At 73.5% G+C, this 56,201-nt stretch carries 50 protein-coding genes and 2 tRNA genes (2 of these 52 cut by a window edge); 26 read left to right on the top strand and 26 right to left on the bottom strand.

What is annotated here, in order from left to right; genetic code table 11:
* A protein-coding gene (locus ACFY4B_RS15020; RefSeq protein WP_387968175.1) for a S41 family peptidase crosses the window boundary here: on the top strand, positions 1 to 192 show its end. The gene continues 3,027 nt to the left of window position 1, outside the view; 192 of the gene's 3,219 nt are visible here — the last part of the coding sequence; its start codon lies beyond the left edge, outside the window; it ends in the stop codon at positions 190 to 192.
* Between the two features lie 9 nt (positions 193 to 201).
* On the opposite strand, the gene ACFY4B_RS15015 is transcribed toward ACFY4B_RS15020, so the two are convergent.
* Positions 202 to 414 (bottom strand): hypothetical protein, encoded by a 213-nt coding sequence (locus tag ACFY4B_RS15015; RefSeq protein WP_049651940.1) that lies wholly within the window; start codon positions 412 to 414, stop codon positions 202 to 204.
* Positions 415 to 598: 184 nt separating this feature from the next.
* Here ACFY4B_RS15015 and ACFY4B_RS15010 point away from each other — a divergent pair, with 184 nt between their 5' ends.
* Entirely contained in the window at positions 599 to 1,405 is an 807-nt protein-coding gene (locus ACFY4B_RS15010; protein WP_117487882.1) for a phosphoribosyl-dephospho-CoA transferase MdcG domain-containing protein, read from the top strand.
* Positions 1,406 to 1,533: 128 nt separating this feature from the next.
* Entirely contained in the window at positions 1,534 to 2,178 is a 645-nt protein-coding gene (locus ACFY4B_RS15005) for a dihydrofolate reductase family protein (RefSeq protein WP_387968173.1), read from the top strand.
* A 60-nt stretch (positions 2,179 to 2,238) separates the two neighbouring features.
* On the opposite strand, the gene ACFY4B_RS15000 is transcribed toward ACFY4B_RS15005, so the two are convergent.
* From ACFY4B_RS15000 to snpA (ACFY4B_RS14985), 4 genes are all read right to left on the bottom strand, one after another.
* Positions 2,239 to 4,326, bottom strand: coding sequence for a phosphocholine-specific phospholipase C (locus tag ACFY4B_RS15000; protein WP_387968171.1), 2,088 nt, complete (start codon positions 4,324 to 4,326; stop codon positions 2,239 to 2,241).
* Between the two features lie 177 nt (positions 4,327 to 4,503).
* Entirely contained in the window at positions 4,504 to 5,163 is a 660-nt protein-coding gene (locus ACFY4B_RS14995) for a pentapeptide repeat-containing protein (RefSeq protein WP_049652227.1), read from the bottom strand.
* 194 nt (positions 5,164 to 5,357) lie between these two features.
* Positions 5,358 to 5,984 carry a snapalysin gene (gene snpA / locus ACFY4B_RS14990; RefSeq protein WP_049652228.1) on the bottom strand — a complete coding sequence of 209 codons (627 nt, stop codon included), beginning with the start codon at positions 5,982 to 5,984 and terminating at the stop codon, positions 5,358 to 5,360.
* A 312-nt stretch (positions 5,985 to 6,296) separates the two neighbouring features.
* Positions 6,297 to 6,947, bottom strand: a complete 651-nt coding sequence (snpA, locus tag ACFY4B_RS14985) for a snapalysin (RefSeq protein WP_387968169.1) — start codon at positions 6,945 to 6,947, stop codon at positions 6,297 to 6,299.
* 316 nt (positions 6,948 to 7,263) lie between these two features.
* Here snpA (ACFY4B_RS14985) and ACFY4B_RS14980 point away from each other — a divergent pair, with 316 nt between their 5' ends.
* Entirely contained in the window at positions 7,264 to 8,241 is a 978-nt protein-coding gene (locus ACFY4B_RS14980) for a LysR family transcriptional regulator (RefSeq protein WP_241853111.1), read from the top strand.
* 60 nt (positions 8,242 to 8,301) lie between these two features.
* Here ACFY4B_RS14980 and ACFY4B_RS14975 read toward each other — a convergent pair whose 3' ends face one another.
* Together ACFY4B_RS14975 and ACFY4B_RS14970 are read right to left on the bottom strand one after the other, a co-directional pair.
* Complete coding sequence (locus ACFY4B_RS14975; RefSeq protein WP_387968167.1) at positions 8,302 to 9,525, bottom strand: low temperature requirement protein A; 1,224 nt, start codon at positions 9,523 to 9,525, stop codon at positions 8,302 to 8,304.
* A gap of 495 nt (positions 9,526 to 10,020) precedes the next feature.
* Positions 10,021 to 11,724 (bottom strand): ABC transporter family substrate-binding protein, encoded by a 1,704-nt coding sequence (locus ACFY4B_RS14970; RefSeq protein WP_380744392.1) that lies wholly within the window; start codon positions 11,722 to 11,724, stop codon positions 10,021 to 10,023.
* A gap of 357 nt (positions 11,725 to 12,081) precedes the next feature.
* On the opposite strand from ACFY4B_RS14970, the gene ACFY4B_RS14965 reads away from it, so the two are divergent.
* The 5 genes from ACFY4B_RS14965 (at position 12,082) to ACFY4B_RS14945 (ending at position 17,049) form a co-directional block, all read left to right on the top strand.
* Positions 12,082 to 13,062: an ABC transporter permease gene (locus tag ACFY4B_RS14965; protein ID WP_387968165.1), complete on the top strand. Its 981-nt coding sequence runs from the start codon at positions 12,082 to 12,084 to the stop codon at positions 13,060 to 13,062.
* 15 nt (positions 13,063 to 13,077) lie between these two features.
* On the top strand, positions 13,078 to 14,052 hold the full coding sequence (locus ACFY4B_RS14960; protein ID WP_387968163.1) for an ABC transporter permease: 975 nt from the start codon (positions 13,078 to 13,080) through the stop codon (positions 14,050 to 14,052).
* Positions 14,049 to 16,124 (top strand): dipeptide ABC transporter ATP-binding protein, encoded by a 2,076-nt coding sequence (locus ACFY4B_RS14955; RefSeq protein WP_387968161.1) that lies wholly within the window; start codon positions 14,049 to 14,051, stop codon positions 16,122 to 16,124. Before ACFY4B_RS14960 ends, ACFY4B_RS14955 begins: the two co-directional genes overlap by 4 nt.
* 70 nt (positions 16,125 to 16,194) lie before the next feature.
* Positions 16,195 to 16,268, top strand: a tRNA-Lys gene (locus tag ACFY4B_RS14950).
* A gap of 73 nt (positions 16,269 to 16,341) precedes the next feature.
* Entirely contained in the window at positions 16,342 to 17,049 is a 708-nt protein-coding gene (locus ACFY4B_RS14945) for a GPP34 family phosphoprotein (protein WP_387968159.1), read from the top strand.
* Positions 17,050 to 17,099: 50 nt separating this feature from the next.
* Here ACFY4B_RS14945 and ACFY4B_RS14940 read toward each other — a convergent pair whose 3' ends face one another.
* Together ACFY4B_RS14940 and ACFY4B_RS14935 are read right to left on the bottom strand one after the other, a co-directional pair.
* Positions 17,100 to 17,984, bottom strand: coding sequence for an alpha/beta fold hydrolase (locus tag ACFY4B_RS14940; protein ID WP_387968157.1), 885 nt, complete (start codon positions 17,982 to 17,984; stop codon positions 17,100 to 17,102).
* Positions 17,981 to 18,772 (bottom strand): DUF998 domain-containing protein, encoded by a 792-nt coding sequence (locus tag ACFY4B_RS14935; protein WP_082345204.1) that lies wholly within the window; start codon positions 18,770 to 18,772, stop codon positions 17,981 to 17,983. Before ACFY4B_RS14935 ends, ACFY4B_RS14940 begins: the two co-directional genes overlap by 4 nt.
* Before the next feature lie 188 nt (positions 18,773 to 18,960).
* Between ACFY4B_RS14935 and ACFY4B_RS14930 the strand changes: the two genes are divergently transcribed.
* The 3 genes from ACFY4B_RS14930 to ACFY4B_RS14920 all read left to right on the top strand — a co-directional run bounded on the left by ACFY4B_RS14930 (position 18,961) and on the right by ACFY4B_RS14920 (position 22,942).
* Positions 18,961 to 19,034, top strand: a tRNA-Lys gene (locus ACFY4B_RS14930).
* 393 nt (positions 19,035 to 19,427) lie between these two features.
* A complete protein-coding gene (locus ACFY4B_RS14925; protein WP_387968155.1) occupies positions 19,428 to 21,674 on the top strand; it encodes a transglycosylase domain-containing protein in 2,247 nt (748 codons plus the stop codon).
* Between the two features lie 167 nt (positions 21,675 to 21,841).
* Positions 21,842 to 22,942 carry a DMT family transporter gene (locus ACFY4B_RS14920; protein ID WP_387968153.1) on the top strand — a complete coding sequence of 367 codons (1,101 nt, stop codon included), beginning with the start codon at positions 21,842 to 21,844 and terminating at the stop codon, positions 22,940 to 22,942.
* Here the strand turns inward: ACFY4B_RS14920 and lepB are convergent.
* Together lepB and ACFY4B_RS14910 are read right to left on the bottom strand one after the other, a co-directional pair.
* Positions 22,905 to 23,693, bottom strand: coding sequence for a signal peptidase I (gene lepB, locus ACFY4B_RS14915; RefSeq protein WP_387968151.1), 789 nt, complete (start codon positions 23,691 to 23,693; stop codon positions 22,905 to 22,907). The genes ACFY4B_RS14920 and lepB overlap by 38 nt on opposite strands.
* A 273-nt stretch (positions 23,694 to 23,966) precedes the next feature.
* A complete protein-coding gene (locus ACFY4B_RS14910; RefSeq protein ID WP_049649676.1) occupies positions 23,967 to 24,302 on the bottom strand; it encodes a chorismate mutase in 336 nt (111 codons plus the stop codon).
* 276 nt (positions 24,303 to 24,578) lie between these two features.
* Here ACFY4B_RS14910 and ACFY4B_RS14905 point away from each other — a divergent pair, with 276 nt between their 5' ends.
* Positions 24,579 to 25,004, top strand: a complete 426-nt coding sequence (locus ACFY4B_RS14905; protein ID WP_049649677.1) for an OsmC family protein — start codon at positions 24,579 to 24,581, stop codon at positions 25,002 to 25,004.
* Between the two features lie 441 nt (positions 25,005 to 25,445).
* On the top strand, positions 25,446 to 27,614 hold the full coding sequence (locus ACFY4B_RS14900; protein ID WP_387968149.1) for a putative bifunctional diguanylate cyclase/phosphodiesterase: 2,169 nt from the start codon (positions 25,446 to 25,448) through the stop codon (positions 27,612 to 27,614).
* 261 nt (positions 27,615 to 27,875) lie between these two features.
* On the opposite strand, the gene ACFY4B_RS14895 is transcribed toward ACFY4B_RS14900, so the two are convergent.
* Positions 27,876 to 28,967: an LLM class flavin-dependent oxidoreductase gene (locus tag ACFY4B_RS14895; RefSeq protein ID WP_387968147.1), complete on the bottom strand. Its 1,092-nt coding sequence runs from the start codon at positions 28,965 to 28,967 to the stop codon at positions 27,876 to 27,878.
* Positions 28,968 to 29,610: 643 nt separating this feature from the next.
* Here ACFY4B_RS14895 and ACFY4B_RS14890 point away from each other — a divergent pair.
* A complete protein-coding gene (locus ACFY4B_RS14890) occupies positions 29,611 to 30,198 on the top strand; it encodes a DedA family protein (RefSeq protein WP_387968220.1) in 588 nt (195 codons plus the stop codon).
* Between the two features lie 425 nt (positions 30,199 to 30,623).
* Entirely contained in the window at positions 30,624 to 31,901 is a 1,278-nt protein-coding gene (locus tag ACFY4B_RS14885; RefSeq protein WP_049649680.1) for a lipoprotein, read from the top strand.
* A gap of 123 nt (positions 31,902 to 32,024) precedes the next feature.
* Here ACFY4B_RS14885 and ACFY4B_RS14880 read toward each other — a convergent pair whose 3' ends face one another.
* From ACFY4B_RS14880 to ACFY4B_RS14855, 6 genes are all read right to left on the bottom strand, one after another.
* The gene (locus tag ACFY4B_RS14880) at positions 32,025 to 32,930 is read right to left on the bottom strand and encodes an alpha/beta fold hydrolase (RefSeq protein ID WP_380743834.1); all 906 of its coding nucleotides are present in this window, start codon (positions 32,928 to 32,930) and stop codon (positions 32,025 to 32,027) included.
* Positions 32,927 to 34,054: a branched-chain amino acid ABC transporter permease gene (locus ACFY4B_RS14875; RefSeq protein ID WP_049649689.1), complete on the bottom strand. Its 1,128-nt coding sequence runs from the start codon at positions 34,052 to 34,054 to the stop codon at positions 32,927 to 32,929. The genes ACFY4B_RS14880 and ACFY4B_RS14875 overlap by 4 nt, the downstream gene beginning before the upstream one ends.
* A gap of 209 nt (positions 34,055 to 34,263) precedes the next feature.
* On the bottom strand, positions 34,264 to 35,130 hold the full coding sequence (locus tag ACFY4B_RS14870; protein WP_074005092.1) for a branched-chain amino acid ABC transporter permease: 867 nt from the start codon (positions 35,128 to 35,130) through the stop codon (positions 34,264 to 34,266).
* The gene (locus tag ACFY4B_RS14865; protein ID WP_375874723.1) at positions 35,130 to 35,909 is read right to left on the bottom strand and encodes an ABC transporter ATP-binding protein; all 780 of its coding nucleotides are present in this window, start codon (positions 35,907 to 35,909) and stop codon (positions 35,130 to 35,132) included. The genes ACFY4B_RS14870 and ACFY4B_RS14865 overlap by 1 nt, the downstream gene beginning before the upstream one ends.
* 119 nt (positions 35,910 to 36,028) lie before the next feature.
* A complete protein-coding gene (locus ACFY4B_RS14860) occupies positions 36,029 to 36,769 on the bottom strand; it encodes an ABC transporter ATP-binding protein (protein ID WP_387968144.1) in 741 nt (246 codons plus the stop codon).
* Between the two features lie 98 nt (positions 36,770 to 36,867).
* The gene (locus ACFY4B_RS14855) at positions 36,868 to 38,139 is read right to left on the bottom strand and encodes a substrate-binding domain-containing protein (protein WP_082345208.1); all 1,272 of its coding nucleotides are present in this window, start codon (positions 38,137 to 38,139) and stop codon (positions 36,868 to 36,870) included.
* A gap of 479 nt (positions 38,140 to 38,618) precedes the next feature.
* Here ACFY4B_RS14855 and ACFY4B_RS14850 point away from each other — a divergent pair, with 479 nt between their 5' ends.
* The 4 genes from ACFY4B_RS14850 (at position 38,619) to ACFY4B_RS14835 (ending at position 44,933) form a co-directional block, all read left to right on the top strand.
* Complete coding sequence (locus tag ACFY4B_RS14850) at positions 38,619 to 39,380, top strand: CoA transferase subunit A (protein ID WP_387968142.1); 762 nt, start codon at positions 38,619 to 38,621, stop codon at positions 39,378 to 39,380.
* 4 nt (positions 39,381 to 39,384) lie between these two features.
* Complete coding sequence (locus ACFY4B_RS14845) at positions 39,385 to 40,089, top strand: 3-oxoacid CoA-transferase subunit B (RefSeq protein ID WP_387968140.1); 705 nt, start codon at positions 39,385 to 39,387, stop codon at positions 40,087 to 40,089.
* A gap of 643 nt (positions 40,090 to 40,732) precedes the next feature.
* Positions 40,733 to 42,859: a glycosyltransferase family 2 protein gene (locus ACFY4B_RS14840; protein WP_387968138.1), complete on the top strand. Its 2,127-nt coding sequence runs from the start codon at positions 40,733 to 40,735 to the stop codon at positions 42,857 to 42,859.
* Between the two features lie 142 nt (positions 42,860 to 43,001).
* On the top strand, positions 43,002 to 44,933 hold the full coding sequence (locus ACFY4B_RS14835; protein ID WP_074005088.1) for a kelch motif-containing protein: 1,932 nt from the start codon (positions 43,002 to 43,004) through the stop codon (positions 44,931 to 44,933).
* A gap of 57 nt (positions 44,934 to 44,990) precedes the next feature.
* On the opposite strand, the gene ACFY4B_RS14830 is transcribed toward ACFY4B_RS14835, so the two are convergent.
* From ACFY4B_RS14830 to ACFY4B_RS14815, 4 genes are all read right to left on the bottom strand, one after another.
* Positions 44,991 to 46,091, bottom strand: coding sequence for a glycoside hydrolase family 6 protein (locus tag ACFY4B_RS14830; RefSeq protein ID WP_375874727.1), 1,101 nt, complete (start codon positions 46,089 to 46,091; stop codon positions 44,991 to 44,993).
* A 160-nt stretch (positions 46,092 to 46,251) separates the two neighbouring features.
* Positions 46,252 to 46,980 (bottom strand): uracil-DNA glycosylase, encoded by a 729-nt coding sequence (locus ACFY4B_RS14825; protein WP_234348220.1) that lies wholly within the window; start codon positions 46,978 to 46,980, stop codon positions 46,252 to 46,254.
* A 192-nt stretch (positions 46,981 to 47,172) separates the two neighbouring features.
* Complete coding sequence (locus ACFY4B_RS14820) at positions 47,173 to 47,952, bottom strand: HAD-IIA family hydrolase (RefSeq protein ID WP_049649696.1); 780 nt, start codon at positions 47,950 to 47,952, stop codon at positions 47,173 to 47,175.
* A 235-nt stretch (positions 47,953 to 48,187) separates the two neighbouring features.
* Positions 48,188 to 49,303: an oxygenase MpaB family protein gene (locus ACFY4B_RS14815; RefSeq protein WP_387968135.1), complete on the bottom strand. Its 1,116-nt coding sequence runs from the start codon at positions 49,301 to 49,303 to the stop codon at positions 48,188 to 48,190.
* Positions 49,304 to 49,475: 172 nt separating this feature from the next.
* On the opposite strand from ACFY4B_RS14815, the gene ACFY4B_RS14810 reads away from it, so the two are divergent.
* On the top strand, positions 49,476 to 50,552 hold the full coding sequence (locus ACFY4B_RS14810; protein ID WP_117487922.1) for a Gfo/Idh/MocA family oxidoreductase: 1,077 nt from the start codon (positions 49,476 to 49,478) through the stop codon (positions 50,550 to 50,552).
* Between the two features lie 54 nt (positions 50,553 to 50,606).
* Positions 50,607 to 51,206 (top strand): hypothetical protein, encoded by a 600-nt coding sequence (locus ACFY4B_RS14805; RefSeq protein ID WP_387968133.1) that lies wholly within the window; start codon positions 50,607 to 50,609, stop codon positions 51,204 to 51,206.
* A gap of 54 nt (positions 51,207 to 51,260) precedes the next feature.
* Here ACFY4B_RS14805 and ACFY4B_RS14800 read toward each other — a convergent pair whose 3' ends face one another.
* Both ACFY4B_RS14800 and ACFY4B_RS14795 read right to left on the bottom strand, forming a co-directional pair.
* Positions 51,261 to 51,683, bottom strand: a complete 423-nt coding sequence (locus tag ACFY4B_RS14800) for a type II toxin-antitoxin system VapC family toxin (RefSeq protein ID WP_049649700.1) — start codon at positions 51,681 to 51,683, stop codon at positions 51,261 to 51,263.
* Positions 51,676 to 51,960, bottom strand: a complete 285-nt coding sequence (locus ACFY4B_RS14795) for a type II toxin-antitoxin system Phd/YefM family antitoxin (RefSeq protein ID WP_049649701.1) — start codon at positions 51,958 to 51,960, stop codon at positions 51,676 to 51,678. Before ACFY4B_RS14795 ends, ACFY4B_RS14800 begins: the two co-directional genes overlap by 8 nt.
* A gap of 218 nt (positions 51,961 to 52,178) precedes the next feature.
* Here ACFY4B_RS14795 and ACFY4B_RS14790 point away from each other — a divergent pair, with 218 nt between their 5' ends.
* The gene (locus tag ACFY4B_RS14790; protein ID WP_234348221.1) at positions 52,179 to 52,472 is read left to right on the top strand and encodes a DUF6412 domain-containing protein; all 294 of its coding nucleotides are present in this window, start codon (positions 52,179 to 52,181) and stop codon (positions 52,470 to 52,472) included.
* Between the two features lie 123 nt (positions 52,473 to 52,595).
* Complete coding sequence (locus tag ACFY4B_RS14785) at positions 52,596 to 53,324, top strand: YidC/Oxa1 family membrane protein insertase (protein ID WP_387968131.1); 729 nt, start codon at positions 52,596 to 52,598, stop codon at positions 53,322 to 53,324.
* 16 nt (positions 53,325 to 53,340) lie between these two features.
* On the opposite strand, the gene ACFY4B_RS14780 is transcribed toward ACFY4B_RS14785, so the two are convergent.
* Complete coding sequence (locus ACFY4B_RS14780) at positions 53,341 to 54,024, bottom strand: HAD family hydrolase (protein ID WP_049649704.1); 684 nt, start codon at positions 54,022 to 54,024, stop codon at positions 53,341 to 53,343.
* A gap of 24 nt (positions 54,025 to 54,048) precedes the next feature.
* Positions 54,049 to 54,624 carry an NUDIX hydrolase gene (locus tag ACFY4B_RS14775; RefSeq protein WP_387968129.1) on the bottom strand — a complete coding sequence of 192 codons (576 nt, stop codon included), beginning with the start codon at positions 54,622 to 54,624 and terminating at the stop codon, positions 54,049 to 54,051.
* A gap of 346 nt (positions 54,625 to 54,970) precedes the next feature.
* Between ACFY4B_RS14775 and ACFY4B_RS14770 the strand changes: the two genes are divergently transcribed.
* Both ACFY4B_RS14770 and ACFY4B_RS14765 read left to right on the top strand, forming a co-directional pair.
* A complete protein-coding gene (locus ACFY4B_RS14770; RefSeq protein WP_117487932.1) occupies positions 54,971 to 55,738 on the top strand; it encodes a CDP-alcohol phosphatidyltransferase family protein in 768 nt (255 codons plus the stop codon).
* A gap of 149 nt (positions 55,739 to 55,887) precedes the next feature.
* Positions 55,888 to 56,201: the 5' portion of a hypothetical protein gene (locus ACFY4B_RS14765; RefSeq protein ID WP_387968127.1), read on the top strand. Its footprint extends 244 nt past the window's final position; only the first 314 of its 558 coding nucleotides appear in the window; the start codon lies at positions 55,888 to 55,890; the stop codon falls past the right edge of the window.

Below are 56,201 nucleotides of genomic sequence, written 5' to 3'. Positions count from 1 at the left end.
CGGGGTGTCGAACCGGACGTGCACGTGCTGCGCACCCCGCGCGACTGGGCCCGGGGGCGCCACCCGGAGCTGGTCGCCGCCGTCCAGCTGGCCCTGGAGCTGCTGGAGGACGCCCCCGCCGCCGAGCCGCCGTCCGCCGACACCCCCCGGCCGGACCTGCGCCGCCCGCCGCTGCCGCCGCGTACGGCCTGAGCTCCGGACTCAGCCCCAGGGGTCGCCCTCGGCGGTCATGTTCTCGGCGGCGCGCCGGTCGGCCTCCTCCTGGGCGAGCCGTTCCTGCTGCTCCCGGGTGCGCTCGATGTCGTCGCCGTACGCGTCGGCGGCCTCGTCGTGGGCGAGGGCGGCCCGCTGGGCGGACTCCTGCCCGACGGACTCGTGCTGCGGCCGGTGGAACAACCTGTCGAAGATGCCCATGGCTCCTCCTCCGGGGGGAACGACGGAATGCCGGGCTGTCCCCCACTCTCACACCGGGCACGGACGGGCGCACCTTGAGCCTTTGGTCCCTGGTGAACGCGTCCAAGGGCCGTAGCCGGGAGCCGCCGGACGGGCGGAGGGTGGTGGCCGTCGGCGACATCCACGCCACCCCCTGGAGCCCGCAGTGACCGTCGTACACCCCGGAAGCCCCGCCCGGCGCACCGCCGAGGACCAGCACGACGGACCGCGCCGGCGGGTCGGCCCGCTGGCCGCCCTGGACGGCCGGCTGCCCGGCGCCCACGACCTGCTGCTGATGCAGTGCCCCAGCTCGCTGCGGCCCCTCGCGGGCGGCGAACTCCCGGACTGGGCACGGGCCGTGCTGCGGGCGCACCCCTGGGTGACGGTCGGCCGGGCGCCCGCCGTGGTCGGCAACCCGGTGGACCTGCCGCACCCCCAGCGCTGCACCCGCGACCCGGAGGCCGCGCCCGAGCTGTGGTTCCCGGTGACCGTGCGCGGCCCGCGCCCCGGCCAGCGGCTGGACGCCCTGGCCCCCTGGGCGGCGGTGGCCCGGACCCTGCGGCCCGAACAGCTCCCCGACCGGCGCGGGCACCTGGCCCCCGAACGGCTCGCCGGCATCCCGGCCCTGGCCCTGCTGCCCGAGGTCGGCCGCCTGGTCGCGGACCACCGGCTGCCCTGGGGCCCGATCGGCGCGGTCGGCTACGAGCTGGGCAGCGGCGTGCCGGTGGCCGGGCCGATGAGCCCGCTGCGGCTAGTGCTGCGCGCGCCGCAGCCGATCAGCCGGCGGGACGCCCTGCAGCTGCGGCGGGCCCTGACCAAGCTGCCGGTGCCCGTGCAGGCCGAACTGGAGACCCGGCACGGCTCGGTGCAGCTCGCCGAGTACGCCTCCGGCGCGCTCGGCCTCACCCTGCTGACCCCGGACGGGCCCCGCGAGGTCCACGACCCGTGGTTCCCCCGGGGCCCGTTCGCCTGACGGGCCCGGACCGCCCCCGAGAGAAGTCCTCGAAAAAGTCCCGGGCCCGATGTCAATCCCGCCGGGTCCGCTCCGACGTCCCGGTGTGCGGCACCCCGCCGCACGATCACGGGACAGGAGCCCCAGTCATGAACCAACTGCTCAGAGTCATGAACTTCAATGTCTCCAGCGACGGCGTCGCGGCCGGCGAGCACCAGAGCTTCGAGCTGCCGTTCGGCCTCGACCGCCCCGAGCGGCTCTTCTCCTGGGCCGGGGCCACCGCGAGCTGGCCGATGCGCACCGACCCCGGCGGCAGCCGGGGCCTGGACGACTACTTCACCCGGGACTTCGACCGCAACATCGGCGCCGAGATCATGGGGCGCAACAAGTTCGGGCCCCAGCGCGGCCCGTGGCAGGACCACGAGTGGCGCGGCTGGTGGGGTGCCGAGCCGCCGTTCCGTACGCCGGTGTTCGTCATGACCCACCACACCCGGCCGTCGTTCACGCTCTCCGACACCACCTTCCACTTCGTCGACGGCGATCCGGCCACCGTCCTCAAGCAGGCCCGGGAGGCCGCCGACGGCAAGGACGTCCGCCTCGGCGGCGGGGTCACCACCATCCGCCAGTTCCTCGACGCCGACCTCGTGGACACCCTGCACGTCGCGGTCTCCCCGGTGAAGCTCGGCACCGGGCTGAAGCTCTGGGACTCCCCCGACGAGCTGCTCGACCGGTTCCACCTGGAGGTCGTCCCCAGCCCGAGCGGCGTGGCGCACCACCTGTTCTGGCGGCGATGACACGGGGCCCCACTTCTCGGCGGAGGAGTGGGGCCCCGTTCGGCGCGGTGGGAACGACGGTCAGCCGGTGATGCTCGCCGCACCCGTCTCCAGGTGGCCGGTGAAGCGCTGGGACCAGGTGCTGTCCGCATCCACCGTCACGGTGAAGTCGTACCAGCCGTTGTTGTACGCCACGGCGTTGAAGAAGTCGCTCACGCTGCCGCCGGCCGGGACCTGGTACGTCCAGGGGCCGTCCGTCCGGTAGTTGTTGGACGCGATCGTGAACGTGATCGGGGTGCTGCCGGAGTTGGCGAGCCGGAAGTAGAGCGCGAGCTTGCCGGTGCCCGGTTCGACGGCGTAGGAGGCGGTGACGGCGGCGCTCTTGCCCGCCTTCGTCGCGTCGCCCTTGAAGCGGCGCAGGAAGCGGTTGGGGCCGACCACCGTGAGGTCGTACGGGCCGCCGCCGAAGTTGGTGCCGCAGTTGAAGAAGTCGCTGGTGCTGCCGCCCGGGTCCACCGTGTACTGCCAGGGGCCGCCGCCGCGGTAGGCGTTGGCGTAGGCCGCGAAGTGGGCGGACTTGGTGGCGGTGGCGCCCCCGTTGTCCATCGCGATCCAGACCTTCATCACCCCGCCGGAACCGAACTCCAGGTGGTCCAGGTTGGCGTTCGGCTGGTACGGCAGGGCGCGCGCCGGGCGGGTGCCGGACTCCTGCACCGGGAGCTGGTTGTTCACCGGGGCCGGGTTGGGCAGCGGGCCGCAGGCGGACAGGCCGATGGTCTGCGAGGTGTCGGGCAGCGCGGGCAGGCCGTAGACCGGGTTGGCGAAGTCGAACACGCTGGTGAGGTCGCCGCAGACCCGGCGGCGCCAGTCGCTGATGTTCGGGCAGGTGGCGGGCTTGCCGAGGGCGGCGGTCCAGGTCTCCAGGAAGCGCAGCACCGAGGTGTGGTCGAAGGTCTCGGAGTTGACCCAGCCGCCGCGGGTCCAGGGCGAGACGGCGATGAGCGGGACGCGGAAGCCGAGGCCGATGTTGGTGCCGTTGTAGAACTCGCCCGGGGTGCCGGCCGGGGCGGCGGGCGGCGGGACGTGGTCGAAGAAGCCGTCGTTCTCGTCGTAGTTGATGAACAGGACGGACGAGTCGAAGACGTTCGGGTCCGCGTTGAGCGCGTCGATCACCATGTGGACGAAGTGCGCGCCGTCCACCGGGGTGGCGTACGGGTGCTCGGAGGAGGCCTGGTCGGGGACGATCCAGCTCACCTGCGGCAGCGTCCCGGCCAGCACGTCGGCCTTGATGGCGGCGGCGATGTCGTCCGGGGTCCGCCCGGTGACCTTGGGCACCGAGCCCATGCCCTTGACGGCCAGCGGGCTGCCGGCCTGGGCGCCCGTGAAGTTCGTGAAGTACGCCAGGGCGTTGTCGCCGTAGTTGTCGGCGGCGTTCTGGTAGACCTTCCAGCTGACGCCGGCGCTCTCCAGCGCCTCGGCGTAGGTCTGCCAGCGCAGGCCCTTCTCGTCGCCGCCGTCGTAGGCCGGGCCGCCCGCGGTGCCGGCCGGGTCGATCTGGCCGGACCAGTGGTAGGTGCGGTTGGGGCCGGTCGCGCTGAGCACGGAGCAGTGGTAGGCGTCGCAGATGGTCCAGTTCTCGGCCAGGGCGTAGTGGAACGGGATGTCCTGGCGGGTGAGGAAGCCGAGCGTGCGGACGTTGCCCTTGGCGGCGACCCAGGAGTCCATCTTGCCGCCGTTCCAGGCCTTGTGCTGGTCACCCCATCCGTGGCTGAGGTCCCCGTTGCACTGGGCGAGGCGCTCCGGGTCCGCTCCGCCGGCCGGCTTGGTCTGGCTGAACTGCCAGGGGTACTGGCGGGCGAGCAGGCCGTTCGGCTGGTTGAAGACGCTGTAGCCGCCGGAGATCTGGATGGCGCTGCGGTCGGCGAAGCCCCGCACGCCGCGCAGCGTGCCGAAGTAGTGGTCGAAGCTGCGGTTCTCCTGCATCAGGATCACCACGTGCCGGGCGTCGGTGATGGTGCCGGTCGCGCTGAGCGCGGCGGTGGAAGCGGGAGCTGCGCCACTTCCCTGGGCGGCCCCCGCGGGCCCCGCCGCTCCGGTGCCGGCCACGGCGAGGCCTGCCGCGGCGGCGCCGGACAGCGTGACGAACTTCCTACGACTCAACTCGGCCATCAGACCGGTCCGTCCCTTCGCTGGCGATGTTGTGTGCACAAGTCGGGGCCATCGATCGCGGAGAAGTCTCCACCTCGGCCCGACCGGCCCACCAGGTGCCGACGGCAGGTTTGGCGGACTGTTCGCCCGGGCGTCACCGAGCGACGCCCGGCTGAACGCGCGGAGGGGCTCAGGTGCTCAGCGGTCCTTGACCTCGATCCCCAGCGCGTGGGCGAACTGGGGGGCCAGCTCCATCAGTTGGAGCGAGCTGATGACCGCCCCGCGCAGCCCCTGGTGGCCGTCGACCAGACCGAGCCGGACGGCGCCCCGCAGGTCCGTCCGGCTCAGCGTGGCGCCGCGCAGCCGGACCTCCTCCAGCGTGGAGCCGGGGAAGGACACCCCGGTCAGCTTCGCCTCGCCGAAGTCCACGTCGCGCAGCAGGCAGTCCTCGAAGACGACGTCCCGCAGGACGGCCGAGCGCAGGTTGACCGCCTCCAGCTTGCAGCCCCGGAACACCACCCGGCGCAGCGCCGAGCCGTACCCGGCGACCCCGGCGAGCACGCCGCCGACGAAGGAGCTGTCCTGCCACTCGGAGTCGCTCAGGTCGCAGGCGACCCAGCGGCCGGCCTGCACCCACACCTCGTTGAACCGGGCCTGGCGCAGCTTGACCCCGCTGAGCGCGACACCGGTGAAGGCGCACTCCAGGAAGGCCGCCCCGGCGCCCGACTCGTCGGTGTGCTCGCCGCCGTCGAAGTGCGCGGTGTCGTACCGCTCGTCGGCGCGCAGCGGCCCGGTGTGCGGGCGCAGCAGCTCGGCGTACGGGAGGTCGGCGAGCCGGTCGGGGGCGGAACGGGGCATGGCGGTGGCTCCTGGCGGTCGGGGCGTACGGGTCTCGGCCGCATGCTCGCACGCGGCACCGACAACGCCGGGGAGCGACGAGGCCCCGGACCGGATCGCACCCGGGAACCGACGAGGCCCCGGACCGGCCGCGCCGAGGCGGCCGGTCCGGGGTTCACCGTCCGGGGTTCACTGCCCGGGGTTCAGCGCCCGGCTCAGCCGCGCGCCCAGAGCGAGTTGACGCGGCTGCGCTCGGTGGTGTTCGGGTACGGGTTGGTGCAGGAGGTGCCGGGGCCGCCGCCCGACATCAGCTCGCTGCACGGGCCGGAGTAGTGGTCCGGCAGGCCGAGCACGTGGCCGGTCTCGTGCGCCACCACGCGCACCGAGCTGTACTGCTGGTTCTGCTGGTAGTCGAGGAAGACGTAGCCGCGCCCGTGGCCGTCGGTGCTGGCGTAGGAGCCGCGACTGTCGTTGCCCTCGTAGTAGCGGAAGTCGGCGGCCGAACCGGACTGCAGCTTGACGTTGGCGACCGAGCCGTTCCAGATCTGCGCGGCCTGGGATATCTGGTTGCGGAAGGAGGGGGCGGAGCTGGCGTCGTAGGTGACGGTGACGCTCGCCAGGCCCGGGTTGGCGGCCTGCTTGGCCTTGGCCGAGGCCATCACGGCCTGGAAGAAGGCCTGGTTGTTCGCCGCCTCCGCGGCCGAACCGGCGTACGTCGTGGCGGTGTAGCCCTGCACGGCCGGGGCGGTCGGCGTCGCGGCCGCGGCGGCGGTGGTGGGCAGCACGGCGAGGCCGGCCGCGAGGGCGAGGCCGAGGGTGGCGGACAGCACGGATCGCTTCATGTGGGGGCTCCGATTCCTGAGGTGACGTGGCCGGTTGGGGGCCGGCCGGGGGGAACACCTGGTCAACGGGTGGTGTCCCCAGAGCTTCGGGCAACCCGGCGCGTGCGCGGATGATGCCAACCCGCGATAGCACCGTTCAATACCCCTGCTATGGAGTCGATTTGAGCTGTCTTTTCCTCTCCTTGACTCAATCGTGCCCCTGGCATTCCGTTCCGGCGGCGGCTAGGCTCCGGTCCGGGGAAGTACCCGGGGTGGCGGGCCGCTCGATTCCGGCCGAGCGGCCCGCCATCCCGAACCCGCTTGCCGCTCGCGTCAGTTCCGCGCCGCGAGACCGTTCGCCCAGAGGTAGTCGACCTGGCTGCGCTCGTTGCCGTCGGGGTACGGGTTGGTGCAGGACGGGCCGGGGCCGCCGCCGGACATCAGCTCGCTGCACGGGCCGGAGTAGTCGTCGGGCAGGCCGAGCACGTGGCCGGTCTCGTGCGCCACCACGCGGAGCGAGCTGTACTGCTGGTTCTGCTGGTAGTCGAGGAAGACGTAGCCGTGGCCGTGGCCGTCGGTGCTGGCGTAGGAGCCGCGGCTGTCGTTGCCCTCGTAGTACGAGAAGTCGCCGCTGCCGCTCGCCGCCTGGAGCTGGACGTTGGTCTCCGAGCTGTTCCAGATCTGCGCGGCCTGGGATATCTGGCTGGTGAAGGAGGGCGCGTTCGCGGTGTCGTAGGTGACGGTGACGGTCGCCAGGCCCGGGTTGGCGGCCTGCTTGGCCTTGGCCGAGGCCATCACGGCCTGGAAGAAGGCCTGGTTGTTCGCCGCCTCCGCGGCCGAACCGGCGTACGTCGAGGGGGTGTAGCCCTGGACGGCCGGGGCGGCGGGGGCAGCCGGCGCGGCGGTCGCGGCGGTGGCGGGCAGGACCGCCAGGCCGGCCGCGAGGGTCAGGCCCAGGGCTGCGGACAGCACGGATCGCTTCATGTGGGGACTCCGGTTTCGCGGTGCGCCGGCTCGCCGGGGCCCAATGGGGGCCGGGCCCGGCCGGGGCGCACGGTGGGGGCCGCCCCGGGCGGTGGCCGGGGCGGGCTGCTGCCCCCGAGCTTCGACCCGGGCGGGGCCGTCGCGGATGATGCCAACCGGCGATAGCACCACCGCATAGCGGCCCGGTGCCGTCGTGCGGCGCACCGGTCGATCCGTCGGCCGTTCAGCCGGTCGATCCGTCGGCCGGCCCTTCGGCACGCCTTGAATGCCTGTCATGTCCTTGGCGAAGGCGTGCGACGGCGTCTATGCTCCCGACGTGGAGCTCGACGTGAGACACCTCCGGGTGCTGTGCGCGATCGCCGACAGCGGCAGCCTCCGCAAGGCCGCGCTCCAGCTCGGCATGACCCAGCCCTCCCTCACCACCCAGCTGCACCGCATCGAACGGGCCATCGGCGGCACCCTGTTCACCCGCGAGCAGACCGGCAGCCGGCCCACCGCGCTCGGCCACTCGGTGCTCTCCCGGGCCCGGCCGGTGATCACCGAGATGGCCGCCCTGGTGGCCGCCGCCCGCCAGGAGGCGCGGGACTCGGCTGGCCCCGGCCGGCAGCGGCGGCTGCGGATCGGCAGCGTCGGCAGCCGGGCGGTCGCGGCCTGGCTGCGCCGGGTGCACGAGCGGCTGCCGGACACCGACACCACCATCCACGTGGACATCTCGGCCAGCGCGCTGCTGCGGATGGTCGCCGCCGACCAGCTGGACGTGGCCTTCGTGCACGAGTGCGAGGGCTTCCCGCTGCGGGTCCCGCCGGACGCCGAGCACCGGGTGCTGATGGCCCGGGAGCCGCAGTTCGTCGCGCTCGCCGCCGGGCACCCGGCCGCCGCCCGCGACGTCGTCCACCTGGCCGACCTCGCCGAGGACACCTGGATGGTCGACCCGACCGCCGACCACGAGTACGCGGCGATGCGCCGGGTGTTCACCGAGGCCGGACTCAACCCCCGGGTGGTGCAGGTGCGGGACAACGCCACCGCCGCCGAGCTGGTCGCCTCCGGCGAGGCCGTCCGCCCCTGCCAGCCCACCTCGCTGCCCGGTCCCGGCACGGTGGTCCGCCCGGTGCACGGGGACCCGCTGGCCGTGCGGCTGCTGTTCACCTGGCGTCCGCGCGTGCTCAGCCCGCCCGCGCTGGACGCGCTGTACGGCGAACTGCGGGCCGCCTACCTGGATCTGGCCAAGGTCAACCCGGCCTACCTGGACTGGCTGGCGCGGCACGAGCCGGTGCTGCTGGGCCGGGTCGGTTGACGGGCTGTTCGGACAGGGCGGTTTCGGACTGGGCGGTTCGAACTGGGCGTGCCCCGCGGATCAGTAGGCCCGGCGGGCGCCCGCCCGCCTGCTCTCCCGACCGTGGACCAGCACGCCCACCGCCACCATCAGCGCGCAGACCAGGCCCGCCGCGAGCACCCCGGAGCCGCCGAGCCCGGTGCAGGCCAGCACCAGCGCGGCCCCCGCCGGCGCCACCGCCTGGGCCGCCGCGCCCCGCTTGGTGTGCCGGGAGTGCAGGAACCAGACCGTGACCAGGTAGAGCGCGGTGGGCACGGTGACCGTCGCGGTGGCGGCGGTCTCGGAGATGTGCGCCTGGTGCACCGCCGACTCCACCGCCACCTCCAGCCCGGTGCCGATCGCCGCCGCCGAGGCGAACACCAGGTAGTGCCCGTACCCCCAGACCAGCGCCTGCCGGTTGGAACGCAGGTGCTCGTGGACGGACCGGGCGAAGTAGATCCACCAAGCCGCGAAGCAGATCAGCAGCCCGCCGGCGGCCACCGGCACCAGCCGGCCCAGCTCCTCGTGCTCGTCCACCGCCGACTGCACCGCGACGGTCGCCGCCGCCACCGTCTCGCCGAGCACGATCAGGGTGAACAGCCCGTACCGTTCGGCGATGTGGTGCGGGTGCCAGGAGGTCCGCGCCCGCAGTTCGGCGACCACCGGCACGGCCAGCTCGCACAGCACCCCGACCGGGATGACGTACAGCCGGACGTCCTGCGGCAGGAACAGCACCACCACCCAGCCGGCCTGGCAGAGCGTGATCCCCGCCGCGTAGCCCAGCGCGACCCGGCGCGCCGGGCCCTGCTCGCCGGCGGCCGCGCGCAGCCACTGGGTGACCATCGCCAGGCGCATCACCAGGTAGCCGACGATCCCCAGCGTCAGGTCCTGGGTGGCGAAGATCCGCGGCACGCCGGCGGCGAGGATCAGCACCCCGGCGATCTGCACCAGCGTGGTGATCCGGTACGGCACGTCGTCGACGTCGTACGCGGAGGCGAACCAGGTGAAGTTCATCCAGGCCCACCAGATCGCGAAGAAGGCCAGCACGTAGCCGCGCAGGCCGTCGCCGTAGTGCCCGGCCGCCAGCGAGCCCGCCAGTTCGCGCCCGGCCTGGCCGACCGCGACCACGAAGCAGAGGTCGAAGAAGAGCTCCAGCGGGGTGGCGACCCGGTGCGGCTCGTTCCGGTCGCGCGGGACCATCCGGCGCACCGGCGGCGGATCGACGGGGTGGCTGGGGCGTGCCGTCGCGGCGGGGTCACTGGCCATCGGAGCTGCTCCGGGGAGTCGGGAGGAGGGGCGGGGGGACCGTCCCGCGCATCCTGGCAGCGGCCCCGGCCCGGCGCACGCACCGGCGCGACGGCTCTGCACGCGGGCGTGACGGCCGTGCACGCACCGGCGCGGCCCGGAAAGGCCGCGCGCCCCCGGGCACGATGGCCCCGTATGTCCCCTTTTTTCCTTGCCGTCAGCCGTAGTTGACGCTCCGGTGCGCGAACCGGGTGACAGCGCGGCGGGTTTCCGGGCGCGCCCCGCGCGCTGCGTCGCGAGCGACCGGAGCGCCGCTAGATTCTTCCCCGGTTGGAAGAGCGCGGGCCCTGCCGGGCCCCACGACACGGGTGGCGTGCGGGCAACGCGGAAGGTCAAGGCGGGTGGCGGGATTGCGGGGGCGGCGGAGCCGATCCCCCCGCGTCCGCGCCACCGGCCTCGTGATCACCGCGCTGCTCGCCAGCGCCTGCCGTGCGGCCCGCCCCGCCCCGGCGGCGGCTACTTCTCCCAGCCGAGCTTGCTGTAGTCCTCCCCCGCCAGACCGAAGGCCCCGTAGTTGGCCAGGCCCTTGCGGGTCGCCACCACCTCCGGCCGCTGGTAGAGCTCGACGGTGTGGCCGAGCTCCCAGATCTTCGCGTCCGCCTGGTTGTAGAGCTTCGCGGCCTCCGCCGGGTCGACCGTCCCGGCGGCCTTCTTCAGCAGCTCGTCGATCTCCTGGCTGCCCAGGCGCGAGGGGTTGCTGAAGCTGTTGTCGCCCACCGGCAGCCGGAAGTTGGTCAGGCTCTTGGAGAGCGGGAAGGAGTCGGTGTTGCGCCAGCTCGCGATCTCGAACTTGCCCGGGTTCACGTACTTGGTGAAGAAGTCGTTGGCGGGCACCTTGTCCAGGCTGACCTTGGCCCCGGCCGCCTGCCACATCGCCACCGCCGCGGTGGCCAGGTCGATCTGGGCCTGCGGAGTGGAGTCGTTGAGCACCCAGTGCAGTTCCAGCGGCCGGCCGTCCTTGGTGCGCGGCTGACCGCCGCCGGCCTCCTTCCAGCCCGCCTCGTCCAGGAGTTTCTTGGCGGCGGCCAGGTCGAACCTTGCCCAGTCGCCGGAGGTGTCCTGGTACCCGGTCTGGTTGGGCATGAAGATGTGGTTGCCGAGCGGCTTGAACTCCACCGGCACGCCGTTGTTGGCGATCTTGATCAGTGCGGAGCGGTCCAGCGCCTTGCCGAGCGCCTGCCGGACCGTCCGGTCGCTCAGCGCACCCGAGCCGCCGAAGGAGATGTGCACCTCGTCCCACGGACTGGCGCTGCGGATCACGGTGTCCTTGGCGTCCTTGAGCTGCCCGTACGCGGTGGCGGTGCCGGCCGCGGCATAGTCGATCTCGTTGTTGAGGTACGCCTGGGTCGTCGCCGACTGGGACATCACCCGGAAGGTGACCTTGTCGACCTTGGCCCTGGTGCCCCACCAGGCCGGGTCGGGGACGAGGGTCAGGGTCTGCGCGGTCTTGTCCGCCGTGCCGACCTTCAGCGCGCCCGCGGTGATCGGGATCTTCTCCACCCAGCCCTTGTTGAAGTCGTCCGGGGTGGAGATCCCGGCCGCCGGGATCAGCGGGCGGAACAGGTTCTGCCAGTCGGCGTACGGCTCGGCGAAGGTGACCTTCACCTCGGTCGGATCGGCGCCCTGCTCGACCGCGGAGATCTGCTCGTAGCCGGACGGGTCGGAGACGTTGTACGCCGGGTCCTTGCCACCGGCGGCCTGCCAGTCGGCCTTGAAGTCCAGGTAGCCGAGCGGCTTGCCGTCCGACCACTTGGCCTTGGGGTTGAGCCGGTAGGTGACCACCTGCGGCGAGGTCGAGGTGACCTTGGCGTCCACCAGGTAGTCCGGGTCGGGCAGGAAGCTGCCGGCGGCGTCCGTATTGAAGAGCGAGGGCTCCAGGTTGCGCATGATCGAGACCGCGGAACCGTAGTAGCCGTCCACCTGTAGCGGGTTCCACTGGGTGATCCACTGGTAGAGCGGGAAGCGCACCTCCCCGCCGTCCTTGACCTGGTCCAGCGGCTTGGGGTTGAGGTCGTTGGCGCCCGGGCCCGGCGGCTCGCTCTTCGCCGCGTTGTCGGCGGAGCCGCCCCCGCCCGAGGTGCACGCGGTGACCGCGAGCGCGACGGCGACGGCGAGCGCGGCGGCCCGGCCGAGGCGGCGGGCCGTGGTGGAAGCGTCCATGAGGGTCCCCCTGGGATCGATGACGGGAGTTGGGGCGCGAGAGGTGTGACGGGGCTTGAGCGTGGGCAGCCAATTCGGCACCGGGCGAGCAGAAGGTAACAGCGGATCAGATCCGCCACCAGGGGGAGGAGGGCACACCTGATCGAAAAGTCACACGCGGCAACACGGGCGCAACACCGCCTCAGTGCCCGGGTGCTTCACTCTCACCTGCGCTTTCCCAACTCACCGATCAGTCAATCGATCTGACGATCCGCCGAACCCTGCCAACCGACGCCCCGAACGGGCCCGGACCGGAGGCCCCCACCCGATGCCCACCAGACGCGTCGGCCCCACCCGCACCGTGACGGGCGGCCGTTGATGCTCCGCTTCCTGACGAAGCGGCTGAGCTACTACGCGGTGCTGCTGATCGCCGCCGTCTTCCTGGCGTACGCGATCTCCGCGACCGCCCTGCAACCGCGCACCTACTTCGACGCCAAGGTCCCCCGCCCGGCCGTCGAATCGGTCGAACGCCAGCTCACCGCGCTCAACCTGAACGACCACACCCCGGTCGTCGAACGCTTCGGCCACTGGGCCGGCGGGCTGCTCCACGGCGACCTCGGCCGGACCATCCACGACACCCCGGCCACCGACGACTTCGGCCGCCGGGTCTGGGTCTCGCTGCGGCTGCTGCTGCTCGGCAGCCTGCTGGGCATGGTCCTCGGCGTCGCGGCCGGGGCCTGGAGCGCGGTGCGCCAGTACCGGATCTCCGACCGGCTGCTCACCGTGCTGTCCTTCGTGCTGCTCTCCACCCCGGTCTTCCTGGTCGCGCTGTTCCTCAAGAACGGCGCCATCGCCGCCAAGGACGCGGCCGGCCACGACGTCATCCCGTTCACCGGCTACGAGACCCCCGGGCTCACCGGCGGCCTCGGCACCCACCTCGCCGACTGGGCGCTGCACCTGCTGCTGCCCACCATCTCGCTGGCCCTCGGCGGCCTCGCCACCTACAGCCGCTACCAGCGCGGCACCATGCTCGACGTGCTCGGCTCCGACTACCTGCGCACCGCCGAGGCCAAGGGCCTGACCCGCGGCCGGGCGCTGCTCAAGCACGGGCTGCGGACCGCGGTGATCCCGATGTCGACCATGTTCGCCTACAGCTTCCTGGGCATCTTCACCGGCGCGATCTTCACCGAGACGATCTTCGGCTGGCACGGCATGGGCGAGTGGCTGATCCAGTCGATCAACGAGCAGGACGTCAACTCGGTGGTGGCGATCAACCTGTTCACCGCCGTCGTCGTGCTCGTCTCCGGCTTCCTCGCGGACACCCTGCACGCCGCCCTCGACCCGCGCGTGCGGTCCTGACCGGAGGAGAGCCGAATGACCACCACCGTCGCCGAGCCCTCCGCCCCGGCCACCGCCCCCCGGGGCACCGGCCGCGGACGGCTCGTCCTCAGCCGGCTGCTCGCCGCCCGCGGCGCCGTCGCCGGGGCCGTCATCGTCCTGCTGCTGTTCCTGCTCGCCTTCGGCGGCGCGTACCTCACACCCTGGGACTACGCCGCCCCGGACTTCTCCGCGCTGCACCAACCCCCTTCCGCCGAGCACTGGTTCGGCACCAACGGGGTCGGCCAGGACGTCTTCGCGCAGACCGTCCGCGGCCTGCAGAAGTCGCTGGTCATCGGTCTGCTGGTGGCGCTGTTCTCCACCGTGCTGGCCTCCGTCGTCGGCGCCTGCGCCGGCTACTTCGGCGGCTGGACCGACCGGGCGCTGATGTTCCTGGTGGACCTGATGCTGGTCTTCCCGGCCTTCCTGATCATCACCATCGTCTCGTCCCGGCTGAAGAGCGCCGGCTGGATCGCCTTCGTCCTGCTGCTCGCGCTGTTCAACTGGATGATCACCGCCCGGGTGGTCCGCTCGATGACCGTCTCCCTGCGCGAGCGCGAATTCGTCCTCGCCGCACGGTTCATGGGCGTGCGGCCGCTGCGGATCATCAGCCGGCACATCCTGCCGAACGTCGCCTCCTTCCTCATCATCGACGCCACCATCGCGGTCGGCGGCGCCGTGATGAGCGAGACCGCGCTCTCCTACTTCGGCTTCGGGGTCAAGCCGCCGGACGTCTCGCTCGGCACCCTGCTCGCCGCCGGGACCGGCGAGGCCCCGGTGTTCCCCTGGCTGTTCTACTTCGCCGCCGGGCTGCTGGTGCTGTTCGTCCTCGCCGTCAACCTGATCGGGGACGGGCTGCGCGACGCCCTCGACCCCACCTCCGGGACGGCGCCCCGCCGTTCCCGGTCCGCCCGCCGCTCCCGGTCCACCCGCCGTTCCCACCGCCCTGCCAGCCGTAGGAAGCTCCCGTGACCACCACCGTCGAAACCCCGCTGCTCGCCGTCCGGGACCTGCGGGTCGACTTCGCCGGGCCCGACGGCCCGGTCCCCGCCGTCCGCGGGGTGGACCTCACCCTGCGGCGCGGCGAGACCCTCGGCATCGTCGGCGAGTCCGGCTCCGGGAAGTCCGTGACCGCGCTGTCCGTGCTCGGGCTGCTGCCCGGCACGGCGCGGGTCAGCGGCTCGGTGCGGCTGGACGGGCGGGAACTGGTCGGGCTGCCGGGCCGGGAGCTCGCCGCGATCCGCGGCCGCCGGATCGCCATGGTCTTCCAGGACCCGCTGTCCGCCTTCACCCCGGTCTACCGGATCGGCGACCAGATCGCCGAGGCGGTCCGCGTCCACCAGCGGGTGGACCGGGCCGCCGCGCGCCGCCGGGCCGCCGAACTCCTCGACCTGGTCGGCATCCCGGCACCCGACCGGGCCCTGGACAGCTTCCCGCACGAGTTCTCCGGCGGCATGCGGCAGCGCGCGATGATCGCCATGGCGGTCGCCAACGATCCCGACATCCTGCTCGCCGACGAGCCCACCACCGCCCTCGACGTCACTATCCAGGCCCAGGTGCTGGACGTGCTGCGCACCGCCCAGCGGGAGACCGGCGCGGCGCTCGTCCTGGTCAGCCACGACCTCGGGGTGATCGCCGGGGCGGCCGACCGGGTCGCGGTGATGTACGCCGGACGGGTGGTCGAGACGGCCGGGGTGGACGAGCTCTTCGCGGCCCCGCACCACCCGTACTCGCTCGGCCTGATCGGCGCGCTGCCCCGGCTGGACGGGCGCGGCGGTCCGCTCGTACCGATCCCCGGCACCCCGGCGCCGATGGCCGAACTGCCCCCGGGCTGCCCCTTCGCGCCGCGCTGCCCGCTCGCGGAGGAGCGCTGCACGACGGCCGAGCCCGCCCTGGAGGGTACGGAGGAGCACCTGTCCGCCTGCGTACGGTCGGCGGAGCTCGCCGAGCGACGGCCCGCGCCGGCCGAGGTCTACCCCGTTCCGGAGCTGCCGACGGCCGCCGCCGGCCCCGTCGACCGCTCCTCCCGGACGCCGGTGCTGTCGGTGAGCGGCCTGGAAAAAACGTTCCCCCTCCTCAAGGGCACGGTGTTCAAGCGCAAGGTCGGCGAGGTGTACGCGGTGGACGGCGTCGACCTGGACCTGCGGGAGGGCGAGACCCTCGGCCTGGTCGGGGAGTCCGGCTCCGGCAAGTCCACCACCCTGTTCGAACTGCTGCGGCTCGGCGCCCCGGAGACCGGCCGGATCGAACTGCTCGGCCACGACACCGCGACGCTCACCCGGGCCGAGGCCCACCGGCTCCGCGCCCGGGTGCAGATCGTCTTCCAGGACCCGATGGCCAGCCTCGACCCCCGGATGCCGATCGGCGACATCGTCGCCGAACCGCTGCTCGCCCAGCGCGCCCCGCGCGAGGAGATCGCCCGCCGGGTGCCCGAGCTGCTGCGCCAGGTCGGCCTCGACCCGGAGCACGCCGTCCGCTACCCGCACCAGTTCTCCGGCGGCCAGCGCCAGCGCGTCTCGATCGCCCGGGCCCTCGCCGTCCGGCCCGGGCTGCTGGTGCTGGACGAGCCGGTCTCCGCCCTGGACGTCTCCATCCAGGCCGGGGTGCTCAACCTGCTCCAGGCCCTCAAGGCCGAACTGGGCCTCTCCTACCTGTTCGTCTCGCACGACCTCTCGGTGATCCGGCACCTCGCCGACCGGGTCAGCGTGATGTACCTCGGCCGGACGGTCGAGCAGGGCGAGGTCTCCGCCGTCTTCGACCGCCCCCGCCACCCGTACACCCGCGCCCTGCTCTCCGCCGTCCCGCTGCCCGACCCCGCCGCCGAGCGCGCCCGCGACCGCGTCCTGCTGGCCGGCGACCCGCCCCCGCCCACCGAGCGCCGCACCGGCTGCGTCTTCCGCACCCGCTGCCCGCGCTACGCCGCGCTCACCGCCCCGGCGGACCGGGCCCGCTGCGAACAGGAGCGGCCGGCCCTGCTCGGCGCCCCCGGGGCGGACCACCAGGCGGCCTGCCACCACCCGGAGCCGGCAACCCGGGGGCAGTGACAATCGGTGATCACTCGAACACGATTCGGTGGATCCGGTCGGCGGCGTGTAAAGTCTTCGACGTCAGCAAGCGCCGCTAGCTCAGTTGGTTAGAGCAGCTGACTCTTAATCAGCGGGTCCGGGGTTCGAGTCCCTGGCGGCGCACATGGCAAGGTCTCAGGCCGTCCACTCCGGTGGGCGGCCTGAGGCGTTTCCCGGCCGGGTAGGCCTTCTCCCCATGAACTCCCCCGACACCGGCACCCGGCCCCTGGCCGAGGAACTGCTGCTGCTCTGCGCCGACCCGGCGGACGGACGCCTTCGGATCCCCGCCCTCACCCTCTCGACGGCGGTCGCGGGCGCCGTCCTCGCCGAGCTCCAGCTGGCCGGCACGATCACCGTCGACGGGCGCCGGATCACCGGCCACCGGCCGCCGGGCGACCAGGACGAACTCGCCGCCGCCGTCCTGGCCGACCTCGGGCAGGCGGGCGAGGGCCGGCCCCGGACCCTCGAACACGCGCTGCGCGCGCTGACCCACCCGCACGGCCGGGCGACCCACCACCACCTGGACCGGATGGTCGGGCAGGGCGTGCTGACCGTCCGGAGCCACCGCTTCCTCGGGCTGCCCTACCGCCGCTGGACGGCCGTGCGGCCGGACGCCGGAGCGCTGATCGCCGCCCGGACGGCGGCCACGCTGGCGCGCGCCGGGCTCTCTGGTCCGACTGGTCTCTCTGGTCCGACCGGTGCGGCTGATCCGACCGATCCGGCCGACGAGCGCGACCGGCAGCTGGCCGGCCTGATCGGGGCGGCCGGGCTGGAGCGCCGGCTCTACCGGGGTCCGGACGGCGCCGAGACCCGGCACGCCGTCCGGCAGCTGGCCCGCGACCTGCCGGTCCCCCGGGCCGTGAAGCGGGAGATCACCCGGCGGAGGTCCCAGTCCGGGGGCTGATCCGTGCTCCGGCACCCGCCCTCACGGCCTCCGGCACCCGGGCCGACCGCTCAGTGGGTGTCGAGCACCGCCGAGGCCACCGCGTCCGGGCGGTCGAACATCACCAGGTGCCCGGCCGGGGCGGTGGTGCGGAAGTCCGCCCCGAGCAGCGCCGCCAGCTCCCGCTGCCGGGCCAGCCAGTCCTCGGTGCGGCGGGTCCGGCAGCCGTCGTCGGCGGCCAGCACGGTCACCGGCAGGTCCTCGGCCAGCGGCCGGGTGCGCCGCAGCTCGTCCAGTTCGGCGGCCGTGTCGAGGTAGCGGCCGTTCTCCCGCAGCAGCGCGCGCAGCGCCCGCCCGGTGCGGTAGCAGTGCCGGACCAGCGGCGCCGGGGCGAGGTCCTCGCGGCGGACGGTGGACAGCCGGGCCATGGCCCGGCGGGCGGTCGGGCCCAGCAGGTAGGGCACGGCGAGGGCGGTGGCGGCGCCGGCCACCGCCCGGGCCGCCAGGTCGCGCGCGGCGGGCGCCGGGTAGGGCCGGGCCGCCGCCTCCACGCTGCCGTCCACCAGCACCAGTCCGGCGGTCCGCTCGGGGTGCAGCCGGGCGAAGGCCTCGACGTGGAAGCCCGCGAGCGAGTGCCCGACCACGGTGCAGCGTTCCCGCAGCCCGAGGCCGTCCAGCACCGCCCGGATGCGCCCGGCCTCGCCGGCCGCCGTCGGCGCGGGCCGCCCGGTGGCGGGCTCCCCGGCGCTCAGCCCGTAACCGGGCCGGTCGAAGCGGACCACGGTGCGGTACGGGGTGAGGAAGGGGACGACCAGGTCCCAGTCGAACCAGCTGCTGCCGAGGCCGCCGGAGAGCAGGCAGACCGGGCCGCTGCCCTCGGTGCGGACGTGCAGCGGGACGCCGTCGACGCGCAGGAAGCGCGCCCGGTCGACGGCCTCCGGTCCGGCGGTGCTCATGTCGGCCTCCGTCCCGGGGACGGTTCGGTCGGTCGGCGCCGCCCCTCGTCCCCCTGGTTCACCTCGGCGTCCTCGGCGTCCTCGTCCGTACCGTCCGAGCGGGCGACGCCCAGGGCCAGCAGGCCGAGCCAGAGCGCGACCAGCAGCACCTGGAGCCGCTGCCCGGCCCCGAGCGCCCAGGTGCCGTGCCCGGCCTGGAAGGCGGCGATCGAGGCGAGGCTCCAGCCGGTGGCGAGCAGCTCGGCGCCCAGCAGCCAGGGCCCGAACCGGCGCACCGGCGGCCACCAGTGGTAGCGCCGGGCGGCCACGGTGAGCGAGACCAGCGCGGTGAGCGCCCCGGCCATGGCGAGGCTGCTGGTGACCGCGTGCGCGGTGTGGGTGGCGGGGACGAGCCCGGCGGTCTCCCGGGCGGCGCACATCTCGTCGCTGGTGGGGGCGCAGCTGAGCGGCAGCCGGGAGTCGGCGGCGGTCGCGGCGCCGAACAGGGCGAGCGCGGACCAGCCGGCCAGCGCCCAGCGCCGCCGCCGCGAGGCCCCGACCCGCCCGGTGGCGAGGGCGGTGCCGGCGGCGGCGAGCAGGCAGAGTCCGGCGGCCAGGTCGGTGGCCCGGAACAGGCCGCCCAGCGGCTGGTCCTCGGCGGCGAGTTCGCTGATGTACGCCTGCACCGGGTCGAGTCCGGTGCTCAGCACGACCTCCAGCACCCAGGCGGTGTACGCCACGGCGCTGAGCAGCAGCAGGGTGGCGACCGTCGTCCGCGCGGCGCGGTGGCCTGGCTGGGGGCGGGGCACCGTTCCACCCTAACCAGCGGCGAACTCCGGACCAACCGGAAGGAAAGGGGCGGATCGATCGGCCGCCGCCCGGGTCGTTCGCGGGTGCCCCGGGGTCGACCCGGGGGCGGCTCGGCGACGGTTCGGTGATGGCTCGGTGATGGTTCGAGGCACCCCTCGGAACCGTGTATTGTTTTCCAGGTCAGCAGGCGCCGCTAGCTCAGTTGGTTAGAGCAGCTGACTCTTAATCAGCGGGTCCGGGGTTCGAGTCCCTGGCGGCGCACAGACATTTGGGGAGCCTCTCGCAGCAGCGAGGGGCTCCCCGATTTTTTGGCCTCCGACGTCCGTTTTGCGTGTGATGTCGGTCTCGATTGGCGATCCGCCGGAGCTATCCGGCCCGTTCTGCTCGTCCAGGGCAGTAAAACCGGAATCGGGACAAAGGTCCCCAACCGCCGATGTCCCCGTCCGTGCCGGGCTGCCTCGATGCGCCCGCAGGAAAGGCCGCGCTTTGTCCAGAAACGCCCAGGGCGGCCGTCGCACGCCGTCGATCAGTCTCCGGCCGGTCAAACGGCTCAAGCGCTCCGCCGGCCCGGCCGGCGGGTCCGGCGGGTCCGGCGGCAGGAAGCCGCGACGTCCGAAGCGCACCGGCTGGCGCCGGCTGATACCCACCTGGCGGATGACCCTGCTGGGCTTCGGCTCCGCGCTGCTGCTCGGCATCGGTCTGTTCGCCCTCGGGATCGCCCTGGTGAAGGTGCCGGACGCGCACGCCGCCGCCACCGCCCAGAGCAACACCTGGCTCTACGCGGACGGTTCGGTGCTCACCCGCACCGGCCAGACCAACCGGCAGAACGTCTCCCTGGACAAGGTCTCCCCCGCCGCCCAGCACGCCGCGCTGGCCGCCGAGGACCGGAACTTCTACAACGAGGGCGCGATCAACGTCCAGGGCCTGGCCCGGGCCGCGGTCAACACCGCCAAGGGCCAGGGCACCCAGGGCGGCTCCACCATCACCCAGCAGTACGTGAAGAACACGTACCTGAACCAGAAGCAGTCGGTCACCCGCAAGGTGAAGGAACTGTTCATCGCCATCAAAGTGGACGCCACCGAGAGCAAGAACGACATCCTCTCCGGCTACCTGAACACCTCGTACTACGGCCGCGGCGCCTACGGCATCCAGGCCGCCTCCCAGGCGTACTTCGGCATCGACGCGTCCGCCCTCGATCCCGCCCAGGGCGCCTACCTGGCCACCCTGCTGAACGCCCCGAGCGCCTACGACGTCGCCACCGCGACCGCGGCGGGCAAGCAGAACGCCGTCAACCGCTGGAACTACGTGCTCGACGGCATGGTCAAGGAGGGCTGGCTCTCCGCGGACGAGCGGGCCAGGACCGCCTTCCCGGAGGTCCGGGACCCCCAGCCCAACCCGGGCCTGTCCGGCCAGGCCGGCTACCTGGTCGACGCGGCCACCCAGTACCTCACCTCCAGCGGCGTGATCAACGAGACCGAGCTGGCCAAGGGCGGCTACACGATCAAGCTGAGCATCGACCCGGCCCGCCAGCAGGCCCTCCAGGACTCCGTCCAGGCCCAGCTGCACGACAACCTGAACCCGGACAAGCGGAAGAAGGACGCGGCCGCCCAGGCCGGCGCCGCCTCGGTGGACCCGAAGACCGGCGCGGTCGTCGCCCTGTACGGCGGCGTCGACTACGTGAAGCACTACGTCGACAACGCCACCCGGCGCGACTACCAGGCCGGCTCGACCTTCAAGGCGATCGCGCTGGCCGCCGCCTTCGAGAACAACGCCAAGACCCAGGAGGGTCGCACCGTCACCCCGCGCACGGTCTACGACGGCACCAGCGGCCGGAAGGTCCGCGGCGGCAAGGGCACCCCGTACGCGCCGCCGAACGAGGGCGACAAGAGCTACGGCCAGATCACCCTCCAGCAGGCCACCGACTGGTCGGTCAACTCGGCGTTCGCGCAGCTCGCGCAGGACACCGGGCTCCAGAAGGTCAAGGACACCGCCGTCGCGATGGGCCTGCCCGGCAACACCCCGGGCCTCGACCCGGTGCCGTCCATCCCGCTGGGCGCGGCCACCCCGAGCGTGCTCGACATGGCGGGCGTGTACGCCACGCTGGACAACGGCGGCAAGCAGATCACCCCGTGGCTGGTGCAGTCGGTGGACCGCGAGGGCGAGAACGTCGCGCTGCCCGCGCACAAGACCACCCAGGCGATCAGCGAGGACACCGCCAACCAGGTCACCTCGATGCTCCAGGGCGTGGTGAGCGACCCGGGCGGCACCGGCTGGCGGGCCAAGGGCCTCGGCCGCCCGGTGGCGGGCAAGACCGGCACCACCGACGACCAGAAGTCGGTCTGGTTCGTGGGCTACACCCCCGAGCTGGTCACCTCGGTCGCCCTGTTCGGCCAGGACCCGGGCAACGGCTCCCAGGTCAGCCTGAGCGGCGTCGGCGGCATCGACGGCGCGGCCGGCGGCCAGTTCCCGGCCCAGATCTGGACGAGCTACATGAAGTCCGCACTCAAGGGCCAGCCGGTCAGCGACTTCGCCACCCCGGCGGGCGGCGACTCCTCGGGCGCCACCGACCTGCCGACCGCCCCGAGCACGCCGAGCAGCGCCCCGTCGACGGGCGCCCCCAGCGGCGCTCCGAGCACCGGCCCCACCACGGCGCCGGGCGACGGCTCGGGCTCGACCCCGTCGGGCGGCACCGACGGCGGCGCGACCACCGCGCCGACGGCCCCGCCGACCAGCCAGCCCACCACCCAGCCCACCCGGCCGCCCCGGCCCACCTCGAAGCCGACGCAGACCACCCAGCCGACCGCGCCCCCGACCAGCCAGCCGACCGGCCAGCCCACGGGCGGGACGGGCGGGACGGACGCGCTCACGGGGGCGGGCGCCTCGTCCCGGTCCGGGGGCTGACGGGGGTCCGATCACCCCGGCCCGTTCACTCGGCCCCGGCCGCCCGCTCTCAGCTGAGACCGGGCGGCCGGGGCCGAGTGATTTCGCCGCTGCGTACGGTGAAGGGCAGGACCGAATGACGGAATGGCGCCTTACCCGATCATTGGTATGACTGTCACAATGCGGCCGTGCACAGATCAACGGCCTCGCCCACCCTCCCTTCGGGCAGAACCCTCGGCCTCGGCCTCGCGCTCGTCTCCGCCTTCGCCTTCGGCGGCTCCGGCACCGCGGCCAAGCCGCTGATAGAGGCCGGACTCTCCCCCCTGCACGTGGTGTGGCTCCGCGTCACCGGGGCGGCGGTGGCACTCCTCCCGATCGCCTACCGGCACCGGGACGCCGTCCTGCGCCGCCCCGGCCTGCTGCTCGGCTTCGGCCTGCTCGCCGTGGCGGGCGTCCAGGCCTGCTACTTCGCGGCGATCTCCCGCATCCCGGTCGGCGTCGCCCTGCTCATCGAGTACCTCGGCCCGCCGCTGCTGATCGGCTACGTCAAGTTCGTCCAGCGCAAGCCGATCACGCGCGGCGCGGCCATCGGCGCCGGCGTCGCGGTGGCCGGGCTGGCCTGCGTGGTCGAGGTCTGGAACGGTCTGAGCTTCGACGCGCTGGGCGTGCTGTTCGCCCTCGGCGCGGCCTTCTGCCAGGTCGGCTACTTCGTGCTCGCCGACGCCGGCCGGCACGGCGACCGCCCGGTCGACCCGCTCGCCGTCAGCGCGTTCGGGCTGCTCGTCGGCGCGGTGCTGCTCACCGTCCTCACCCGGCCGTGGCAGGCCGACTGGAGCCGGCTCGGCGGGTCGGTGGTGATGAACGGGCACACCCTGCCCGCGTTCGTCCCGGCCGCGTGGATGGTCCTGATCGCGACCGTGCTCGCCTACCTGACCGGGGTGATCTCGGTCGGCTACCTCTCGCCGCCGATCGCCGGGGTGGTCGCCAACCTGGAGGCCGTGGTCGCCACCGTGACGGCCTGGGTGCTGCTCGGCGAGCACCTCGGGGTGCCGCAGATCGCGGGCGGCCTGCTGGTGCTGACCGGCGCCTTCGCGGCGCAGGCGAGCAAGCCCGCGGAGGCGGGTTCGGGGACGGGCTCGGGAACGGGTTCAGGGACGGGCTCGGGAACGGGCTCGGGTTCAGACCCGGGGGCCGACGGCCCTGGAGCCGCCGGGCCCGGGGCCCCCGACCGGGTGGCCGCCGAGCGCGGGATCAGCGGCCGGTCCAGCCGAACCAGTCGAGGTGACTGAGCGGCCACACGACGGCCGACACCGGGCCGACCACGTTGTCCACCGGCACGGCGCCGCCGCCCGGGCCGTGCTGGTGGTACCGGGAGTCCGCGGAGTCGCTGCGGTGGTCGCCCTCGACCCAGACGTAGCCCGAGGGCACCTTCACCGGCCCGAAGTCCAGCCCGGCGCAGGAGTCGTCCCCGGGGTGCAGGTACGGCTCGTCGACCTTCCGCCCGTCGACGGTCAGTGTGGTGCCCTCGCACTGCACGGTCTGGCCGCCGGTCGCGATGACCCGCTTGACCAGGTAGTTGTCGTCCTTCGGCGGCACCAGGCCGACGAAGCTGAGCACCGAGCTCACGGCGTTGGTGACCGGGTTCGGGTCGGTCGGCTGCGGCGGCAGCCAGCCCCCCGGGTCCTTGAACACCACCGGCTGCCCCGGCTCCGGCTCCCAGCCGGTCAGCGGCGCCAGCTTGTTCACGCCGACCCGGTCGCCGATCCGCAGGGTGTTCTCCATCGAGCCGGACGGGATGGTGAACACCTGGAACAGGCAGGTCTTGATCAACAGCGCGACCACCAGGCCGACCGCCGCCATCACCGGCAGCTCGATCCACCACGGCCGGGGACGCCCGCCCGCCCGGCGGTCCGTACGGCCGCGCGAACCGCGCGCCCGACGGCGGGCCTCGGCGCGGCCGCCGGACACCTCGTGGACGTTCGACGCGGAGCCGCTGGGGGCTCCGGCCCCGCTGGGCGTTTCGGGCAGGTTCACCGCCATCGTCGCTGCTCCACCTCTCCGGCTGGGGAAACCTGCACGCTACGCCAACCGTGGAGCCTGACGAAATCGGTCATTTAGCCGCCGCCGACATCGCCAGGTGTCCCGGGGCCGCCCGGGGGCGCACTGGGGATCACCTGGGGACGGCCGGGAGCCGGGAGAGCCGGGAACGACCGGGGCCCGCTGCCGGCGGTCCGCTCCGTCTCCGTCTCCGGGTGGGGTGCGGGCTCCGGGCGCGGGGGCCTCCGGCCTCCGGGCGTGCGGGCTCCGGCCCGGTCAGGCGCGGGCGATGGCCTCGTGGTGGCGGATGACCTCGGCGATGATGAAGTTCAGGAACTTCTCCGCGAAGACCGGGTCCAGCTTCGCCCCCGCCGCCAGCTCCCGCAGCCGCTTGATCTGGTCCCGCTCGCGCGCCGGGTCGGCCGGCGGCAGCTTGTGCTCGGCCTTGAGCCGGCCGACCCGCTGGGTCGCCTTGAAGCGCTCGGCCAGCATGTGGACCACCGCGGCGTCGATGTTGTCGATGCTCTCGCGCAGGCTGGTCAGCTCGGCCCGTACGGCGTCGTCGATCCCCTGGGGCAGAGCGGCGTCGGGGGTCGTGGAGTGGTCCGTCATCGGGGCGGCTCCCGGTGTCTGGAGTGGGCGCCCGACCGTACGCCGGCCGGGCTCGGGCCCGGGCAAATCTAACAGGGCCCCTGCTCCGGCCCCGCACCGTCGGACGGAACCGTCCACGATCCGGACAGTGCCCCGGAGTCGCCCGTCGGCACCGCGCACCGCCTCCCCGCTGCGGCGTGACACGCCGGAGCGGGGAGGCCCCTGCCCGTAGGCTGGGGCACGCATGACCGGAAGTGACCGCTCGAACACTCTCCCTCAGCACTGGAGGAACCGATCGTGGCAACCACCCGCACCGCCCGTACGGCCTGGGAGGGCAACCTCGTCGCCGGCCAGGGCCAGGTGACCTTCGAATCGTCCGGCATCGGCACGTACCCGGTGTCCTGGCCGTCCCGCGCCGAGCAGGCCAACGGCAAGACCAGCCCGGAGGAGCTCATCGCCGGCGCCCACTCGGCGTGCTTCTCGATGGCCCTCTCCCACGGCCTCACCGGCGCTGGCACCCCGCCCACCACGCTGGAGACCCAGGCCGACGTCACCTTCCAGCCGGGCGAGGGCATCACCGGCATCCACCTGACCGTCACCGGCACGGTGCCGGGCCTGGACGAGGCGGGCTTCGTCAAGGCCGCCGAGGACGCCAAGGCCAACTGCCCGGTCAGCCAGGCCCTGACCGGCACCACCATCACCCTCACCGCCAAGCTGGCCTGAACCGCACCCCTCTTCTCCTCTTCTTCTTCACCGCGCCCCTCGGGGACCGGCCGGCGTCCGGCTCCCGGCCGGCGTCCGGCCCGCGGTCGGCGCGCGACCGGTCCGCGTCCGGCGCACGGTCGGCGCCCAGGGGCGCGGCTTCAGCGCACGCGCCCCTGGCGCACATCATGTGATGTGCACCGGGGGCGTCTGCACGTACCGCCATTCATGATCACAAAGCGGGCGAATCACCCTGGCGGCGGTCACCGCGTGTTGCCGTCGCGGCCTATGATCGGCCGCAGCGCCCTGTCCTTCAGGCGGGTCCCCGCGCACCGGCGCCCCACGACGGGCGGCCCCGCAGCGGACCGACTCCGAGGACCACGACAGAGTGCGGAGCCGACCGCCGGGTCCCGACTGGCCGGCCGGACATCGTCAAGCGTCAGCAGCGGACGGGAGCATGCCGTGCCGGGCCAGAACGAGGGGGCCGACGCACACCACCCGGGCGGGCGGCACGAGGAGTCACCGTGCCACCGCCACCTCGCCTCTCCGGTCCTGGAACCGGTCCTCGATCCGGCCCTTGAACCGACCCTGGGACCCACCGCCGGATCAGCCGTCGGACCTGTCGTCGGACCTGTCGTCGGATCGACCGGCGGAACGGGCGGCGGGCCCGTCTCCGGATCCGTCACCGGGCCGGCCGCGGGGCCCGTCACCTCCTTCACCGCCTGCGGGACGCTGACCGAGCCGGAGCCGCTGCTCTGCCCCACCTGCGCGGCCCCGCTCAGCGGCGACGCCCACCGGGAGCGGGGGCTCACCCGTGGCAGCGGCCGGGAGAGCATCGACACCGACCGGCTGCTGGCGGCGCTGCGGGCCAGCGAGTCCCGGTTCCGGGCCGCCTTCTGCGACGCCGTCATCGGCATGGCCCTGATCGATGCCGAGGACCGGATCATCGAGGTCAACCCCGCCTTCGCCGCCCTGATCGGACAGGGCGTCGGCGACCTGGTCCGCACCCACCTGCACGAGATCATCGACCCGGAGGGCATGCCGGACCGGCTCTTCTCCGAACTCGTCCGCGGCGAGCGGGAACGGTTCCGCGTGGAGAAGCAGCTCAAGCACCGCGAGGGCCACACGGTCTGGAGCAAGGTCACCGTCTCGCTGATCCGGGACGGCGCCGGGGACCCCCTCTACACCCTCGCGCTGGTCGAGGACATCACCGAGCAGCGCCGGCTCGGCGACCGGCTGGAGTACCAGGCCCTGCACGACCCGCTGACCCGGCTGCCCAACCGGACCTACTTCTTCGAGCGGCTCGACGCCGCCTGCCTCGCGCCGACCGACCAGCCGGGCCCGGTCGGCGCCCCGGACGAACGCCGGGTCGGGGTCTGCTACCTGGACCTCGACGGCTTCGCGGCGATCAACGAGGCGCTCGGCCACCACATCGGCGACCAGCTGCTGATCGCCGTCGCCACCCGGCTGCGGCGCGGGTTCGACGGGCGCGACACCCACCTGGTGGCCCGGATGGGCGGCGACGAGTTCGCCGTGCTGGTCACCGACAGCCTGGGCAGCGAGCAGCTGACCGAGCTGGCCGCCCGGATCCTGGAGGTGCTGGAACGTCCCTTCGACGTGGCCGGGCACCGGCTGGTGGTCACCGCCAGCGTCGGCGTGGTCGAGCGGTCCGTGCACGAGACCACCTCGACCGACCTGGTCAAGGACGCCGACGCCACGCTCTACTGGTCCAAGGCCGACGGCCGCGCCCGCTGGACCCTCTACGACCCGGACCGCGGCGCCCACCAGCTCACCCGGCAGCTGCTCGCCACCGCGCTCCGCCCGGCCCTGGAACGCGGCGAGTTCGCGATCGAGTACCAGCCGCTGGTCGGCCTGGCCGACGGCACCGTGCACGGCGCGGAGGCGCTGGTCCGCTGGCGCCACCCCCGCTACGGGACACTCTCCCCGGACCGCTTCATCCCGCTCGCCGAGGAGACCGGCGCGATCGTGCCGCTCGGGACCTGGGTACTGGAGGAGTCCTGCCGCCAGGCCCGGCAGTGGCTCGCCGAGTTCCCCGAGACCGAGACCTTCGTGAGCGTCAACCTCGCCGCCCGCCAGATCTGGGACTCCGACATCGTCGCCGACGTCGCCCGGGCCCTCGAACGCACCGGCCTGCCGGCCCGACTGCTCCAACTGGAGATCACCGAGAGCGCCCTGCTCGGCCCCGGCGGCCGGCCCCTCCAGGCCCTCCAGGCGCTCGCCGACATGGGCGTGCGGATCGCGATCGACGACTTCGGCACCGGCTACTCCAACCTGGCCTACCTCTCCCGGCTGCCGGTGCACGTGCTCAAACTCGACGGCACCTTCATCGAGGGCTTCCGCGAGCCCTCCCCGACGGACCGGCCCGGCCGCCCGGAACTCGGCTCCCGCCGCAGCGACGCGGACGAGCAGATCGTCGGCGCGATGGTGCAGCTCGCCCACACCCTCGGCCTGACCGTCACCGCCGAGGGCATCGAGAGCGCCGCCCAGGCCGAACGCCTGCGGCTGACCGGCTGCGACACCGCCCAGGGCTGGTACTTCGCCCGCCCCGGCGAGGCCGAACTCGTCGCGGCCATACTCCGCGACGGCCGCCCCGCCCTACAGGGCCGCTAGCCGCAGGGTCGGGCCGGAACGAGACGGGGCCTCGGCCGGTGCCCGCCCAGGGCCGGTACCTCACCCGCCCCCGGCGAAACCGAACCGGCCGCAGTGAGCAACAGCCGAGGGCCGGCGGGCCGACGGGTCGGTCCGCTCGGCCCGCGCCCCGGCCGGCCCGGGGCGCGGCGTCGGGCCTCCGGGCGGCGGTCACGGCCGTGGCAGGACCGCGGGCCGCCAGTCCCGGCGGCCGGTCTCGCCACAGCCGTCAGGCCGCAGCCGTCACGCCGTCGCCGTCAGGCCGTACGCCTCGGCGATCAGGCCGTACGAGCGGAGCCGGGCCTCGTGGCCGTGGATGTGGGAGGTGACCATCAGCTCGTCCACGCCGGTCCGCTTGCGCAGGGCCTCCAGCCCGTCGGCGACCCGGCCCGGGTCGCCGAGCACGACGTTGTCGAGCCAGCTGTCGATGAAGTCGGCCTCGACCGGGCTGTACGGGTACTCCTCGGCCTCCTGCGGGGTGGGGATCGGGCCGGGGTTGCCGCGCCGCAGGCGGAGCATGCCGAGGGCCGCGGAGCGGGCGAGGCGCCGGGCCGAGGGCTCGTCGTCGGCGGCGACCGCGCTCACGCCGATCAGCGCGTACGGCTCGGCGAGCACGGCGGAGGGGCGGAAGGACGAGCGGTAGAGGTCCAGCGCCGGGACGGTGTTGGCGCTGCTGAAGTGGTGGGCGAAGGCGAACGGGAGGCCGAGGCGGCCCGCCAGCTGGGCGCTGAAGCCGGAGGAGCCGAGCAGCCAGACCGGCGGGCGGCCCTCGCCCTTGGGGACGGCCGTCAGCCGGGCGTACGGGTGGCCGTCCGGGAAGTCGCCGTCGAGGAAGTGGGTCAGCTCGGCGAGCTGCTGCGGGAAGTCGTCCGCGCCTTCGGCGAGGCCGCGGCGCAGCGCCCGGGCGGTGGCCTGGTCGGTGCCGGGGGCGCGGCCGAGTCCGAGGTCGATCCGCCCGGGGTGCAGGGCTTCCAGCAGGCCGAACTGCTCGGCGATGGCCAGCGGGGCGTGGTTGGGGAGCATGACGCCGCCGGAGCCGAGCCGCAGCGTGGTGGTGTTGGCCCCGAGGTGGGCGAGCAGGACGGCGGGGGTGGAGCTGGCCACTCCGGGCATGCCGTGGTGCTCGGCCACCCAGAAGCGGTGGTAGCCCCACTGTTCGGCCCGGCGGGCCAGTTCGGTGGTGGCGGCGAGGGCCTCGGCGGGCGTGTGGCCGACGCCGACCGTGGCCAGGTCGAGGATGGAGAGCGGGGCGGGTGCCGTTCCCCGGGCGGTGCCCCGGATCGCCGTGTCGGCCGCCGGTTCGGCCCCGTGCTCCTGCTGGTCCTCGGTGGTCATCCCGTCCGCCCTCCTGGCTGCCGTCCTTGAGCCGACCGTCGTGGCCGGCCACGCGGGCCCGGGTGGTCCGCCGGTCGCTGTCGCCGACCGGGGTCAACCACGGCCGGAGGCTCGCTGTTCCCGCCTCGGGGATGTCGTCCGGCCACGGTCCGAGTGGGTTTCGGCCATTTCGCACGGGCGTCCGACCGACCGTTCGGCTGACGGAGAGCCAGTGGGCGAACACGGCTGGCGACTTCCCGCCAGCGCCGGAAGTCGCCAGCCCGGGCCCTCGCGACCGGGGGTCGGCGTCCGGCAGGCTTGGGCCCAGAGGCGGACCGCCGGAGCGGGATCCGCACTCCACCAGCAAGATCGTCGGGCTGGACCAGCACCGGACGATCACTGCGAGCCCTCGGCGCGGCACCCCGCCCCGGGGGCTCGTTCGGTTTCGGCGGCCCTCCGCCGCCCGGGCGCCCCTCACCCCGGCCGACCCGGACATACGGCCCGGACACACGGCCCGCCGCCTCGGGGCACGGCCGGAATCAGCACTCGTGATCCATGCCATACCGGGGTGCTTCATGGCATGAAAAGTCGAGGCGCTAGCGTTGACCCCTGCAGCCACCTGCTCCCCCGGGAGGCACGGAGGGAGTAAAGGGTCTTGAACTTCGTGGCCGCGATCGGATCCTCGTGGATCTGCGCGCTGGCGCTCGTCGCCGTGCTCGGGGACGCCCTCCTGCCGTTCATCCCCAGCGGGACGCTGGTCATCCTGGCCGTGCTCAAGACCTCGCAGATCAACGGCGCGCCCCTGATGCTCGGACTGGGCGTGGCGGTGGCCTCCTTCCTGGGCGACCTCCTGCTGCTGAACCTGGCCCGGCGCGGTGCCCCGGTACTGCACCGCCGGCTCGCCCGGCGCCCGAAACTGGCGGCCAGCGTGACCCGGGTCCAGGAGGCCCTGATCGAACGCCCCCACGGAGCGGCCGCCGCGATGGTGGTGGTCGCGCGGTTCGTCCCGGCCGGCCGGACCGTCCTCGACCTGGCCATCGGCCACTCCCCCGCCCATCCGCACCGGTTCCTGCACTGGTCGGCACTGGCGGCACTGGTCTGGGCCGCCTACATCGTGACGCTGGGCTGGCTGAACAGCCACTGGTTCAACACCGCCTGGCTGAGCCTCGTGGTCTCCTGCGCGGCGGCCACCGCCATCAGCACCGCGATCGCGCGCATGGTGCGCCGCACCCGGCGACTCGCCACCCTCTGACGGCCCGCCCGACCGCCCTTCCCCCTTCTCTCCCTCCTTTCCCCTCCCGCCCGGCCCGCCCGGCCCGCCCGGAGCGGCCCCATAGCGGGCTTCGGGCTGCCCGGCCCAGCAAGGGGCAAAAGTTTTCCCAAAAGGGCGACCAACCGGGCCGAACGCTGACGAACTCCGGCGGGGAGCGGACCGACCGGCGGTAGCGTACTGACCGGACCGCACGGGGCGGGAAGCGTCACAGGACGGCAACAGTCGAGGCATCCCCGCAGCCCAGCCGTACGCGCCCGGCGTGTTGAGAGTCGTCAGCGCTCGGCGACCTTGGTGGCCGCTGCGGCGACATGACATGCTAACGGCGGAATATTCATCAATTGCCCGATTTGACCGGTGCGGCCATGGGCCGCCCTCACCACCGGTATCGGCACCCAGGGGAGACCATGACCAGCATCTCGCGCAGGACGGTGCTCAGCGCAACCGCCGCGACCGCGGCCCTCGGCGCGGTCGCGGCCTGCTCCAGCGGCGGGTCCGGCTCGGGCCAGGGCTCCCCCTCCCCCGGCCCCGGCGGCGCGAGCACCACCCAGGGAGGCAGCGGCGACCCCACCCAGGCGGTGGTGCCCAAGGGCACCCCGATCGGCGACGGTTCCAACGCGGACACCGGCCCGCAGCCGAACCAGCCCAAGCCCGAGAAGCTCAAGCCGGGCGAGCGGCCGCCCCAGTTCGTGGTCTTCTCCTGGGACGGCGCCGGCGGCACCGAGGACGGCCAGTTCCCCCGCTTCCTGAAGCTGGCGGAGCAGCACAAGGCCACGATGACCTTCTTCCTCTCGGGCATCTACGCCCTGCCCAAGGGCAAGGCGGACCTCTACCACCCGCCGAAGCACTCGGTCGGCGCCTCCGACATCCCGTACCTGTCGGACGGCGCGGTGAAGAGCACGCTCAAGCTCGTCAGCCAGGCCTGGCTGGCCGGGCACGAGATCGGCACCCACTTCAACGGGCACTTCTGCTCCAGCCGTCCGGACAAGAACGGCGTCAACGTGTGGACCCCGGAGGACTGGCAGAGCGAGATCGACCAGGCGATCGGCTTCGTCACCCAGTGGCGGACCAACACCGGTTTCACCGATGTCGACCCGCTCCCCTTCGACTACAAGAAGGAGCTGATCGGCGGCCGCACCCCGTGCCTGGAGGGCCAGAAGGCGCTGCTGCCGACCATCGCCAAGCTGGGCTGGAAGTACGACGCCAGTTCCTCGGGCGGCCTGCAGATATGGCCGCAGAAGGTGCAGGACGGCAAGGTCTGGGACTTCCCGCTGCAGTCCATCCCGTTCCCCGGGCACACCTTCCAGGTCCTGTCGATGGACTACAACATCCTGGCCAACCAGTCCGCCGGCAGCACCAAGGGCGACCCGGCCAAGTACGGCGACTGGCGCACCCAGGCCACCAACTCCTACCTGGCGGGCTTCGAGCGCGCGTACAACGGCAACCGCGCGCCGTTCTTCGTCGGCAACCACTTCGAGCAGTGGAACGGCGGCATCTACATGGACGCGGTCGAGGAGACCCTCAAGACCATCGCGGGCAAGCCCGACGTCCGGCTGGTCTCCTTCAAGCAGCTCGTCGAATGGCTGGAGGTGCAGGACCAGTCCACCCTGCGCAAGCTGCGCTCGCTCAACGTCGGCCAGGCGCCGGCGGGCGGCTGGGAGAGCTTCCTCGGCACGGCGGGCTGACCCGCCGGGGAGCGGCGGGACGGGGCACCGGCGGCGGCCGGCGGGGGTGCGGGCCCCCGCCGGCCGCCGGCGTTCCGGTCTGCGTCCTGATCGGTTCCCGGTCGGCGTTCCGGGGCGGACCGGCTACCCGGCGGTGAGGGCGTCCGCGAGCAGGATGCGGACGATGCGGTCCGCCCCGGCCTCGCCCCAGAGGATCGAGTAGTGGTTGGTGTCCGGCACCGGCGAGGCCGGAACCCGCTCCCGGTCCAGCCCGGCCAGCCCGATCCGCTCGTGGTCGTAGAGGCCCTGCGGCTCGTCGAACAGGCCGCGCTCGGCCCAGATCAGGTCGGCCGGGCAGGGCAGCCGGTGCACGGCGGCGGCCGCGTCCTCGTCCAGCAGGACCTGGGCGCCGTCGGCCTGCACGGCCTCCAGCACGCAGGAGGAGCGCAGTTCGGGCTCCGCACCGACCAGGTCGCGCTGGGTGTAGGCGTCGATCCCCTCGGTCCACTCGCCGGCGAAGGCGGGGTGCCCGCGCCAGAACTCCCGGTAGGCCTCCCGGTCCGGGAAGGTCGTGGACAGCCGGGCCAGCGCGGGGCCGAGCACCGCGGCCAGGGCGTCCTCCTCGCGGACGCCCTGCGGCAGCGGGAAGGTCACCGCCCCGTCGACCAGCAGGACGCGGCGGACCAGGTCGGGGTGCCGGACGGCGGCCAGGGCGGTGACCCAGGCCCCCATCGAGTGGCCGACCACCGTGACGGGCCCCGAGCCGAGCGCGCCGATCAGCGCGGCCACGTCGTCGGCGTGCCGGGCCAGGCCGTACGGTCCGGTGACCGAGCGGCTGGCGCCGCGGCCCCGCAGGTCGGGCGCGAGCAGGGTGACCCGGCCGGCGAGCCGGCGGGCGACCTCGTACCAGGCGAGGCCGTTGGCGGTGATGCCGTGCACCGCCACGACCGTCGGGGCCTGCGGGTCCTCGGCGGGCCAGCGCAGGACGGCCAGGTCCCCACCGGGCACGGGGACGGTCAACTCCTCGGGCTTCAGCGGCGACTGGCTCACGCGGGGGTACCTCCGGTGGGGTGGGCGGTTCCGGGGCCGGCCGGCGCCGGGGCGGAACGGCCGGTGCGGGCGGATCGGATGCGGGCAGGCAGTCTAGCCAGGCCGCCGGGCAGCAGGTAGACCACGGCGACGAACAGGGCGCCCAGCAGGAACAGGGGTTGGGAGAGCGGCACGCGCAGCACCGCCGGAAGGTCGGCGACGGCCGACGAGTTGGCGAGGTCGCCGAGCCGGTGGCTCGCCCAGGTGTAGAGGACACCGCCGAGCAGCGGCCCCCAGCGGGTGCCGGAGCCGCCGAGGACGACCATGACCAGGAGCGCGAGCGTGGCGTCCGAGGTGGCGGCCTGCGGGGTGGCGCCACCGGTCAGCAGCAGGTAGACCACCCCGCCCAGCCCGGCGAGTCCGCCGGCCAGCACGAAGGCGACCAACTTGTAGCCGTACGGCCGCAGTCCGAGCACCTCGACCCGGCGCTCGTTCTCCTTGATGCCCTCCCAGACCCGGCCGATCGGGGACTTGACGGCCCAGTGGACCGCGGCGACCGTCAGCACCAGGTAGCCGACGGCGATCCAGTAGAGGTTGGCGGTGTTCTCGATCCCGAGCAGGCCGGAGGGCAGCAGGTCGGCCGGGGCGGACCGGCCCTCCTCGCCACCGGTGGCGCCACCGGGGTTGCGCTGGACGAGGATCGAGCCGGCCTGGGCGAAGGCGAGGGTGACCATGGAGAAGCCGATGCCGGTGACCCGCAGGCTGACCGAGCCGAGCAGCAGGGCCAGCAGGACGGAGCAGGAGACGCCGAACACCGCGGCGGCGGCGAACGGCAGTCGCAGCTCCAGCATGCCGAGGTCGGTGGCGTAGAGGCCGGTCGCGAAGTAGAGCGCGTGGCCGAAGGAGAGCAGTCCGGTCCGACCGAGCAGGAGGTCGTAACCGGTGGCGAGCCCGCCGTAGAGGAGGCACAGGGCGAGCAGTTGGAGGCTTCCGGGGCTGCCGAGCGGGCCGTCGAGCAGTCCCGGGACGGGAAGCGCACTGTATGGGGCGACAAGGAGCGTGATCAGCAGAGCGATCGGCCACCAGCGTAGCGCTCTGTGCACGCCAGTCCAGCGATTAGTGACTGGATCACCCGTTCGAGGGATGGCGCCGGACTCGGCCCTGTGTTCACAATGGGTCTCGGCAAGGCCGGTGTCAGTCCCCCTTGCCACAGTGGCGGTGTCGGTGGAGCTGGTGTCAGTCCCCTCTGCTGACATGGTGGTCACGGCAGGGCTGGTGTCAGTCCCCCCTGCCGGAGCGGCGGCGCTGCGGCCGGCCGCGGGGCCACCGGTGCTCGTGATCGGTGTTTCGGCGCTCACGCGAGCCTCCCGGTGAGTCCACGGGGTCGGACGAGAAGCAGCACGGCGAGCAGGACGACGACCGAGAGGTCGCCGAGCCCGGCGCCGGTGTAGTAGTTGGCGAACTGCTGGACGAGGCCGACGCCCACCGAGGCGACGGCGGCTCCGGTCACGGAGCCCATGCCGCCCATCACCACGACGACGAAGGCGAAGATGAGCAGGCCGGTCCCCTGGCCGGGATTGACCGAACCGAAGTAGAGGCCGCCGAGGGCGCCACCGAGGGCGGCGGCCGCCCCGCCGAGGGCGAAGACGAGGGTGAACGCCTTCCGGACGTCGATGCCGAGCGCCGTGACCATCGCCCGGTCCTCGACGCCGGCCCGGACGATCAGCCCGTAGCGGGTGCGGGCGAGGAACAACCGAAGAGCGAGCAGCAGCAGGGCGGCGGCGGCCACCAGCACGAAGCGGTTGACCGGGACGGTCGCCCCGAGCACGTGCCAGGTGCCGGACAGCAGCTCCGGCTGCGGGAAGGGGCGGGAGTCCGCGCCCCAGATCCCCATCAGCAGGGCGGGTACGGCGAGCCCGACCCCGACGGTGGCAAGGATCTGGTCGCGCGGCCGGCTGTAGAGCGGCCGGATCAGGAAGAGCTCCAGCAGGACGGCGGCGGCCGTTCCGACCAGGGTGCCGAACGGCACCGCGAGCCAGAAGGAGAGACCGGCCTCGGCACCGGCCCACCAGGTGGCGTAGGCGCCGATCGAGAGCAGGGCGCCGTGCGCGAAGTTGAGCACGTCCATCAGACCGAAGATCAGCGACAGACCGGAGGCGACCAGGAAGTACAGCGCACCGAGACCGAGTCCGGTACAGAAAAGGAGGACGACAGTGTCCATCAGGGCTTCACCTCGGCGGTGACGACAGGGGTGGCCGGGGAGGCCGGGGCGGCGGCGGGCCGGGGCCCGCCGGCGAGCGGGTGACGGGAGCCGACGCCGAGCAGGCGGCGGGCGGCCTCCTCGTCGGCCAACAGCTCGGCGGTGTCTCCGCGGTGGGCGGTACGGCCGTCGGCCAGGACGGCGCAGGTGCCGGCCAGCCGGCGGACGAGGGCGAGGTTCTGCTCGACCAGGAGGACGGGCACGGCCTCGGCCGCACGCGCCAGCACCTCGGCCACCTCGGCGACGATCTTCGGGGCCAGGCCCTTGGTGGGCTCGTCGGCGATGATCAACCGGTTGCGGTTGAGCAGCGTCCGGCCGATCGCCACCATCTGCTGCTGGCCGCCGGAGAGCGTCCCGGCCAATTGACCGGCCCGCTGCTTGAGTTCGGGGAAGAGCTCGTGGACGAGTGCGTAGTTGGGCTCACCGGCCTCGCCGCCACTCCCGCTCCCGCTCCCGGCAGCGCGCTCGGCGAGGCGGAGGTTCTCGGCGACCGTGAGGCCGGCGAAGATCCCCCGGTCCTCGGGCGCGTAGCCGATGCCATGACGAACGACCAGATGCGTGGGAAGGGAGGAGAGTTCGGAGCCGGAGAGCCGGATGCTTCCGGTGCGCGGCACCAGGCCCATGACGGCCTTGACGGTGGTGGTCTTCCCGGCACCGTTGCGGCCGAGGAGCGCGGTCACCCCGACGGGGGCCACGTCGAAGTCGACGCCGTGCAGGATGTGCAGCCCGTCGATGACCACCCGCAGATCGCGAACGGAGAGGAGGGGTTCGGCAGCGGACGACGGCAAGGACGCGGACGACGGAGAGGAGGCGGAGTGCGCCGAAGGAGCGGGGCGCTGAGCGGAGAACGGAGAGGAGGTCACAACGCCTCACCCAGGTAGGCCTGTTGCACGGTCGGGTCGGCCATCACGGCCTCGGGGGTGTCCAGGGCGAGCAGCGTGCCGTGGTGCATCACCGCGAGCCGGTCGGCAAGGCCGAGCAGGACGTCCATGTGGTGCTCGACCATCAGGACGGTCCGGCCCAGGTCACGGTGCACGGAACGGATCAGCTCGGTGAGGGCGGGCACCTCCTCCGCGCTGACTCCGGCCATCGGCTCGTCCAGCAGGATCAGCCGGGGCTCCGAGACCAGCAGGACGGCCAGCTCCAGCTTGCGCTTCTCCCCGTGCGAGAGCGCACTGGCCAGGGTGTCCGCGCGGTGGGTGAGATCGGTGCGTTCCAGGGTGTCGGCCAGCTGCTGCTCGTAGCGTTCGGCGCGGCGCCAGAGCCGGTACGAGGCACCCGGCCCGACCGCCGCCTGGGCGGCCAGGCGGACGTGGTCGGCGACGGTCATCCCCGGCCAGAGGGAGGAGGTCTGGAAGGTGCGGCCGAGCCCGCGGCGGGCCCTGGCGTGCACCGTCTCGGCGGTGATGTCGGCGCCGTCGAGGTGGAGGCTGCCGTGGGTCGCCGGGTAGATGCCCGAGATCAGGTTGAAGAGGGAGGTCTTGCCGGCGCCGTTGGGCCCGATGAAGGCGATGAACTCGCCTTCGCCGACCGAGAAGGAGACGTCCTCGACGATCGGCACGCCGCGGACGGCCCAGCCGAGCCCGTCCAGACGCAGCACCGGAGAGGAGGACGCGGAGGACCGCGCGGACGAGGTGGACGCGGCGGAGGCAGCCGAGGAGGCGGAAGGAGTCGACGTGGTGCGGGCGGGCATCGGGATCAGCCCGCCATCGGGGTGACCGGGGGTGCCGCCTCGTCCGCGGTCAGGGTCTTCTCCACCGAGGGCTTGGCGGCGGCACCGCTGCCGGTCAGCCGCACCTGGAACATCGGCTGGAGCAGGGCGTGGTCCTCGGCGCGGACCGTGGTCTTCCCCTTCACGCCGTCGAAGCTCCAGCCCTCCAGGGCCTTGACCAGGGCCGAGGTGTCGTCAGCGGAGCCGTGGTTGGACTCGACGGCGTGCACGATCATCTGGGCGGCGGTGAAGCCGTCCGGGGTGAAGATGTCCGTCTTCCCTCCGGCGGCGGTGACGGCATCGGTCATGGCCTTCTCCACCGGGGTGCCGGCGGCGCCGTCGAAGTAGTGGTTCAGGAAGGAGATCTTCTCGGCGGCCGGGCCGAACAGCGGGTAGGAGGCGGCCAGGTCGAGGCCGGTCACGACCTTGGTGTCGGCGAACACGTCCTGCTGGTTGAGCGCCGTCCACAGGGCCGAGGCGGTGTCGCCGGCCCAGGCGACGAACAGCAGGTCGGGCTTGGCGGTCTTGGCCTGGGTGGCGAAGGGGGTGAGGTCGGTGGCGCTCGGCGGGGCGAGCACCTGGTCGACCGTCGCGCCCTCGGCGCCGAGCAGCGCCTTCACGGCGGCCACGTTGGCCTGGCCGAAGGCGTTGTCCTGGGCGAGCACGGTGACCTTCTTGCCCTTGGCGTCACCGATGAACGAGGCCGCGGTCTTGATGTCCTGGTAGGACTGGCGGCCGGAACGGAAGGTGTACTTGTTCAGACCGGTGGCCTTGTCGGCGGCGGCCGGGCCGCTGATGAAGAGCACCTTGTTCTGGGCGGCGATCGGACCGACCTGGAGGGCCACACCGGAGGCGGTGGAACCGGCCAGCACCTTGTAGCCCTTGCCGATCAGGTCCTTGGCGGCGGACACCGCCTTGGCCGGGTCGCCGGCGTCGTCCTGCTCCTCGAACTCGATCTTGTGCCCGTCGACCGCGCCGGTGCCCTTGGTCGCGTAGCTCAGCCCGGCCTTGAAGCCCTCCAGGTACTGCTTGCCGTAGGCGGCCAGCGGCCCGGTCTTGGAGTACACCAGGCCGACCTTGATCGGGCCCTTCGATCCACCGTCCGCCGCGCTCGTCCCGGCCGTCCCGGCCTTGGCGCAGCCCGAGGCCAGCAGGACGCAGGCCGCGAGGGCGGCGAGCTTCCGGGCCGGGCCGCCGGTCAGGGAGTCGCCCAGGCGAACGCCGGAGGCGGTCCTGGAGGGGTTTGTCGAGCTGCGCATGGTGACCGACTCCTGAAGTGCGGCGGGTGGATGCGGGAACCGTAGGTGTGCGGTGGGAACGGCGACATGTGCCCGGTCGACGTATCAGCCGGTCGGGATGTGGCTCCGGTCGACATACCGTCGGCCCGCCGCCGTCCCCCGGGCGCCCGGGTGTGGCCCGCCGACACGGCTCCGCGCCCACCCATGGGGGTGGCCGCCATGGCTGCGCCCACCCCTGCCCGGTGACGGTGGAGGGGCGCGGAGCCCGTCCGACGGCAGCCAACCCCAGCGGCGTGCCCGACCCCGGTCCGGCCCAGGCAGGACCCCAGCCCGGCCTGGTACGGCCACGGGCTCCGCGCGGCGGCCGAGCCCGCCGGCCACCCCTCCCACAAGCCCGTCCCAGCTGCCCGTCCCACCTGCCCCGTCCGCCGTACCACCCCGGCCGCGCTCCGCCCCTTCCTCTTCCACCCCCTCCGCCCACTCCCTCACGAGGTGACCCCTTGGACAAGGTCCTGGACTCCCCCGCCGACGCCGTCGGGGACGTTCCCGACGGCGCGGTGCTGGCCGTCGGCGGCTTCGGCCTCTGCGGCATCCCCAGCACGCTGATCGGCGCCCTGGTGGACTCCGGCGCCACCGGACTGCGGGTGGTCTCGAACAACTGCGGGGTGGACGACTGGGGGCTGGGCCTGCTGCTGCGGGCGGGCCGGATCGCCCGGATGACCTCCTCGTACGTCGGGGAGAACAAGGAGTTCGCCCGGCAGTACCTCTCCGGCGAGCTGGAGGTTGAGCTGACCCCGCAGGGCACGCTGGCCGAGCGGCTCCGGGCGGGCGGCGCCGGCATCCCGGCGTTCTTCACCCCGGCCGGGGTCGGCACCCAGGTCGAGGAGGGCGGGCTGCCGTGGCGCTACGCGGCCGACGGCTCGGTGGCCCTGGCCTCCCCGCCGAAGGAGGTCCGGGAGTTCGGCGGCCGTCGCTACCTGCTGGAGGAGGCGATCACGGCGGACTTCGCGCTGGTCCGGGCCGAGGTGGCGGACCGGCACGGCAACTGCGTGTTCCACGCCGCCGCCCGGAACTTCAACCCGCTCTGCGCGGCGGCGGGCCGGATCACCCTGGTCGAGGCGGACCGGATCGTCGAACCGGGCGAGCTCCCTCCGGACACGGTGCACCTGCCCGGGGTGTACGTCGACCGGGTGGTGGCCGCCGACCCCGAGGACCGCCGCATCGAGCGCCGGACCGTCCGCCCCGCACTCCAGGAGGCCTGACCCGATGCCCACCGAGACCGCAGTCCGCGCCACCACCACCGCCGCCACCGCCCTCGGCACTCCTGCCGCCCCCGCTCTCGATCCCCGCAACGCCCTGGCCGCCCGCGCCGCCCGCGAGTTGCGCGACGGCCAGTACGTGAACCTGGGCATCGGCCTGCCGACCCTGATCCCCAACCACCTCCCGCCGGGCGTCGAGGTGGTGCTCCACTCCGAGAACGGCATCCTCGGCGTCGGCCCGTACCCGGAGGAGGGCGCCGAGCACGCCGACCTGATCAACGCCGGGAAGGAGACGGTGACGGTCGCCGCCGGCGCCTCGTACTTCGACTCCGCCTTCTCCTTCGGCATGATCCGGGCCGGGCGGATCGACGTCTCGGTGCTCGGCGCGATGCAGGTCTCGGCCGCCGGGGACCTCGCCAACTGGATGATTCCCGGCAAGATGGTCAAAGGCATGGGCGGCGCGATGGACCTGGTGCACGGGGCCCGTCGGCTGATCGTGGTGATGGAGCACACCGCCCGGGACGGCTCGCCGAAGATCGTCGATGAGCTGTCACTTCCCGCAACTGGCCGTGGAGTTGTGGACCGAATCGTCACCGACCTCGCGGTGGTCGACGTGACCCCGGAGGGGCTGCGGGTGGTGGAGACGGCGCCGGGCGTGGACTTCGCCGAGGTCCAGGCCGCGACCGGCGCGCCCCTGCTGCCCCCGCTCTGATCAGACCGCCTGACCAGCCCGGCCGACCAGCCCGCCTGACCAGCCCGGCCCCGTACGGACGGCCGGATCGCCCCGAGGGGCGGTCCGGCCGTTCCGCTGCCCCCGCCGGCACACGACAGCGACCCCGCGAACGGCTCCACGGGCAACTCCGCAACAGCTCTCCACCACCACCGAGTTCCATGGACCGCCCGGGCCGGAGCGAATTCACCGCATTAGCACCAACGCCCGCCGGATCGGCCGGAAACCGTGGCATCTTCATGCCTGGGCGACGGCGATCTCCCGGACTGGTTGCGATCACCGTTGCGCTCAGGGAGAGTTGAGGTGGCCAAGGATCCCGACGTACCCGGAGGGGAAGCTGGAAAGTGCATCGGGATCCCGGATTCGAGGCCGCCGTACCGGCGCACAACCGAACCGGTCGCACACGCCGAATCTGCCGGACGGCCCGGGAACTGCCCGAGAACCGCAGTTCGCCGGGTCTCGTTCCAGCCGGTTCCGGCTGTTCCCAGCTGTTTCCAGCTGATTCCGGCCGGTTCCACCCTGTTCCACCCGGACGGCTCCGAGTCGAGGCAGACCCACGCAAGAGCCGAGCGAGCCGAGTGAACCGAGCGAGCCGCGCAAGGCGCGAACTCCGGGGGGAGCAGCTATGACCACGCCGCCGTTCTCACGACGCAAGGGCGTCGGAACGGCCCACGGGCGAGGTGCCGGGGAGTTGGACGAGGCCGCCCTGCGCGCCCTTCCCATACCCGAAGCCCCTTACGACTACGGCCACTTCAGCCGTCTCGCGGGCCCGGCGTACGACCCGGACGAGGACGACGACCTCGGCGGCGGCGTCTACTGGCCCGAACCGGTCGCACCACACCCGCCCTCCCACGACGGACCGCACGACCCCACCGCATACAGCCCCGCCCCGTACGGCCCCTCCCCGACAGCCGCCCCGTACGAGCCGCCCCCCGCGGCCCCCTACCGCGTCCGGTACCGCAGCCTGCTGCGCCGCGAGCCGCACCGGATCCGCGCCGCGCTGCTGCTGATGGCCGCCCCCGTGGTGGAGGCGGTGCTGCTGGTCTGGCTGCTGCTGCCGGAGCACTGGCCCGAGCGGCTGGACGAGACGAACTCCCTGGTGCTGCTCGGCGACAAGGTGATGATCGGCATCATCGCCGTCGTCGAGGTGTTCCGGCTGGTCAACGTCGTCTCCAACACCCACGCCACGCTGGTCGCCCGCGACCCGGTCCCGGTGACGCCGGAGCCCGGCACCCGGGTCGCCTTCCTCACCACCTGCGTGCCGGGCAAGGAGCCGCCGGAGATGGTCCGGGCCACGCTGACGGCGGCGCGGGCCGTCCGGCACAACGGACCGTACGACGTCTGGTTGTTGGACGAGGGAAACGATCCTGCAATGCGGGAGCTCTGCGCCGAGCTGGGCGTGCGCCACTTCACCCGCGCCGGCCGGCCGCACTGGAACCGGCCGAAGGGCCGGTTCCGCGCCGGGACCAAGCACGGCAACTACAACGCCTGGCTCCAGGCCCACGGCGACGACTACGAGTTCTGGGTGTCCGTGGACACCGACCACGTTCCGCTGCCGGACTTCTGCGAGCGGATGCTCGGCTACTTCCGCGACCCCGACGTGGCATTCGTGGTCGGCCCCCAGGTGTACGGGAACTACCGCAGCTCGGGATCGGCCGTCACCAAATTCTCCGAGAGCCAGCAGTACCTCTTCCACGCCCTCATCCAACGCGCCGGAAACCGTTACGGCGCGCCCATGTTCGTGGGCACCAACAACGCCGTCAGAATCAGCGCTCTCCAGTCGATCGGCGGGTTGTACGACTCCATCACCGAGGACATGGCGACCGGTCTGGAGTTCCACCGGAGCCGGAACCCGGAGACCGGAGAACGCTGGAAGTCCGTGTACACCCCGGACGTGCTCGCGGTCGGCGAAGGCCCGTCCTCCTGGACCGACTTCTTCTCCCAGCAACTGCGCTGGAGCCGCGGCACCTACGAGACCCTGTTCACCCAGTACTGGCGGGTGCTGTGGCGGCTGTCGCCCGGCCGGCTGCTCAACTACTCGCTGATGGTGGGCTTCTACCCGATGGCGGCGCTCACCTGGCTGCTCGGCGGCCTGTCCAGCGTGCTCTACCTGGGCTTCGGCGCCTCCGGCGTGCACGTCTCCTCGGAGATCTGGATGATGCTCTACAGCGACGCCGCCGCGCTCCAGCTCCTGCTCTACACCTGGAACCGCAAGCACAACGTGAGCCCGCACGAGCCGGCCGGCTCCTCCGGGGTCGCGGGCATGGTGATGTCGGCGCTCTGCGGTCCGGTGTACGCGGCCTCGCTGCTCCAGGCGCTGGTCCGCCGCCGCAGCCGCTTCGTGGTGACGCCCAAGGGCAGTTCGGCCAGCACCGACCGGCTCGGCACCTTCCGCTTCCACCTGTTCTGGACGCTGGTGTTCGGGGGCGCGATCGCCGCCTCCTACGTCACCGGCTACGACCACGTCGCGATGCGCACCTGGGCCTGGATCGCCCTGCTGCTCACCCTCCTGCCGGTCCTGATCAGCGCCGGCGACGCCGTACGCCGCCGCCGGACCCGCCCGACCGCCACCCTCACCGTCACCGGCGACCCGACGGCGGCCCCGCAGGTCGTCCTGGAGAAGCGCCGCCCGCGCCACGCCCGCGACCCCCGAGCCGCCCGGACCGCCGGACCGGCGCAGCCCGCACCTCCCGCCCCCCGCCCCGGACGAACCTCACCCGACCACGCCGACAGCGGCAGACCCTCCCACTGACCGGCACCCTCCCACTGACCAGCACCGCCGCCTGACCAGCACCACCCACCGACCAGCACCGCCCCGCCGAACAGCACCACCCACCGAACAGAGCCGCCCACCGACCAGAGCCCCCGACCGCCTCCCGAGGGGAGCACCCACCGTGAAGATCCACAAGGCCGGCCGCACCAAGCGCCTCGCCCTCGGCAGCACCGTCGCGCTGACCGTGGCCGGGATGAACGCGCCGGCCGTCCTCGGCTTCGCCTCCCAGCAGTACCACCACTACGTGATCAACCGCCCCGAGTACAAGGCGCAGTACGGCCACTGGCAGACCCTGTCGCTGCCCACCGAGTTCCGGGTCAACGCCGTGCACGCGACCGTGCTGCGCACGGGCAAGGTCCTGATCGTGGCCGGTTCCGGCAACGACGAGAAGCAGTTCAACGCGGGCACCTTCAAGAGCCTGCTCTGGGACCCGGCCCGGAACACCTACAAGCTGGTCCCCACCCCGGCCGACATGTTCTGCGGCGGCCACACCTCGCTGCCGGACGGCCGCGTCCTGGTGGCCGGCGGCACCCAGCGCTACGAGAAGCTGGCGGGCGCCGTGAAGAAGGCCGCCGGCATCATGCGGGTGCGCAACGAGAGCCCGGAGCGCGACCGGACCTTCCCCAAGGGCACCGTCTTCGTCTCCCCGAACGGCCACGAGTACGCCAGTACCGCCGCCGTGACGGTCCCGGCCGCGACCAAGACCGGCTCCGGCAAGCAGACCGTGGTCACCGCCGGTGAGCAGCACGTGTACGTGGAGGCGGTCGGCCCGGGCCAGGACTTCGTCTCCGACTCCCCCGCCCAGTACCGGATCAAGGGCCTGAGCGGCACCGACGCCCACAACCTGTACGGGCAGAGCGAGAAGCTGACCCTGGACAAGCAGGAGTACCAGGGCATCCGCTCCGCCTTCGAGTTCAACCCGGACACCGAGCTGTACGAGCCGGTCACCGACATGGCCCACGCCCGCTGGTACCCGACGCTGACCGGGCTGGGCGACGGCCGGGTGGTCACCGTCTCCGGGCTGGACGACACCGGGGAGATCCTCAGCGGCAACGACAACGAGATCTACGACCCGAGGACCAAGTCCTGGTCCAAGGGCCCCGACCACTACTTCCCGACCTACCCGGCGGTCTTCCTGACCGCCTCCGGCAAGCTCTTCTACTCCGGCTCCAACGGCGGCTACGGCCCCGGCGACAAGGGCCGCGAGCCCGGCGTGTGGGACCTGTCGAGCGGGGCCTTCCAGCCCGTCCCCGGCCTGCGCGACCCCGGCCTCACCGAGACCTCCTCCTCGGTGCTGCTGCCGCCCGCGCAGGCGCAGAAGGTGATGGTGCTCGGCGGCGGCGGTGTCGGCGAGTCGCCGCTGTCCACGGCCCGCACCGACATCGCGGACCTCTCCTCCGCCGCTCCCGCGTTCACCCCGGGCCCGGACCTGCCGGCCGGCGGCACCCGCTACCTCAACAGCGTGATCCTGCCGGACGACACCGTCTTCACCACCGGCGGCTCCAGCGGCTACCGCGGCCGCGGCGACAGCGACCTGCTCAAGGCGCAGGTGTACCACCCGGACACCAACGGCTTCACCACCGCCGCCGAGCCGACCGTCGGCCGCAACTACCACTCCGAGGCGCTGCTGCTGCCGGACGGCCGGGTCGCCGTGCTGGGCTCCAACCCGCTCTTCGCGGACAAGGCCGAGACCCAGCCGGGCGGCTTCGAGCAGCGCATCGAGATCTACACCCCGCCGTACCTGTACCACGGCGACCGTCCGGAGGTCGGCGCCGTTCCGCAGGCGGCCCGGCTCGGCGGCACCCTCGCCGTCGGGACGGCGCGCCCGGAGGCGGTGGCCACCGCCAAGCTGATCCGGCCGAGTTCGGTCACCCACGTGACGGACGTCGAGCAGCGCTCGGTGGCCCTGGACGTCGCCGGACGGACGGCGGACGGCGTCTCGCTCACCCTGCCCGCGAACCCCAACCTGCTGCCGCCGGGCTGGTACATGCTGTTCCTGACGGACGCCGCCGGCACCCCGTCGGTCGCCCGCTGGATCCAGATCACCGCGTAGACCGCGCGCCGTGTGAACCGCACGACGCACAGGGCCCGAGGCCTGGCGCAGGCGGCCTCAGCGCGCCGCCTGCGCCAGGCCGAGCGCGTACGGCAGCCAGAACTCGCCCGCCCGGGGTTCGCCCCGGCCGCAGTCGCCGTCCGACTCCCCCGGGTTCTTGATCCACAGGTACGCGTCCACCCCGGGCCGGCCGGTCTCGGTGGTCGGCCGCTCGCCGAGCGCGCGCCCGGGCGGGTTGCACCAGGCGGCGCCGCCCAGCGCCCCGTTGCCGCTGCGGCTGGTGTCGATGACGTAGTTCTTCCCGCCGAGGGCCGCGGAGAGCCTGGCGCCGTAGGCCGCGTTCCGTTCGGTGTCGTAGAAGTTGGCGACGTTCACGGCGAAGCCGTCGGCCGCCGCGATGCCCGACTTGCGCAGGGCGGTGGCCATCTCCTCCGGGTCCTGTGCCCAGCCGGGGTTGCCCGCGTCCAGGTAGACCCGCGCGTTGGGGTTCTTCTTCAACTCCTGGACGGCGAAGGCCAGCAGGCCGTACCGCTCGGCGGCCAGGTCGCCCTTGATCCCGCAGGTGTCCAGGGTGTGCGCGACGGCGTCCGGCTCCAGCACCACCCAGGCCCTGCGGTCGCCGAGGGCCTGGGCGACGCCGGTGATCCAGGCCCGGTAGGAGGCCGCGTCGGGGGCGCCGCCGGCCGAGTACTGGCCGCAGTCGCGGTGCGGGATGTCGTACGCGACGAAGACCGCCGTGCGGCCGGCCTCGGCGGCCCGTCGGCTCACCTGCTCGGCGATCGTCTGGGCGCCCTGCTCGCCGAGCCACTGCGAGGAGGGCTGGCCGGCGATCCGCAGCAGCGCGTCGGCCTCCGCCGTCCGGCCCTGGCCGCGCAGCGCGGTCACCTGCTGGGCGGCGTTGGTGCGGTCGGAGACGTAGAAGGCCTGCCCGGGCAGTTGGGCGAAGCCCGCACCGGCACCCGCCCCCGCGCCCGCCCCGGCGGCGGAGGACACGGACCCGGCTCCCGGCTTACCGCCGTCCGAACCGGTGCAGCCGGACCCGGCCGCCAGCACCACCCCGGCCAGCAGCGCCCCGACGGCGCCCCGCAACGTCCCTGTCCGCCCCAGCCCGTGCACGTACCGCCCCTCCCCGGCCCCGGTCCGGCGACCGGTCGGCACCAGCTAAGCACACCCGGCACCGGCCGACGGCCACCGGTGGTGAACGCCAAGTGGCCGTGGGCGGACGGGACATCGAACCCGTCCGAACCACGGCCACCACCGGCTGCCGGCGCCCGCCGACCGGCACCCCGGAACGCCGGCAGGCGCTCCGGGCGGAGGCTCAGGCCTCCTTCAGGTTCGGCACCTGCCAGTCGATCGCCTCGGCGCCGAAGGAGTCCAGCGCGGCGTTGATCTGCGAGAACGGACGGCTGCCGAAGAACAGCTTCGCCGACAGCGGCGACGGGTGCGCGCCCTGCACCACCACGTGCTTGGCGGTGTCGATCAGCGGCAGCTTCTTCTTCGCGTAGTTGCCCCACAGCACGAAGACCACCGGCTCGTCGCGGTCGCTCACCGCCTTGATCACCGCGTCGGTGAACTTCTCCCAGCCCTTCGCCTTGTGCGAGTTGGCCTCGTGCGCGCGGACCGTGAGCACCGCGTTGAGCAGCAGCACGCCCTGCTCGGCCCAGTGCATCAGGTAGCCGTTGTCCGGGGCGGGGACGCCCAGGTCGGCGTCCAGCTCCTTGAAGATGTTGCGCAGCGACGGCGGCGTCTTGGTGCCCGGCAGCACCGAGAAGCTCATGCCGTGGGCCTGGCCGTTGTCGTGGTACGGGTCCTGGCCGAGCACGAGCACCCGGACCTTGTCGTACGGGGTGGCCTCCAGTGCGGCGAACTCCTGGCCGCTCGGCGGGAACACCTCGTGCTCCGCGCGCTGGGCCGCCACGAAGGCCGCCAGCTCGGCGAAGTACGGCTTCTCCGTCTCGGCGCCCAGCACCCCGCGCCAGGACTCGGGCAGTTCCAGCCCGCCGCCCTCGCCGGCCTCGACCACGCCCGCCTCGACCGTGTCCGTCACGACATCTACCTCCCACACCGCGGCTGTTGCGCCGCACGCCCTCTTTCACCCCGAACGCTACACAGCCCCACCGACAACGGCCGCCTCCCCGCGGGCACCAGGCGGCCCCGCACCCCGGGCACGGAGCGGCCCCGCCCCGGCGACCTGCCGGAACGGGGCCCACGACGAGAACGCGGGGGGAGAACGCGGACGTCAGACCAGCTCGACCAGGTCCGCGATCGACTGGACCACGCGGGTCGGCCGGTACGGGAAGCGCTCCACGTCGGAGGCGGAGGTCAGGCCGGTGAGCACCAGGATGGTCTCCATGCCGGCCTCCATGCCCGCGACGATGTCGGTGTCCATCCGGTCGCCGATCATCACCGCCGTCTCGGAGTGGGCGCCGGCGGTGTTCAGCGCCTCGCGCATCATCAGCGGGTTGGGCTTGCCGACGAAGTACGGCTCGACCCCGGTCGCCTTGGTGATCAGGGCCGCGACCGAGCCGGTGGCCGGCAGCACGCCCTCGGTGGAGGGGCCGGTCTCGTCCGGGTTGGTGCAGATGAACCGGGCGCCCTGGTTGATCAGGCGGATCGCCTTGGTGAGCGCCTCGAAGGAGTAGGTGCGGGTCTCGCCGAGCACCACGTAGTCGGGGTTGTTGTCGGTCAGCACGTAACCGGCCTGGTACAGCGCGGTGGTGAGGCCGGCCTCGCCGATCACGTACGCGGTGCCCCCGGGGCGCTGGCCCGCGAGGAACTTGGCCGTCGCCAGGGCGGAGGTCCAGATGCACTCCTCCGGCACCTCCAGGCCCATGCCGGCCAGCCGGGCGCTGAGGTCGCGCGGGGTGTAGATGGAGTTGTTGGTGAGGACCAGGAAGGGCTTGCCGGACTCCCGCAGCTTGCGCAGGAACTCCTCCGCCCCGGGGATCGGCGTGCCCTCGTGGATGAGGACCCCGTCCATGTCGGTCAGCCAGGACTCGATGGGCTTGCGCTCTGCCACGTAGGTGTCTCCTCGGTCTTGCACAGGTCTGAACGTTCTCGCACATGCCCAGACCGGACACCCTCGGCCGGTCGGGCGCCACAGGCTGCCCCAACTCCGACCAGCGTAGTCGCCCGCACCGCCACCGCGCGGCCCCCGTCCGGCCGGTGGCCGCACGCCCCGGGGCCGGTGACCGCATGGGCCGAGCCCGGTGACCGTACGGGCCGGGCCCGGTGGCCGCACGGTGGCGCCCCGGTCAGGACGACGAGTCGGTCAGGCCGGTCGGGACCTGCCACTCCCGGCGGCGGCCCTTGTTGGTGAGCAGCAGCCCCTCCTTGAAGACCAGCAGCCCCAGTTGGCTCGCCAGTTCGGCGAGCGGCGGCAGGGTGTCGCCCGTCCTGCCGTACCCGAAGTTCGGCAGGGCGGCGGCGCTCAGCCCGAGCTTGGTGAGGCTGTCCGCCGGGGGCACCGCGATGACGTCGGCGGACCTGTCGCCGATCAGGCGCCGGATCAGGGTGGGGCCCGCTCCCGAGGGGACCGGCAGCACCTCCCGGATGAAGTCCAGGACGCCCTTCGTCAGCACCCGTCCGGCTTCCGAGGGCCGCTGCTGGTGGCGGATGATGGCGTCCTTCAGGGCCGCACCGTCGCCGAACTTGGCCGGGTTGAGCTGCTCGTCGACGCCCAGGACGTGGCCGACCACCCGCCAGATGTGGAAGTAGGCCTCCCGGTCCTCGGGCAGCAGGTCGACGCCCAGTTCGGCGAGGCCGAGCGGGATCAGCACCGAGAAGCTCATCAGCGTGCCGGCCAGGTCCTCCTGGTTGACCGGCACCCCCAGGGCGGCGGCGTCCCAGTCGCCCAGCTGGGAGACGTGGTAGCGCATGGTGGCGTGCAGCAGGCGGACCTTCTGGGCCGACCGGAGCCCGCGGCCGCCCGGCCCCAGGCCGTCGTTGTCGAGGACGTCGACGACGAACTGCGAGGTCTCCATCAGGCGCCGGTACACCCCGGAGGTCAGGCGCTGGGAGCGGACGAGCACCTCGGCGCCGTTGCCGCAGGTGTAGCAGAGCGGGAGCGAGCCGCAGAGCAGGATCGAGGCGATCAGCGGCTGGTAGCGGCCGAGCAGCTCGTGGCCGCGCGCCATCCGCGCCCGGTCCGCCCAGGACGGCAGGACGGCGGACTCCTCGAAGTACGCCTGGAGCCTGGGCGGCAGCCCGGCCGGGACGGCGTCGCTGTTGCGGCCGAAGCCGAGCAGGGTCTGCCGCACCTGGTCCTGCTGTCCGAGCTCGTACGTCTCGGCGATGGCGGCGTCCCCGAGCGGGTCGCCGACGGTGCGCATCCGGTCGAGCAGGTCGTCGGTCCAGCCGTTGGCGGCCATGTGATCCTCCGTCGCAGTCCGTGGGGTGATACGTGCACGTATCGCCGCGTACACGTATCACCGCGCTCCGGGCCGCGGCGGCAGCCTCACCCGTACGAGGGCGCGGCGGCGGGCCCGCCGTCCCGTCCGCCGAAACCGGGAGCAACCGGGCGCCTCGTGATTGAGTGGGCGCATGAACCCGCAGACGACTCCCGGTCCGTTCCGCGTCGGCCTGATCGGCTACGGCCTGGCCGGCTCCGCGTTCCACGCGCCGCTGATCGCCACCACGCCGGGGCTGCGGCTGGACGCCGTGGTCACCGCCAACCCCGACCGGCGCGCCCAGCTGGCGCGCGAGCACCCCGGTGCCCGCGCCGTGGACACGCCCGAGCAGCTGCTCGCCGACCCGGACGCGCTGGACCTGGTCGTCATCGCCTCGCCCAACCGCACCCACGCCCCGCTCGCCCGCGCCGCCCTGCGGGCCGGCCTGGCCACCGTGGTGGACAAGCCGCTGGCCGGCACCGCCGCCCAGGCACTGGAGCTGTGCCGGCTCGCCGAGGAGCAGGGCGTGCTGCTCTCGGTCTTCCACAACCGGCGCTGGGACGGCGACTTCCTCACCGCGAGCCGGCTGGTGCGCGGCGGCGCGCTCGGCCGGGTGCACCGCTTCGAGTCCCGCTTCGAGCGCTTCCGCCCCAAGCCCAAGCCGGGCTGGCGGGAGCTGGCCGACCCGGCCGAGGTCGGCGGCACCCTGTACGACCTGGGCAGCCACCTCGTCGACCAGGCGCTCACCCTGTTCGGGCCGGTCGAGACGGTGTACGCGGAGATCGACGTGCGGCGCGACGGCGCGGTGGTGGACGACGACGCCTTCCTCGCCCTCACCCACACCAGCGGCACCCGCTCGCACCTGTGGACCAGCGCCATCACCCCGCTGATCGGCCCCCGGCTGCGGGTGCTCGGCGACACCGCCGGCTACGTCAAGTCCGGCATGGACCCGCAGGAGGCCGACCTGCGGGCGGGCCTGCGCCCGGACGGCACCCGCCCCTGGGGCACCGACCAGCCCGCGCACTACGGCACCCTCGGCACCGACGAGTCGGCGATCCGGCTGCCGACCGACCCGGGCGACTACCCCGCCTTCTACGCGGGCATCGCCGCCGCCCTGGCCACCCCGGGCACCCCGCCCCCGGTCGACCCGCGCGACGCGGTGGCCGCCCTGGCCGTCCTGGAGGCCGCCCGCACCTCCGCCGCCACCGGGACGGCGGTCCGCCCGGGCTGACGGCCGTACGGCCCGCTTTACCCTCCCTTGACCTCGTCTCCTACGATGGCCGCCATGAGCAACCGGGGGGAACGGCGGGTCACCGCCGACGAGCGGCGTGAGCGCGAACAGGCGTGGTCCACCGAGCAGAAGAAGCGCGAGAAGGCCTGGTCGGAGGAGTTCGAGCAGCGCCGGAAGGCCCGGGAGGCCGAGGACCGCGAGCTCCAGGAGAGCCTGTCGACCACGAGGGAGCGGACGGCCTGGGCCCGCGGCGAGCGGGACGGGTCGATCGGCTACGTCGACGTGACCGGGCCCGACCGCCGCCCCGTACGGATCGCGGTGGTGTGGCTCGGCCGCCTCGGGGCCACGCACGGGCCCCTGCACGCCTACGACCCCATGCGGCACGTCGGCGGCGAAGCCGGCGGCGAGGGGGTCCTCCTGCTCGTCCCCATCGCCGCCGTCCTGGGGCTGAACTTCGGACTCCGCTGGCTGGTCCTCGCCCTGCTCCGCCGACCGCGCTGGGCCGTCGCCGCCAAGGCGGGCGGCGACCGGGGCAAGCGCGGGGGCAACACCGTCCTGCTGCGCACCCGGAACCGGGCGGAGGCCCTGAAGGCCGCGGCCGCCATGGCCGACCGGGTCGAGCGGGACGGGGCCGCCGCCCTCGGGGCCTCCTGACCGCCGCTCCCGCCCGGCCCTCGGGACCCCCCGACCATCGCCCCCGCCCGGACCTCACACCCCGATGACCTCCACCGCGGAGCCCAGCCCCCGGAAGTCCGCCACGTTGCGGGTGTACAGCGGCAGCCCGTGGGCCGAGGCGACCGCGGCGATCATCAGGTCGATCCGGCGCGGGCGCGGCTGCCGTCCGGCGGCGATGGTGAGGGTGACCAGCGTCCCGTAGCGGGCGGCGGCGGCCGCGTCGAAGGGCAGCGGGTCGAAGTCCGCCATCGCCGCGCCCAGCACCTCCAGCCGGGCGGCCCGGCTGGCCGGGTCGCGGGCCATCGACACGCCCTGCTGCAGTTCGGCGAAGGTGATCGCGGTCAGCTCGGGCACGGCCGGCAGGTCGGAGGGGCTGAGCAGCGCCAGGTCGATGTAGACGCAGGTGTCCAGCACCCCGGCCGGCCGCCGCCGGGGTGCTCTGCGGCGCTCAGCCACGCCGCCGCTCGAACGGGTCGTCGCCGTCGTCGCCCACCAGCTCCTCGGGGCCGAAGTCCTCCTCGGCCTCCTTGCGCATCTGCTGGTAGTCCACGCGCGGCAGCTTCACGTGCCGGGCCACCAGCTCCTCCGCCGTGAGCCGCCGACGCCCGGGCACCGGCCGCAGCTCCGCGACCTCGACCCCGTTCCTGGTGATGTGGAACGTCTCCCCCGCCTCCACCGCGTCCATCACGGCGGCGGAGTTGTTCCGGAACTCCCGCTGGGTAATCGTCTTCACCTCTCCACGGTAGCCCCGTGTAGCCCCGGCGGCTACACCCCGGACGGCCGCTTTTCACCGCTCCGAGGAGGGGGCCTTCGGGTACGAACGGAATCGGGCGGAACCAGGCGGGGGCGCCGTGGGGGACGTCCCCGACACAGGCGGGAACCCGGGGGCTCGTAGGATCGTCCTGCTGGTACGTCAGGAAGCCGATGGGGCACCGGGAGGGGGAGCGCGTCGTGGCCGTTGTGGCGATGCTGCTGGGCCTGCTCCGGGTGCTGACCGGGGAGCTGGTGGCCGACAGCGGGACGCTGGCGTCGGTGGCCGCCGTCGCGGCCGTGGCGCTGGTGGCCGGGGCGGTCGCCGGGGCGCTGGCCGGGGCACGGCTCCTCGGGGCGCGGGCGCCGGCGGCGGTGCGCAGCGGGGTGCTGCGGCGCCGGGCGTTCGGTACGGCGTTCCTTCCGCAGCGTGATCCGGACGCCCGGGGCAGGCGACGCCCCAGGGCGCCGGGAGCGGCCCCGGCGGCCGCGTAGTCCCGTCCGACGTCCTTCCAGGCGTTCTTCCGATCGTTCCTGCCGGACGTTCTTCCAGGCGTTCCCCGTGGCCGTCCTCCGCCGATCACTCATGTCCTGAGACCCCGGAGGGCTCGCTCCACCATGTCCGTACTCGCTGTTCTCGACCCTGCCGTCGCCGTGGCGCACGCCGTCGTCGCCGCCGTCGCCCACCTGGTGCCGACCGCCTTGGCCATCGTCCTGTTCACCGTCGCCGTCCGCTTGGCGCTGCACCCGCTGGCGCGGGCGGCGGCGCGCGGGGAGAGGGCCAGGGCGCGGCTGGCGCCGAAGGTCGCCGCGTTGCAGAGGAAGCACAGGGACCGCCCGGAGCGGCTGCGGGAGGCGCTGGCCGAGATGTACCGGAAGGAGCAGGTGTCGCCGTTCGCGGGGTGCCTGCCGGTGCTGGTGCAGATCCCGTTCTTCTCGGTGATGTACCGCCTGTTCACCACCCCGAACGACCTGCTGGACCACACCCTGTTCGGGGTGCCGCTGGGGCTGCACGTCACGGGCGCGCAGGGCGCCGGGCAGTGGGCGGTGTTCGGGGTGCTGTTCGCCGGGCTGGCGGCGGTCGGGGTCGTCAACTTCCGCCGGGCCCGGCGCACGGCCGCGGCAGCGGCAGCGGCTACGGCGGCTACAGCGGCGACGGCGCAGCCCGCCCCGCAGCCGGGGGCGGGACTGCTGCCGTACCTGTCGTTCGGGTCGGTGCTGTTCGCGGCGCTGGTCCCGGTGGCCGCCGTGCTCTACCTGCTGACGACCGGCGTCTGGTCGGCCGCCGAGCGGGCCTGGCTGTACCGGGACGGGACGCCGGTGCCGGCGGCCGCGATGATGGGCTGAGGGCCCGGAGGGGCCGTCAGAAGTGGCGCAGCAGCTCGGGGAAGGCCCCGAGCCGCAGCGTCGCCTCGTCCGGGCCGAGTTCAGCGTGCTCCAGCACCCAGGTGTGCTCGTGCGGGATGAAGACGGTGCGCAGGCCGGCCCGGCGGGCGGGGGCGATGTCGGACTTGGGCGAGTTGCCGATCATCCAGGTCCGGCCCGGGTCGAGGCCGAGGTCGGCGGTGAGCTGCCGGTAGGTGTCGACCGACTTCTCGGCGACGATGTGGACGCCGCGGAAGTGGTGGTCGATGGTGGACGCCGTCACCTTGCGCTGTTGTTCGCCCTGGTCGCCCTTGGTGAGCAGGAGCAGCTGGTGGCGGTCGGCGAGGGCGGCCAGGGTGTCGGCGACGCCGGCGATCAGTTCGACGTCGCGGCTGGTCAGCGGGGTGAGCAGGTCGTCGATCCGGGCCTGTTCGGCGGCCGTGGGGGTGCGGTCGTTGAGCCGCTGGAGGCAGTCGGCGAGGCTCTGCCGGAAGACGGTGGCGCCGTAGCCGAGGGTGGCGGAGTTGACGGCCTCGATCTCGTTCAGCAGGGCCCGGGTGCGCTGCTGCTCCTGCGGGGCGGCGACCCAGTCCAGGAAGCCGTCGATGACCCGCTCGAAGAGGACGTTGTTCTCCCAGAGCGTGTCGTCGGCGTCGAAGATCAGGGTCTGGTCGGTGTGCATCCGGTCGCTCTCCAAGGGGGGGGTTCAGGCGGACGGCAGCAGGCGGGCCGCGCGGTCGAGGGTCTCACGGAGGTTGTCCTCGGTGGTCCGCCGCTTGGCCTCCTCGACGGTGAGCCACTCCAGCGGGGACGCCGGGTTCTCCGGCCGGGCCTGCTCCGGGGTGGCGGTGGCCAGCAGGAAGCGCAGGTCGGCGTGCTCGTGGGCGGGTTCGGCGGGCGAGGCGGGGACGGGCACCACGGCGAGGTGGACGAGGGCGGGGCCGGGCCAGGGGGTGAGGTCGGTCAGGCCGGTCTCCTCCAGGCCCTCGCGCAGGGCGATGTCCAGCGGCCGGGTCTCGCCCGGGTCGCCGTGGCCGCCGACGTGCAGCCAGGCCTGCTGGCGGACGTGCCAGCGCAGCAGGACGCGGCGGGTGGGCGGGTGGACGATCAGCGCGGAGGCGGTGAAGTGCAGCGGGAAGGTGCCCCTGTTCCAGGCTTCGGCGACGCCGAGGAGGCGGCGGGCGCGCTCGTGGTCGGCGGTCTCCACCGGGCCCCGCGGACGGTGGTCGGCCAGCAGTCGGGCCGGGTCAGGGCTCTGGGACGGGCCGCCCGTGGTCACCATGGGTCTGCGCTCCTCGTTCCGCGCCGGGACCGCGGACCGCGTCAACCGGCGTGCGGGGGCGGGCAGTCGGGCCCGGGGCTTCGGGTTCCGGCGAACCCGCGCAGCCTAGCCCGGGGGCGCTCGGGCGGCCCACCGGTTTTCACCGCGGGCGCTCCGGCGGACGTCCGCGACGCTCGCGCGCGGCATGGGCACCGGACGTCCGCGACGCTCGCGCGCGACGTGAGCACCGGACGTTCCGACGACGGACACCTCCCGTACCTCCGGCGGCATGCCACCTGGTCCGGGCGTTCCCCCGGAGGCCGTAGCCTGTGGTGATCGTTTTCGGGACAGGTGGAGGGATGTCGTCATGGTGGCTGCTCCGGCGCTCGCCGAGCTGCGCGAGGTGTGCCAGCCGCAGGCCAAGCTTCAGAGCCGCAACGGCGAGCACTGGGCGGGTCGGATGTACATGCGGCGGATCTCGCTGCGGACCACCCGGCAGCTGGTGCGCACCTCGGTGTCGCCGAACACCCTCACCTGGGTGATGGTGGTGTGCGGGGTGGGCGGCGGCGCGGCCCTGCTGATCCCGGGCCCGGCCGGTGCGGTGCTGGCCGTCGTGCTGTTCCAGCTGTTCCTGCTGTTCGACTGCGTGGACGGCGAAGTGGCGCGCTGGAAGCGCCAGTTCAGCATGGCCGGGGTGTACGTGGACCGGCTCGGCGCCTATCTGGCGGACGCCGCGCTGATGATCGGTGCGGGTGTCCGGGCGGCGCGCGGCGGGTCGGAGCTGTGGGTGTCGGCGGGGCTGGCGGCCGCGCTGGGCGTGGTGCTGCTCAAGGCCTCGACGGACCTGGTGGACGTGGCCCGCGCCCGCAGCGGGCAGCTGCCGGCGACCGAGGAGTCGACGCAGCCGCGTTCCCAGGGCATCGCGACGGCCCGCAAGGTCGCCTCGCTGTTCAAGATCCACCGGGTGACGAACGGCATCGAGGCCTCGCTGGTGCTGCTGGCGGCGGCCGCGGTGGACGCCGGGCTCGGGAACCTGGACGCCACCCGGTGGACGCTCGCGGGCATCACGGTGATCACCTGGGGCATGGTGGTCGCGCACCTGGCGTCGATCCTGTCCTCCTCGCGGCTGCGCTGATCCGGGCGGCGCCCCGGCCGCCGGGTGACGGGGCGAGGCGCCCTGCTCCCGGGGGCCGAGGCGCCCATCCCCCGCCCGGGGGAGCCCCCGGCGGCGGGCCCGCCGCCGGGGGGACGCAGCGGGCCCGGGCCGCGCGGAAGGGTGGGGGCATGACGACGCCCCGGCCCGCTGCCGCCGCCACCACCGCCGTTCCCGCCGCGCCCCGTTGGGCCGTGCGCGCCGCCCACCTCGCCGCCGTCACCGCGCTGCCGGCCGGGCTGTGGCGGCTCGGGCTGGTGGCGGGCTGGCACGGCGGGTACACGGAGGCGGGCTACCGGGCGATGGGCCTCACCGGGTGGGGCGCGGTGTGGCCGGTCTTCCTGAGCCTGGTCACCGAGGCGCTGGCGCTGCTCACGATCGGGCTGGTCCGCCCGTGGGGCACGGTGCCGCCGCGCTGGGTGCCGTTCTTCGGCGGCCGCCCGGT

Origin of the sequence: Kitasatospora sp. NPDC001261, from assembly GCF_042896795.1 — a bacterium.
Classification (GTDB): domain Bacteria; phylum Actinomycetota; class Actinomycetes; order Streptomycetales; family Streptomycetaceae; genus Kitasatospora.
This window is presented reverse-complemented; position numbering and strand designations above follow the sequence as displayed.

Bases quoted from the DNA above. Each gene is read 5' to 3' on its own strand.
- ACFY4B_RS14895 (WP_387968147.1), bottom strand. From the start codon at position 28,967: ATGACCACCGAGGACCAGCAGGAGCACGGGGCCGAACCGGCGGCCGAC.
- ACFY4B_RS15015 (WP_049651940.1), bottom strand. From the start codon at position 414: ATGGGCATCTTCGACAGGTTGTTCCACCGGCCGCAGCACGAGTCCGTC.
- ACFY4B_RS14885 (WP_049649680.1), top strand. From the start codon at position 30,624: ATGACCAGCATCTCGCGCAGGACGGTGCTCAGCGCAACCGCCGCGACC.
- ACFY4B_RS14810 (WP_117487922.1), top strand. From the start codon at position 49,476: ATGAACCCGCAGACGACTCCCGGTCCGTTCCGCGTCGGCCTGATCGGC.
- ACFY4B_RS14815 (WP_387968135.1), bottom strand. From the start codon at position 49,303: ATGGCCGCCAACGGCTGGACCGACGACCTGCTCGACCGGATGCGCACC.
- ACFY4B_RS14945 (WP_387968159.1), top strand. From the start codon at position 16,342: ATGAACTCCCCCGACACCGGCACCCGGCCCCTGGCCGAGGAACTGCTG.
- ACFY4B_RS14780 (WP_049649704.1), bottom strand. From the start codon at position 54,024: ATGCACACCGACCAGACCCTGATCTTCGACGCCGACGACACGCTCTGG.
- ACFY4B_RS14965 (WP_387968165.1), top strand. From the start codon at position 12,082: ATGCTCCGCTTCCTGACGAAGCGGCTGAGCTACTACGCGGTGCTGCTG.
- lepB (WP_387968151.1), bottom strand. From the start codon at position 23,693: ATGGCGGTGAACCTGCCCGAAACGCCCAGCGGGGCCGGAGCCCCCAGC.
- ACFY4B_RS14775 (WP_387968129.1), bottom strand. From the start codon at position 54,624: ATGGTGACCACGGGCGGCCCGTCCCAGAGCCCTGACCCGGCCCGACTG.
- ACFY4B_RS14925 (WP_387968155.1), top strand. From the start codon at position 19,428: ATGACCCTGCTGGGCTTCGGCTCCGCGCTGCTGCTCGGCATCGGTCTG.
- ACFY4B_RS14975 (WP_387968167.1), bottom strand. From the start codon at position 9,525: ATGGCCAGTGACCCCGCCGCGACGGCACGCCCCAGCCACCCCGTCGAT.
- snpA (WP_049652228.1), bottom strand. From the start codon at position 5,984: ATGAAGCGATCCGTGCTGTCCGCCACCCTCGGCCTCGCCCTCGCGGCC.
- ACFY4B_RS14785 (WP_387968131.1), top strand. From the start codon at position 52,596: ATGTCCGTACTCGCTGTTCTCGACCCTGCCGTCGCCGTGGCGCACGCC.
- ACFY4B_RS14960 (WP_387968163.1), top strand. From the start codon at position 13,078: ATGACCACCACCGTCGCCGAGCCCTCCGCCCCGGCCACCGCCCCCCGG.
- snpA (WP_387968169.1), bottom strand. From the start codon at position 6,947: ATGAAGCGATCCGTGCTGTCCGCAGCCCTGGGCCTGACCCTCGCGGCC.
- ACFY4B_RS14855 (WP_082345208.1), bottom strand. From the start codon at position 38,139: ATGCGCAGCTCGACAAACCCCTCCAGGACCGCCTCCGGCGTTCGCCTG.
- ACFY4B_RS14910 (WP_049649676.1), bottom strand. From the start codon at position 24,302: ATGACGGACCACTCCACGACCCCCGACGCCGCTCTGCCCCAGGGGATC.
- ACFY4B_RS14995 (WP_049652227.1), bottom strand. From the start codon at position 5,163: ATGCCCCGTTCCGCCCCCGACCGGCTCGCCGACCTCCCGTACGCCGAG.
- ACFY4B_RS14770 (WP_117487932.1), top strand. From the start codon at position 54,971: ATGGTGGCTGCTCCGGCGCTCGCCGAGCTGCGCGAGGTGTGCCAGCCG.
- ACFY4B_RS14845 (WP_387968140.1), top strand. From the start codon at position 39,385: ATGCCCACCGAGACCGCAGTCCGCGCCACCACCACCGCCGCCACCGCC.
- ACFY4B_RS14840 (WP_387968138.1), top strand. From the start codon at position 40,733: ATGACCACGCCGCCGTTCTCACGACGCAAGGGCGTCGGAACGGCCCAC.
- ACFY4B_RS15000 (WP_387968171.1), bottom strand. From the start codon at position 4,326: ATGGCCGAGTTGAGTCGTAGGAAGTTCGTCACGCTGTCCGGCGCCGCC.
- ACFY4B_RS15005 (WP_387968173.1), top strand. From the start codon at position 1,534: ATGAACCAACTGCTCAGAGTCATGAACTTCAATGTCTCCAGCGACGGC.
- ACFY4B_RS14805 (WP_387968133.1), top strand. From the start codon at position 50,607: ATGAGCAACCGGGGGGAACGGCGGGTCACCGCCGACGAGCGGCGTGAG.
- ACFY4B_RS14970 (WP_380744392.1), bottom strand. From the start codon at position 11,724: ATGGACGCTTCCACCACGGCCCGCCGCCTCGGCCGGGCCGCCGCGCTC.
- ACFY4B_RS14870 (WP_074005092.1), bottom strand. From the start codon at position 35,130: ATGGACACTGTCGTCCTCCTTTTCTGTACCGGACTCGGTCTCGGTGCG.
- ACFY4B_RS14940 (WP_387968157.1), bottom strand. From the start codon at position 17,984: ATGAGCACCGCCGGACCGGAGGCCGTCGACCGGGCGCGCTTCCTGCGC.